This window comes from Brumimicrobium aurantiacum, assembly GCF_003402975.1.
Classification (GTDB): Bacteria; Bacteroidota; Bacteroidia; order Flavobacteriales_D; family Crocinitomicaceae; genus Brumimicrobium; species Brumimicrobium aurantiacum.
The window spans coordinates 173,015-230,685 of sequence record NZ_QURB01000001.1 but is presented as its reverse complement, the minus strand read 5'-3'; the positions used below and the strand labels follow the sequence as shown (position 1 = coordinate 230,685).

At 34.0% G+C, this 57,671-nt stretch carries 43 protein-coding genes and 1 pseudogene (2 of these 44 running past the window's edge); 39 read left to right on the top strand and 5 right to left on the bottom strand.

Annotated features, from left to right (window positions below):
- On the top strand, positions 1 to 1,288 hold the 3' portion of the coding sequence (locus DXU93_RS01065; protein WP_116879387.1) for an aminotransferase-like domain-containing protein. The gene continues 185 nt to the left of window position 1, outside the view; 1,288 of the gene's 1,473 nt are visible here — the last part of the coding sequence; its start codon lies off the left edge, out of view; its stop codon occupies positions 1,286 to 1,288.
- Between the two features lie 252 nt (positions 1,289 to 1,540).
- On the opposite strand, the gene DXU93_RS01060 is transcribed toward DXU93_RS01065, so the two are convergent.
- A complete protein-coding gene (locus DXU93_RS01060; RefSeq protein ID WP_116879386.1) occupies positions 1,541 to 4,864 on the bottom strand; it encodes a DEAD/DEAH box helicase in 3,324 nt (1,107 codons plus the stop codon).
- Between the two features lie 436 nt (positions 4,865 to 5,300).
- Between DXU93_RS01060 and DXU93_RS01055 the strand changes: the two genes are divergently transcribed.
- From DXU93_RS01055 to DXU93_RS01010, 10 genes and pseudogenes are all read left to right on the top strand, one after another.
- Positions 5,301 to 11,747, top strand: coding sequence for an FG-GAP-like repeat-containing protein (locus tag DXU93_RS01055; RefSeq protein WP_116879385.1), 6,447 nt, complete (start codon positions 5,301 to 5,303; stop codon positions 11,745 to 11,747).
- Between the two features lie 545 nt (positions 11,748 to 12,292).
- Positions 12,293 to 12,565: pseudogene (locus tag DXU93_RS01050) on the top strand (cation transporter); the annotation flags it as partial.
- 419 nt (positions 12,566 to 12,984) lie between these two features.
- Positions 12,985 to 14,874 carry a T9SS type A sorting domain-containing protein gene (locus DXU93_RS01045; protein ID WP_116879384.1) on the top strand — a complete coding sequence of 630 codons (1,890 nt, stop codon included), beginning with the start codon at positions 12,985 to 12,987 and terminating at the stop codon, positions 14,872 to 14,874.
- A gap of 65 nt (positions 14,875 to 14,939) precedes the next feature.
- Positions 14,940 to 15,428, top strand: a complete 489-nt coding sequence (locus tag DXU93_RS01040; RefSeq protein WP_116879383.1) for a hypothetical protein — start codon at positions 14,940 to 14,942, stop codon at positions 15,426 to 15,428.
- Between the two features lie 24 nt (positions 15,429 to 15,452).
- On the top strand, positions 15,453 to 16,178 hold the full coding sequence (locus tag DXU93_RS01035; RefSeq protein WP_116879382.1) for a peptide deformylase: 726 nt from the start codon (positions 15,453 to 15,455) through the stop codon (positions 16,176 to 16,178).
- Between the two features lie 361 nt (positions 16,179 to 16,539).
- Entirely contained in the window at positions 16,540 to 17,913 is a 1,374-nt protein-coding gene (locus DXU93_RS01030) for a hypothetical protein (protein ID WP_123776008.1), read from the top strand.
- Positions 17,914 to 18,164: 251 nt separating this feature from the next.
- On the top strand, positions 18,165 to 18,740 hold the full coding sequence (locus tag DXU93_RS01025) for a Crp/Fnr family transcriptional regulator (RefSeq protein ID WP_240623401.1): 576 nt from the start codon (positions 18,165 to 18,167) through the stop codon (positions 18,738 to 18,740).
- Between the two features lie 60 nt (positions 18,741 to 18,800).
- Positions 18,801 to 19,379, top strand: a complete 579-nt coding sequence (locus tag DXU93_RS01020) for an NAD(P)H-dependent oxidoreductase (protein ID WP_116879380.1) — start codon at positions 18,801 to 18,803, stop codon at positions 19,377 to 19,379.
- 145 nt (positions 19,380 to 19,524) lie between these two features.
- Complete coding sequence (locus DXU93_RS01015; protein WP_116879379.1) at positions 19,525 to 20,727, top strand: serine hydrolase domain-containing protein; 1,203 nt, start codon at positions 19,525 to 19,527, stop codon at positions 20,725 to 20,727.
- Positions 20,728 to 20,909: 182 nt separating this feature from the next.
- Positions 20,910 to 21,554 carry a hypothetical protein gene (locus DXU93_RS01010; protein ID WP_116879378.1) on the top strand — a complete coding sequence of 215 codons (645 nt, stop codon included), beginning with the start codon at positions 20,910 to 20,912 and terminating at the stop codon, positions 21,552 to 21,554.
- Between the two features lie 50 nt (positions 21,555 to 21,604).
- Here the strand turns inward: DXU93_RS01010 and DXU93_RS15110 are convergent, their stop codons facing one another.
- Positions 21,605 to 21,787, bottom strand: coding sequence for a hypothetical protein (locus DXU93_RS15110; RefSeq protein ID WP_205679212.1), 183 nt, complete (start codon positions 21,785 to 21,787; stop codon positions 21,605 to 21,607).
- A gap of 142 nt (positions 21,788 to 21,929) precedes the next feature.
- Between DXU93_RS15110 and DXU93_RS01000 the strand changes: the two genes are divergently transcribed.
- The 10 genes from DXU93_RS01000 to DXU93_RS00955 all read left to right on the top strand — a co-directional run bounded on the left by DXU93_RS01000 (position 21,930) and on the right by DXU93_RS00955 (position 31,285).
- Entirely contained in the window at positions 21,930 to 22,805 is an 876-nt protein-coding gene (locus DXU93_RS01000; protein ID WP_165851308.1) for a bestrophin family protein, read from the top strand.
- Between the two features lie 229 nt (positions 22,806 to 23,034).
- The gene (locus tag DXU93_RS00995; protein WP_116879376.1) at positions 23,035 to 23,964 is read left to right on the top strand and encodes a hypothetical protein; all 930 of its coding nucleotides are present in this window, start codon (positions 23,035 to 23,037) and stop codon (positions 23,962 to 23,964) included.
- Positions 23,961 to 25,943, top strand: coding sequence for an N-acetylmuramoyl-L-alanine amidase (locus tag DXU93_RS00990; RefSeq protein ID WP_116879375.1), 1,983 nt, complete (start codon positions 23,961 to 23,963; stop codon positions 25,941 to 25,943). Before DXU93_RS00995 ends, DXU93_RS00990 begins: the two co-directional genes overlap by 4 nt.
- 320 nt (positions 25,944 to 26,263) lie before the next feature.
- Positions 26,264 to 26,599, top strand: a complete 336-nt coding sequence (locus tag DXU93_RS00985) for an FAD-dependent oxidoreductase (RefSeq protein ID WP_394336293.1) — start codon at positions 26,264 to 26,266, stop codon at positions 26,597 to 26,599.
- A gap of 179 nt (positions 26,600 to 26,778) precedes the next feature.
- On the top strand, positions 26,779 to 27,390 hold the full coding sequence (locus DXU93_RS00980; protein WP_165851307.1) for an outer membrane beta-barrel protein: 612 nt from the start codon (positions 26,779 to 26,781) through the stop codon (positions 27,388 to 27,390).
- An 84-nt stretch (positions 27,391 to 27,474) separates the two neighbouring features.
- Positions 27,475 to 27,939 carry a glycosyl-4,4'-diaponeurosporenoate acyltransferase CrtO family protein gene (locus DXU93_RS00975; protein WP_116879373.1) on the top strand — a complete coding sequence of 155 codons (465 nt, stop codon included), beginning with the start codon at positions 27,475 to 27,477 and terminating at the stop codon, positions 27,937 to 27,939.
- A gap of 10 nt (positions 27,940 to 27,949) precedes the next feature.
- Positions 27,950 to 28,618: a hypothetical protein gene (locus DXU93_RS00970; RefSeq protein WP_123776007.1), complete on the top strand. Its 669-nt coding sequence runs from the start codon at positions 27,950 to 27,952 to the stop codon at positions 28,616 to 28,618.
- Between the two features lie 55 nt (positions 28,619 to 28,673).
- Positions 28,674 to 29,195 (top strand): DUF421 domain-containing protein, encoded by a 522-nt coding sequence (locus tag DXU93_RS00965; protein WP_116879371.1) that lies wholly within the window; start codon positions 28,674 to 28,676, stop codon positions 29,193 to 29,195.
- 84 nt (positions 29,196 to 29,279) lie between these two features.
- Positions 29,280 to 29,948 carry a hypothetical protein gene (locus tag DXU93_RS00960; RefSeq protein WP_116879370.1) on the top strand — a complete coding sequence of 223 codons (669 nt, stop codon included), beginning with the start codon at positions 29,280 to 29,282 and terminating at the stop codon, positions 29,946 to 29,948.
- Positions 29,949 to 30,433: 485 nt separating this feature from the next.
- Entirely contained in the window at positions 30,434 to 31,285 is an 852-nt protein-coding gene (locus tag DXU93_RS00955; RefSeq protein WP_116879369.1) for a hypothetical protein, read from the top strand.
- 134 nt (positions 31,286 to 31,419) lie between these two features.
- Here the strand turns inward: DXU93_RS00955 and DXU93_RS00950 are convergent, their stop codons facing one another.
- A complete protein-coding gene (locus DXU93_RS00950; protein WP_116879368.1) occupies positions 31,420 to 33,930 on the bottom strand; it encodes a leucine-rich repeat protein in 2,511 nt (836 codons plus the stop codon).
- Positions 33,931 to 34,460: 530 nt separating this feature from the next.
- Here DXU93_RS00950 and DXU93_RS00945 point away from each other — a divergent pair.
- From DXU93_RS00945 to DXU93_RS00930, 4 genes are all read left to right on the top strand, one after another.
- Positions 34,461 to 34,943, top strand: coding sequence for a DUF6653 family protein (locus DXU93_RS00945; RefSeq protein ID WP_116879367.1), 483 nt, complete (start codon positions 34,461 to 34,463; stop codon positions 34,941 to 34,943).
- On the top strand, positions 34,940 to 35,761 hold the full coding sequence (locus DXU93_RS00940) for an AraC family transcriptional regulator (protein ID WP_240623400.1): 822 nt from the start codon (positions 34,940 to 34,942) through the stop codon (positions 35,759 to 35,761). The genes DXU93_RS00945 and DXU93_RS00940 overlap by 4 nt, the downstream gene beginning before the upstream one ends.
- An 88-nt stretch (positions 35,762 to 35,849) precedes the next feature.
- Positions 35,850 to 36,959 carry a chromate efflux transporter gene (chrA, locus tag DXU93_RS00935; protein ID WP_116879366.1) on the top strand — a complete coding sequence of 370 codons (1,110 nt, stop codon included), beginning with the start codon at positions 35,850 to 35,852 and terminating at the stop codon, positions 36,957 to 36,959.
- A 63-nt stretch (positions 36,960 to 37,022) separates the two neighbouring features.
- Entirely contained in the window at positions 37,023 to 37,271 is a 249-nt protein-coding gene (locus DXU93_RS00930; protein ID WP_116879365.1) for a BPTI/Kunitz domain-containing protein, read from the top strand.
- An 11-nt stretch (positions 37,272 to 37,282) separates the two neighbouring features.
- On the opposite strand, the gene dacB is transcribed toward DXU93_RS00930, so the two are convergent.
- Positions 37,283 to 38,755: a D-alanyl-D-alanine carboxypeptidase/D-alanyl-D-alanine endopeptidase gene (gene dacB / locus DXU93_RS00925; RefSeq protein ID WP_116879364.1), complete on the bottom strand. Its 1,473-nt coding sequence runs from the start codon at positions 38,753 to 38,755 to the stop codon at positions 37,283 to 37,285.
- A 39-nt stretch (positions 38,756 to 38,794) separates the two neighbouring features.
- Between dacB and asnB the strand changes: the two genes are divergently transcribed.
- The 10 genes from asnB (at position 38,795) to DXU93_RS00875 (ending at position 52,254) form a co-directional block, all read left to right on the top strand.
- A complete protein-coding gene (gene asnB / locus DXU93_RS00920) occupies positions 38,795 to 40,648 on the top strand; it encodes an asparagine synthase (glutamine-hydrolyzing) (RefSeq protein WP_116879363.1) in 1,854 nt (617 codons plus the stop codon).
- Positions 40,633 to 41,805, top strand: a complete 1,173-nt coding sequence (locus tag DXU93_RS00915; protein ID WP_116879362.1) for a glycosyltransferase — start codon at positions 40,633 to 40,635, stop codon at positions 41,803 to 41,805. Before asnB ends, DXU93_RS00915 begins: the two co-directional genes overlap by 16 nt.
- Entirely contained in the window at positions 41,802 to 42,581 is a 780-nt protein-coding gene (locus DXU93_RS00910) for a polysaccharide biosynthesis/export family protein (RefSeq protein ID WP_116879361.1), read from the top strand. Before DXU93_RS00915 ends, DXU93_RS00910 begins: the two co-directional genes overlap by 4 nt.
- The gene (locus DXU93_RS00905; RefSeq protein ID WP_116879360.1) at positions 42,581 to 44,896 is read left to right on the top strand and encodes a polysaccharide biosynthesis tyrosine autokinase; all 2,316 of its coding nucleotides are present in this window, start codon (positions 42,581 to 42,583) and stop codon (positions 44,894 to 44,896) included. The genes DXU93_RS00910 and DXU93_RS00905 overlap by 1 nt, the downstream gene beginning before the upstream one ends.
- Positions 44,897 to 44,915: 19 nt before the next feature.
- Positions 44,916 to 45,464 carry a dTDP-4-dehydrorhamnose 3,5-epimerase gene (gene rfbC, locus DXU93_RS00900; protein ID WP_116879812.1) on the top strand — a complete coding sequence of 183 codons (549 nt, stop codon included), beginning with the start codon at positions 44,916 to 44,918 and terminating at the stop codon, positions 45,462 to 45,464.
- A gap of 22 nt (positions 45,465 to 45,486) precedes the next feature.
- Positions 45,487 to 46,560 (top strand): MraY family glycosyltransferase, encoded by a 1,074-nt coding sequence (locus DXU93_RS00895; RefSeq protein WP_116879359.1) that lies wholly within the window; start codon positions 45,487 to 45,489, stop codon positions 46,558 to 46,560.
- 141 nt (positions 46,561 to 46,701) lie between these two features.
- Positions 46,702 to 47,631 (top strand): lytic transglycosylase domain-containing protein, encoded by a 930-nt coding sequence (locus DXU93_RS00890; protein ID WP_116879358.1) that lies wholly within the window; start codon positions 46,702 to 46,704, stop codon positions 47,629 to 47,631.
- A 27-nt stretch (positions 47,632 to 47,658) separates the two neighbouring features.
- Entirely contained in the window at positions 47,659 to 50,460 is a 2,802-nt protein-coding gene (gene uvrA, locus DXU93_RS00885; RefSeq protein ID WP_116879357.1) for an excinuclease ABC subunit UvrA, read from the top strand.
- A gap of 4 nt (positions 50,461 to 50,464) precedes the next feature.
- Positions 50,465 to 51,148 (top strand): LOG family protein, encoded by a 684-nt coding sequence (locus tag DXU93_RS00880; RefSeq protein ID WP_116879356.1) that lies wholly within the window; start codon positions 50,465 to 50,467, stop codon positions 51,146 to 51,148.
- 89 nt (positions 51,149 to 51,237) lie between these two features.
- Positions 51,238 to 52,254: an META domain-containing protein gene (locus DXU93_RS00875; RefSeq protein WP_116879355.1), complete on the top strand. Its 1,017-nt coding sequence runs from the start codon at positions 51,238 to 51,240 to the stop codon at positions 52,252 to 52,254.
- A 57-nt stretch (positions 52,255 to 52,311) separates the two neighbouring features.
- Here DXU93_RS00875 and DXU93_RS00870 read toward each other — a convergent pair whose 3' ends face one another.
- Positions 52,312 to 53,520, bottom strand: a complete 1,209-nt coding sequence (locus tag DXU93_RS00870) for a BaiN/RdsA family NAD(P)/FAD-dependent oxidoreductase (RefSeq protein ID WP_116879354.1) — start codon at positions 53,518 to 53,520, stop codon at positions 52,312 to 52,314.
- Positions 53,521 to 54,001: 481 nt separating this feature from the next.
- Between DXU93_RS00870 and tatA the strand changes: the two genes are divergently transcribed.
- The 4 genes from tatA to DXU93_RS00850 form a co-directional block, all read left to right on the top strand.
- Complete coding sequence (gene tatA / locus DXU93_RS00865) at positions 54,002 to 54,193, top strand: twin-arginine translocase TatA/TatE family subunit (RefSeq protein WP_116879353.1); 192 nt, start codon at positions 54,002 to 54,004, stop codon at positions 54,191 to 54,193.
- 17 nt (positions 54,194 to 54,210) lie between these two features.
- Complete coding sequence (gene gatA / locus DXU93_RS00860) at positions 54,211 to 55,620, top strand: Asp-tRNA(Asn)/Glu-tRNA(Gln) amidotransferase subunit GatA (protein ID WP_116879352.1); 1,410 nt, start codon at positions 54,211 to 54,213, stop codon at positions 55,618 to 55,620.
- Positions 55,621 to 57,102 (top strand): lytic transglycosylase domain-containing protein, encoded by a 1,482-nt coding sequence (locus tag DXU93_RS00855; protein ID WP_116879351.1) that lies wholly within the window; start codon positions 55,621 to 55,623, stop codon positions 57,100 to 57,102.
- Positions 57,103 to 57,174: 72 nt separating this feature from the next.
- Positions 57,175 to 57,671: the beginning of a DUF4837 family protein gene (locus DXU93_RS00850; protein ID WP_116879350.1), read on the top strand. It continues 637 nt past the right edge of the window; 497 of the gene's 1,134 nt are visible here — the first part of the coding sequence; its start codon is at positions 57,175 to 57,177; the stop codon falls past the right edge of the window.

Genomic DNA, 57,671 nt, shown 5'->3' with positions numbered 1-57,671 from the left:
TGATGAATTGGAAGCGCAAAGTTGGATTAGCATTAAGCCTAAAGTTGGTGCTTTTGTGCAAAATCCAACCTTAAAAGTTCGAAATGTAGATGGCGAAATAACAAATAGATCTGATGTTAGTGATCGAGCGGCATTTTCATTTCGTAAGTCCTTTGTTTTGTCTTCACCTTTTGAAAAAGAAGAACATCGTTTTGTGTGCAATGATGGCCAACCTGATTACCGAATAGTAAAAACACAGGAGTTATCTCGATTTTATACTGGAGCATTAAAGCGCAGGTATATTCAGAATAACATTGGGAATTATGCTGTTCAAGAAAATGATTTTTTTAAAGATCAGTTGAGTTATTTCTTGAATTTAACCAGAGGTTTTCATGTTTCGAAAGCTCATATTTTGTCGGCCAAAAGTCGAGAAATGTTGTTCTATTCACTCACCAAAGTTTTGATGAATAAAAACGATGTGGTACTGGTCGGTGAATTAAGTTTTTTCTCTGCCAACATGGTTTTTAGTCAGGAAGACGTACAAATCAAAACTGTGCCGTTGGAAGATGATGGGATTGATGTGAATTACATTAAACAACATTTTGAGAAAGGCGAGATTCGCTGTGTGTATTTGAATCCTCAACAAAGTTATCCAACAACTTCGGTGTTATCTACTAAGAAACGCAAGGCCTTAATTTCTATAGCAGAAGAATATGATTTTGTGATTATCGAGGACAATGAAAATTTCGACTTTAATTATGTCAAAACGGTTGAATTGCCAATGGCAGCAAAGAGTGGAAAAGGAAGAATCATACATATTGGTTCGATAGGGAAGTATCTGCATCCTACCTTACAATTAAGTTATATGGTTGCGCCTTCTGATTTTATTGAAGAAGCTAAAAAATATGTTTCACTACTCAATCCTCAAGGGAATTTTGTTTTGGAGCAAGCGCTGGGTGAAATGATTGTAGAAGGTGATTTATTCCGATACCTCAAGAAAAGCATCAAAATATATCGCGAGCGCAGGTTAAACTTCCACTCCTTATTGAATTTATATTTTAAAGATGAAATTTACTTTGAGCTACCTTCCAACGGATTTGCCTTTTGGGTGGAATTTAAAACACAATTTTCCTTGGTTGAATTTCGCGATGAATTAAAAAAGAACGGTGTTTTTCTACCACGAATTTGTATGTATCAAAATCAGAATCAAACTGCATTACGTTTAGGGTTTGCCCATTGGACGCAGGAAGAAATGGAAGAGATTTTTCCGTTGTTTAGATCGGCATATGACTCGGTTGTGGAAAGGTGATGTTTGTTCCCTTTTTTAGCTGCCCCTTCAGGGCGGGGTTTTACGTGTAGGATTCTAGGCTGAGGAAAACCCTCAGCCTAGAATCAATTGCCTCTTTGGGGCGTGGAAGTGATGTTGATTGATATACTTATTTGTTGATTTCTCTTAAGTATTCCACAGCGGGCTGAAGGCCCAACTCAACTCAATAGGATGCATCGCATCCTATTGTTACAGCGTGTGGACGTTCGCCCTGAATGGGCAGCTCAAAAAAAATCATATCCCGATCTCTACTTTCCAATCCCTATCGATCATTGTTCTATAGAAATCCAATGCAGTTTTAGCGTCTTTAAACTTGTTTGAAACGTTTTTAATTTCTAACATGTCTCCATTATTCCTTATCCCTTCTGGGAAGTGGGTGTTTTTCAGAGTGCGCTCTTCTTCTTCCAAAAACAACATCAGTTTGCGCAAACTTTCAACGCCCTCATTGTCTGAAATGGCAAAATCTTTGGCTTCAACACTTCTTATAAAAGTGGTTTTCGAAACTGCTCTTGACATCAATACGTTGAGTCGACGGTGACCTTGTTCTTTGTTTAATGGACCAAAACGCATGTGGAAATCTCCATTTTCGTTTTTTCCATAACCCAAGGAAATAATTAAATGCTCACATTGATCTCCTTGAACATTTTCTAAAGACTGTACAAAAATAAAATCGTGCTGTGTTAATTGGTCGCGTTCCTTGGCTGGAATTTTATCTAAAATGGCCTGTAGTTGGGTTTGACTAAAGGCCACCAATCCAAAATCAAAGGTGTTGTTTTGTATTTTAGTGGTGATTATTTTGGCTGTTATTTCCGCTTCCTCTTCGTTTTTACGTTCTGTGAAAACACCCTTTGTCGTGATGACTTCAATTGGTATTTCCGGATTTAATGTAGGAAATGTCCTTAATTTATTTTCGTAAAAATAACGGTTACTGAATTCGATTAATCGCGGATGCTTGGAGCGATAATGATGCGTCAACATTACATTTTTCCAATAGAAACTCGCATGATGCAAAGCTTCCATTTGATGTTGGGTTTTCTTTTGAAAATAAAATTGTGGCGCCATTTGCTGCTGATCTCCAGAAATTACAACTCGTTTTGAACGTTGAACAGCGCCAACAATGTGATTCAACGGAATTTGGCTCGCTTCGTCAAAAATATTCAAATCGAAACTGAAGTCAAGTGGTAAACTCTTAGCAACACTATATGGACTACATAAAAATACAGGATGAAGCAATTGTATCCATAGTCTGGCTTCACTTTCAAGTAATTCCCGAACACTTGGAAAAACCCTTTTTTTATCAAATGCTTTAACCAAAATTGACTTCCCTTTTCTAAGCGTTTTTTTGAGCTCTTTTTGCTCAGGTTTTAGTTTTGAAGCTGGTGTTTGCAATAATTGATGATATTCTTCAAAACCTTGTTTAATTCTCTGTGTAATTGAGTTGCTAAATTCATCAGAAGCCAAAGATTCAGCTTCAATAATACTGTTTAATGTGACTTGAATATCCTTGCCGGTTGTTTCTCCTAAATCAGGGAATTGACCTTTGAAATCTTTCCAATGTGAATTGTAAATGATGTGTTCTGCTTCCGCTAGGGTTGAAACAGAACTCAAAATGTTTTTTGTTGCTATGGAAATCTGTTTTAACCTTGTATTATTTTCAATGATTAACGGCAACTCTTCGTTTAATTCCCCGATTTGTTTTCCAATTGGAGCGTCATCAAATTGAAAGTAATAGCGAATTAATTGTTGAACTTCATTAAGGTCTTGATTTTGACTTTTGAGTGTCAAGCGCTCTTTTTCTGTGAATTCAAAAAGTTGTTGAACTGCATTTTGGTCAGCCGAATTGATGCGTTTGATCGCATAAACGATGTGTTCTAAAACTGGCAATTCATCTGGTAAATCTAGTTTTCTTAATCCTTCCTTCTGAGTAATGATTTTACGTTTGATATCGGTCAATTCTACCAAGTTTTCCAAGGCATTTTTTGTGTCTCCGATATCGAGATGGGTATATTTTGATAGTTTATTTTTAACACGCCAAGATTTAAAATTAAAACGGCTCTTATTGGAAAGCACCTCAATATATTCTTGAAGTTCAGTAAGCGAAAATTGCTTTTTCCACAGTTTTTCTTCTGCGACTAAAACTTCTTTTTTCTCTAGTAAGGTTTTAAGCAAATGATAATGTTTGAGCAGCTTTTTTTGAGTTTTGCTGTTCGCCTCAAAAATAGAAATAGGTAAAGCATTATCATCATGGAAAAACAAGGAATTGAGTAAACTTAACTTAGAACGCTGTTCAATTTGTTTTGGTGAATACTTTTCAAGATCAAATTGATTGCATTTTTCTCTTAACTTTTGAAGCGATTTTTGAATATCAGCAATCGTAAATTGTTCGGTTTTTAAATAGAGCCAACTACCATAAATTGGAAATCCATTTACCTCCAATTGTTTGAGCGATTCAAGTTCTTTTTTCCATTTTGGAATAGTCGGTTTTTGCTCCACATATTTTACCGATTGAAGTGCTTTAAATTCAGTTTTAAATTCATTAAAGCTAATTCCACCAATTAAATCTTTTTGCTGTAAACGCTTGAATTTTAAGTCAAGTCCACTTAAGAGTAGTTCATGTTTTACATTTACAGAAACATTTTGTTTTGGAATTGATTCGAGTGTTTTCCATGTGTTTTTTAGTGAAGTGACAAACTGTTTTGCTTTTAATTCATGGTGATATAAAACACAAAAATGATGTAAATCTTTTTGCTTAAGTAAATCGTAAATTACCTGTAAAGCAACCGATTTTTCCGCCACAATCAAAGCATTTTTCTCTTTGCCTAAAACTTTACCAATTAAGTTGGCGATAACTTGCGATTTTCCTGTTCCTGGTGGACCTTGAACTACGGTATTTTCTTTTTTAACTGTTTCAATGGCCAATTGCTGACTCGCATCAGCAGGAAATAAATAAGAATCCGATAAAGAGATGTCTGCTGACTCATTTTGTTCGCCAAATAAACTGCGTAATGCATTGTTGAAATGTAGTAAATCAGATAAAGCATCTAATTCTTTTTGAATCACAAAACGGTGTGGATGAAAATTGGCTGCCCAAACTCCATTTTCGAATTGAACTTTTAATCCTAAGGCTTCTAAAGTTTGCAAAGCAGTATTTGAATCCGATGCAATATCCTCAATGTTTAGGAGGTTCAAAAGTAATGGATTTACATAAAAATCCTCTGTTTGTTCAATTTCAAAAAGTGAATTGAATCGGTTAAAATGGAGTGTAGCACTTGCCAATAAAAAAGGCATTTGATACTGTTGATGGTCGATAGTAAAACACAATTGGTCTTTCGCTAAACCAAAAATTGGCGTACCACTTTCTTTAATTGCATTTCGGTGTTGTTTGTCGCATTTTTTAAGGAAAGCATGATCTGGTACAGTAAATAACTTTTCTTCGTTGTACCAATCTTCAATGGCAAGGGCGTTTTTATCGGGTTTTATATTGAGTAGAACATCGTTTTGATTGGGCGACAATAGTCCCGATTTCCATTCCTCAATTTGTTTTCGAATTGCCTCCATTTCAACAACGAAAGTAATTAAAATTGTTGTGAATTCTATAGGAATATTTTTTCAACTATAATTGAATAATGTTCTTTAGACTTTAAGTTTGTTTCTTCTCATTTCATTTGTTTTAGAAGTAAAATATTGAGGTTTGGATCTTACACATCTTGTGTTGGTAATTTATCAATTATACTTCTTGACTGGAGTATTTTCTGCTACTGTTTTACATTTTACTGTGTCGTTTTAACTTAATAAGTTTCGGTTAATCAAAACATATTAAATAGTTCAATTTCAGAATGAAAATGCTGTGTTTATAGATATTATAAAATCCTAAAAATGGAATTTTTTTCCATATTCTGGAAGGTATTGTTTATGGTGAAAAGCTTAGTTGATAGTGTTTTAGGGGGATGTTAGTTTCGGCACGTATTTTAGTTATAAGATTGAAAACAAAATTATGAAAACATTTTTACTCAATTTATTTTTGCTCTTCACGAGTTTTCTATTCGCTCAATCGGTGGATATTTCTTTTGAGCATCAATCAGAAATAGAAGTATGCGGTGCACCTGATACCCTTACTATATCTATTATCAATAACTCTTCGAATGCTTTAAGTAGTCCAGAGTTTATTCTTTCTCTTCCAGAAGGTGTAAATTATCTTTCAGGATCTATAGAGGAATTTACTAACCATGGTTTATACGGGTATGACTTAAGCTCAAATGCCAATTTGATTTTTAAGTCAAATAATATACCTGATGGAGATAGTGTTCAATTTCAACTGAGTTATTCAGTAGACAACAGTGCACTTATCTTTCAAAATAATGGTGGAGTTTTTCGTCACAATTTAACAGTCAATCATACGAATGGGGTTGAAATCGAACAAAGTAATAGTTTTAACATTCTATATCCTGCCCTCAGTATTTTGAATGTTACACCAACAAGTCAAAGTATTATAAGTGGAAGCTCAACTACGAGAAGTATATCCATCATCAATGGAGGAAACGGAAAAATAGATCAGTTTTTCATAACCGATGTTATTAATAATTCAGATTTAGTTTTGACTGGAGTAAATGTGGGAACATTTAGTAATGATACCATTTTCCTTTCCGGGTCAGATTTTAGCGGAATCGGAAACGGTGACAATTATTTAGATCAAAATGAATCAATCATAATTGAAGAAACTCTAACAGGAACAAGTTGTAATGATGTTACAATCAGTTCAGCAATGAAAGTTCACTGGGGATGTAAGGTTCCATTTGAATGGTCATCTGCCACAACTTATGCTAACGTGAGTATTGATTTTCAAAGTCCTAATTTAACAGTTTCTGCCAATGAGAGTTTTGGTTCATGTTTTGGAAATGGTTCTGCTTTCACCCAAGAATTAGTTGTGAAAAATACGGGAAGTGGGGTTGCTTCACAAGTTGAAATAGATCTTTATAAATCGCTAGGTAGTAATTACGATGAATCAATTTACAGTCGATTTGATGAGACGTCGTTAAACTATCGTGTTGGAGTAAATGGAATTGCAGTTTATCCAAATAATGTTACTGCAATAGCAACACAAAACACTTCTGCTTATGCTTGTTTGGGTACTTCACCGAAAGGACGATTGATTTTCACGATTCCATCAATTGCTCCAGGAGAGGAGGTTTTTGTAAACTGGGATGTTATATCGTGTTGTATTCAAACATGTAGTAGTGATGCAATTAAAGGTTGGAAAGCTGAAGTTGAGTACACTGATGTATGTAATATTCAATCTTATAACGCCTCTAAGGTTGGCCAAGATGAGAACAAGCAAAACTTAAATTTATTTACGGAAACTCCATTAGATATCAATGCAGGACAAACCAAAGCTTTCAAATTTTTAGTTTCAAGTTTCGAAAATAATTTACCCGAAGGTCCTGGTGCGCATTACAAAGTTGTTTTTACTCTGGATCAAGGTTTAGTTTACCAAAATTTAGATTTTAAAAGCAATGGAATTACTTGGCAAAACAACAATATAACTTATGATGCCAGCACTAACATTGTAACTGCTCTGTTTTATACGCCATTACCTTTTAATTTAGTTCAAAGTGAATTGGTGTTAGATGTAATAGGAAATTGTGGTACATCAGGTTGGAAAAATATATCTGTTGATGTTGCTTATATTGCAGATACAAGTTGTGCAACTATTTGTGAAGTTCCTTTAGAATGTAATCAAGAAATCAAAACATATTTACATTGTCCAGGCGGAAATTGTAACACTTTAAATGTGGCTGATTTTACTATTGAAAGAACGAATTATGGTTTAGCAGATAATGACCAAAACGGTATTGCAGATAATAATGGAAGTCTTGACATGAGTCAAATAAGAACAGATAGAGCTATGGTAGGAGATACCATACAAGCCTCTGTTATTGCAAGTATTGGTTCTACAAGTAACAACTTTGAATATGCTCAATTTAATGCTACAATTGATTATGGAAGCGCATTAACTTTCCTTTCTTCAGAAATTAAAATTTACGATGCTAGTGCTAATACTTATCACATCATTAATGGTAATCAACCTACAATTATTAGTAATGGGTCAAATGAGCGTGTTTTTAAATATAATTTGAATGCATCAAATTTAGTGAGTTTAAACCCTGCATTAACGAATTATGTATACGCTGCTGGAGATTCAATTTCCATTGACTTTGATTACATCGTTTCTTCTTCTGTTAGTGGTTTAATTAAAGAAACAACATTTTACAACGAGTTCTTTTTAAGTCAAGTTTCATCACCTTCAAACAATCAGAAAGAGGCTTGTAATTTTAGAAATGGTCGAATCACATTAATAGGTTATTCATTCCGAAATGATTGGAACAACAATGTTAATTTAAAAACATGTTCGAATAGGACTAAACAATACTTTGGAATGTCGAATGGAAACGTTGGAAATAACTACGCTGGAGGTAATCTTTTTCCTTACGAATACAGATCTTGGGGGAATCTTAAGACGGTTAAGCTTGAAATACCTGCAAATTACTCTTTCACAGAAGCAAAAATTGTTCAATACCGAACAATGAAAACAAATTCAACGGCTACACAAGCCATTAATAATGTTACCGCAGACAGTATTTCAGGGAATTTTATCTTTTTTAATATTCAACAATACTATAACAGTAATCAATTAAATTACAGCGATGATGGTTTTCATGGTTACATACAAGCAGAATTAGTTGCCAACTGTAACACACCACAAAATACTTTTGAAGAAATAAATTGGTCTTTTGACTATCAAAAAAGCAATGCAATTGATGGACAAACATCAGGTTTAATTACGACCAATTATCCAGATAAAATAAAATACAATCCAGCTAAGATTACGTTGTCTTCAAATAATCCATTCCAAAATACAATTAACAGAATGGTGGCTTGGAACTACAAATTGAAAAACGCTAAAAGTGGAACAGCTGTGAATACATGGATTTATTTACAAACTCCAAGCAACTTGACAATTACTTCAGTGATTAATAACGCAACAGGACAAAGTGTACCTGAACAAAATGGATTTTATCAAGTAGGTGATTTGAATGGAAATTCAACAATGAATTTTACAATAAACGGTGAGATCCAAAACTGTGATGAGGCTCAAATTACCGCAGTTTCAGGTTTTGATTGTATTGGGTATCCTTCTGATTTATCATCTTTTACATGTCCAACTCAGTCTCTTGATTTATTTGTAGAGCCTTATGATGCAGCTTTCCAAACGAGAATAGCAAGTGAAATTATGGCTGATCCTTGTGTGCCTCAAATGGAATTAACTTTTGACATTACGAGCGTATTATTAGGAAATATTTATGATATGACTATCGACTTAGTTACGCCAGATCCTAACAAAATTAAGGTTGTTGATGGGTCATCTTATTTCCAATACAATGTTTCTAATGCTTATACAAGTATTACAGATCCTAGTTTTTCATCCTCAACTTACCAGTTTAATATTGCAGATTATGATCCAAATTTCCCTGTGACTGGAATTCCTGGAATCACTGATGTTTCTAATAATAGATACAGACTTAAAACGATGATTGAAACGGGACAAGCATTTCAACCTGGAGATTTCTTATTTGTTTACATTAATGGAAAAGACGCATGTGGTGATTCATTACCAACGATTAGATTAGCGATAGATCCAAGTTCTAAATTCGAAAAAGACAATACTTCAGGAATTCATTTGGATTTTGACAATACTTGGGGTGCTTCTTGGGGAGATTATGATAACGACGGCTATGACGATTTATTTATTCCAGTTAACGCTATTAATGAACCAAGTATTCTTTATCACAACAATGGAGATGGAACATTTTCTAAAGTAACCACAGGTCCAATTGCGTCTGACTTAGGGGCGTCAATTTCTGGAAACTGGGGAGATTATGATAATGATGGGTTTTTAGATTTATTTGTTTCTAACAACCAAAATTCATCAAATAGACTTTACCATAACGATGGAAACGGAAACTTTACTTCTGTTCAAAACAGTCCATTAATCGATCAACCGATTTATTCTCACTTCTCAGCTTGGGCTGATTACAACAAAGATGGAAACTTAGATTTGGTAGTTTCAGATTATCACCCGACCAATTTCAATTATTTATTCAAAGGAGATGGAAATGGTGGATTTGTTGTTGATGAGGCGAGTCAAGTTAGTTTATCAGCAACTTCAGCAGTTGGATTGTCATGGGCAGATTATGACAATGACGGAGATCCTGATTTATTCATTGCTAACACAAACGGAGAAAACAACCAACTGTTTAATAATCAAAATGGAATTTTAATTCTTGACACATCAAATATTATAGCCAACGATGGGGGGTACTCAGTTGGAGGAGCATGGGGAGATTATGATAACGATGGAGATTTGGATTTATTTGTTTCCAATTCAAGAGGTACAGATCCTAATTTCTTCTATGAAAATATTGGAAATGGAGATTTTATTAAATTAACACAGTTGTCTATTGTTACGAATATTTCAAATTCAAATGGAGCTGCTTGGGCAGATTACGACAATGATGGAGATTTGGACTTGGTAGTGTCAAATGATCAGAGTCAGAAAAACTTCTTATTTGCAAACAATGGTGATAAAACTTTTACAAAAATCGATAATGCAATCACAGAAGAAAGTAATGATTCTTACGGGATGGCTTGGTCTGATTATGACAATGACGGTGATTATGACCTCATAGTGGCTAACGTTGGAAGTAATACAAATAACCTATTTAATAATGCTAAAGCATCTTGTACCAATCACATTAGTGTAAGATTAAATGGATGTAATTCTAATAGTTTTGGGATTGGAGCAACGATTAAAGTTAAAGCGAATATTAATGGAACAGATGTTTGGCAAACCAAGAACGTTTCGAGTCAAGGTTCATCAATGGGAGGGCAAAATTCATCAAAAATATTATTTGGAATTTCTGATGCGACTGCAATTGATAGTCTGATTGTATTATGGCCTTCTGGTGTAATTACAACAATTACTAACCCTAACATCAATCAAACATTGGATATCGCTGAGTCTTGTGGATCAAAAGTTTGTGGTGTTGTTTATTTTGATGCCAACGATAATGGAATACAAGATTCAACCGAACAAGGTATCGCAAATGCACAATTATTAGTAAGTCCAAATAACTTTCAAGTTTTCACAAATGAAGATGGTTATTATGAATTTTACCTAGAAGACGGAAATTACACTATTGATCAAGTCGTTTCAAATGATTGGCAGGTAACTGCACCATTAGGAGCTTATACTTTGGATATTAATAAAAACATCCAAGCAGAATATTGCGGTAATGATTTTGGTAATAAAGCAATTTGTTTATTCCCTGAATTTGAAGTTGAAATGGGAGCTGCAGCATTTAGAAGAGGTTTGACCAATGATTTAAATCTAGTGATTCATAACAAGGGTGCGTATGAGGCAACTCAGACATTAAATGTAGATTTGACTTTATCTAATAATGTAATTCTTAAAGGTAATCAATGGGATGCTTTAGTAGAAAATTCTGAAGATAGAGTTTACACATTCTACATAAGTGGAATGGATGCAATGTCAAATTATACAATTGAGTTGTTTGACTCAGTAGATGTGTATAGTGATTTAAATGATTTAATTACAGTAGACGTCAATCTAAGTTATAACGGTCAGGAATGTAATACAGCAAATAACTCTAGTAGTTTGACTGATATTGTAGTAGGTTCAATTGACCCGAATGATAAATTAGTTTTGATCGATGGAATTGGTGTTTCATCAGAGGCTTACCATAATCAAGCCTTGGTATACAAAATTCGTTTTCAAAACTTAGGGAATTATGCTGCACAACGTGTTCAGATTGAAGACCAATTGTCGGAACATTTAGATTGGAGTACATTCCGAAAAATGAGTTCATCTCATCCTTTTTCAGTATCTATTGTGAATGGCAAAGTAACCTGGATTAACAATAATATTGAGTTGCCAGATTCAACATCAAATCCAGAAGGAAGTAATGGGTATGTGCAATTTAAAATCTTCCCAAAACAAGGGTTGAAGCCTTTCCAAATCATCAACAACGATGCCGATATTCAGTTTGATTACAATGATTTTATTAGAACCAACAATACCGAAATCATGATTAGTCCAAACTATGAAAACGATGAAACAGAGGTGATTCTATATCCTAATCCAACTTCAGACTGGGTAAATATTTACTTGATTAATGATCAACAGTTTTCTGACCCAATTGATTCTATAGTAATATGTTCACCTTCTGGAAAAGTTGTATTGAATGAGGTGATTAATGATAAACGTGCAAAGTTGGACTTATCATCTCTTTCACCTGGAATTTATTTTGCAAACATTCGAAATATATATGGCGAATTATTCAATGCAAAAATCATTGTGAAATAATACAACAGTCTGGTATTTTTAATTTTTAATTTTCCCGCATTCGGTTTGTAAATAGCAAATTGAGTGCGGGTTTTTTATTGAATTTTCTCAAGTCCATCAGCCATTAATAAAACCTTTGAAACTTCCAATAGGACAGTATATTTCATTTTGAAAAATTTGAGTTTTGTAAGAAGAGGCATTCTTTTAATCTTCTAGGGATAGTCAATGTAAAATCAAATGATGAGAAATTTGTTTAGTTTTATCATACAATTACAGTAAACTCATGAGTATAAAACGATAGTCTTTAAATGTCAATTTTTGCTTTGTGAAATCGAATTTGGACCTTCCAATAAGATAGAATTAGGAAACACAATTGAGGATAATTAAATTTAAAATCACAAACTACAATTGAGTGTTAAAATAATTTTACGAGAACTAAATGTACATGGATTAACTTACCAAAAGGACTAAAATAAAGAAGTCAACATTTGAAATAAGCAAGATGGATTGTCCTTCGGAGGAAGACCTACTTCGTATGAAATTAGACGGTATTTCTACGATTGCAAATTTTTACAACTATGATTGTTGTTTCTTCCTTCGCATTATTGGCCAACGGAGTCTGTTTATATATTCTTCAAAAATCGAAGAGCAAAGAAGAAGTTCACATGAGGGCCAGTATGATATTTACCTCCAATGATATTGTCATTAATTTAGGAGTCATTTTTGCCGGTATTTTAGTGAATTGGCTAAGCTCAAGTTTACCCGATCTAATAATTGGTACCATCGTTTTTGTTTTGGTAGTGCAAGGTGCATTCAAAATATTGAAATTAAGTAAATGAAAACAACTCAATGATGAGATACATTTATAGCGTTTTAACCAATACATCATTCCATCCATTGAAGTAGAATCAAGATTGTCATCAAACGAACTCCTCAAAGTCATTTTTTAAAAATGGAAAATCAACTAAAAGAAGCGCGTAGTTGGTGAAAATTATTAATCTTATAAAGATTAACAATTCTTGGGAAATCTAAAGAAATTGTATTCTCAGGTTTAGTTCAATTCAATATCGATAAGCTTAAGAGATTTGTTAGTCAATGTGTTAATGGTGTTTTGGGTGCTGTTTTTTTCGTGTGATTAAAATGAGATCTAGCGGTAATTACCCTTGTTAAGTTTTTTGTAATATGCAATTCCAATTTATCCGGTTGTATTAAATAAAAATTTAACTTATTATTCCTTTGAAATTTTTTAATTAACATTATGCAATCTCTACTATTGTTACTCCTACTTGCGGTAACTTCTGTCTTCTATGCTCAAAATGGACCCGCAGGGGTTGGAAATAATTCAACTAACCGATTTTGGCAAGATGCCACAAGGATTAACCAAAATAATAATACGCTTATTTCAAGCTGGAATAATAATGGAGGAAACTCCCTAAATCCTAGCCAGTCAAATAGTAGTTATCGTCCAAAATTATTGACCAATAATATTAATTCTATTTATTCAAGTGTCTCTTTTGATGGAACAAATGATAGGCTTAGAATTGAAAATACCAGTGATATTAACAGTGGAAGCAATATTCAAAGAACATTTTTTATTGTTTTTACTACAGAATCAAATGTGAGTACCCGCCAAATCGTCTATGAAGAAGGGGGGACCATCAGAGGCTTTAATTTTTATCTTTTAAATGAAAAGTTGTATTGTGGCGCCTGGAATAGAAATAACGATGGAGTTGGCGCGCCATGGAATTTTAAATCAGTAAATACCCCTGTTTTACCCAACACAACCTACGTACTTTCTTTTATCTATAAAGGAAACAATTCTATTACAGGAAACATAGAATGTTACTTGAATGGAGATTTATTTGGGACGATTACGGGGGTAGGTCGAATATATAATCATAATAGAGGATTAATGGGATGTAAGGAGCAGGATACTCATTATGAAAATGGGACATCAAGTGGAACAGGACACTATTTTAAAGGCTCAATTTCCGAATTTATTCATTACAATTATCCTGTGAATAGCGCCCAAAGAATAATTGTAAATAACTATTTAGCCGCTAAATACAATTTGACACTTGCAGCAAATGATTTGTTCACGCAAGATATTCCTTCAAATGGAAACTATGATCATGAAGTTGCAGGAATAGGTAGAATCAGTAGTTCAGACCTACATAACGACGCAAAAGGATCCGGTATCGTACGGGTTTTGAATCCGACAGGACTAGGCAATAATGAATTTTTAATTTGGGGACACAACAATGGTGAACAGCAAGCTATTAATTTAACGGATGTACCTTCAGGAGTAAAAGCACGATTTGATCGTGTATGGAGAGTGAGTGAAAGAAACTCTACAAATACCAATTCGGTGAATGTTGGTAATATAGATATGCGATGGGATTTAAATGGTTTAGGGTCGATCACTGCCTCGGATTTAAGACTTCTGATTGATAAAAACAATAATGGAAATTTTATCGATGACACACCAATTTCAGGTGCAGTACACTTAGGAGGAGGGATTTATGAGTTTACAAATATTCCGGGTGGACTAGCAGGAATCCAAAACGAAAAACGATTTACATTAGGGACAATTAATAAAGATCAAACACCTTTACCCATAGAGTTGGTTTATTTCACTGCAATACTTAATGAAAAGAAAACTGTGAATTTAGAGTGGCAAACGGCATCAGAAAGAAATAATGACTTTTTTACTGTAGAAAAATCGATTCATGGAAGTTATTGGGATTCAATAACTACAGTAGATGGTGCTGGTAGTTCAAGTTGTGTAAGGAATTACAGCACAACTGATTTTAACCCACATATGGGGATTTCATATTACCGTTTAAAACAAACTGATTTTAATGGTGAATTTGAGTATTCATCGATAAGAAGCGTCAATTTGAAGTTGAGTGACGAGGAGGAGCTTAAGGTGTATCCAAATCCAACTCAAGAAATGATAACCGTAAATGGTAGCGCAGAGGAGTTGTCCTTCATTAAACTAATAAATGTTCAAGGAAAAGATGTAGGGAAAACACTAAACTTTGAAAAAACTGATGAATCTATTTTGTTCATTGATTTATCTTCACTTTCTAATGGAGTTTATTTCTTAAAAACAAGAACTAAAGTAAGTAGGATTGTTAAAAATTAGTCTTAAAGTCAGTATGAAACGAAATGAATGTAATAGCTTAGAGGATTTATTGAAAAAGGTGTAAGATGGAACAGTATCAATTCGATGACAACAAAGTGATCTTAAAAGTGAAACAGTCACCAATTTTAGTGAGGGTATTTATGTTTACTTTTGCCTTTCTTTTTTTTCTGATGCCTTTAACCGGAATATTTGTTTACATGTCGTTTGGAAATAGATTTCATATTGGTTTTTTATTCGGTTTGTTCTTTTTTGGAATCATGGGGTTTTATCTTCTGCGCATTGCGTTCTGGAATACTTATGGGAGAGAAATTATTTCCTTTCAACATAATAATATCAGCTATATTGCCGATTATGGATGGTTTAAAGATGGTGAAAAACAAAAAGAAATTAACGAATTGAATATGTTTTCATTACGTCAAATAGGATATGAAGAAGAACAAAAAGGAACACTTGTTATTGGAAATACAGATCCTATTTTATGCGTGACAAAAATGCCAATTGAAGAGTTGAAAGGCTTAATAGATCAATTGAATAATAAAGAGAATATTGCTTGAATAATCTGAAATTAAATAAAGAAAATGAAAAAATATACGATTCCTACGATTGTTTTGCTGTTCAGTCTTTTTGCTTGCACAGAAGATGAATCACTGACTCTGAATATTCCAGAAAGCGGTTTTGAAGTAGTTCAGCACATTCCAAAAGATGAGGTAGGAAGAGACCAGAATCCACTGTATTTAACGCCTCGTAAAATCCGTGACGGAGAATTTAATACCGAAGCGCTTAATACCTTAATTGATAGTATGTATGCTATCATGCAGCAAAAAGAAGGAGTTGGAATTGCTGCGAATCAAATAGGTAAAAGACTGCAAATATTTATCATTGAAGCAGAATCTGACAATCCAAGGTATAAAGTTTTAGGAGAAGTTCATCATCAAGTTTTTATTAATCCAAGAATCACCAAAGTCTCCGAAAATCGAAAGAACTTTTGGCATGGCTGTTTGAGTGCAGAAGGAGAAAAACGTGGAAATGTAGCTACTTTCGAATGGATAGAATACGAATGTCAAGATCAAACAGGAGCAATCCAAAAAGGTAGATTAGATGGTTTTTCAGCTGTAATTTTCCAACACGAATACAGACATTTGATGAATGGAACTTATCTTGACCATGCGCAACATTTATTAGCCAAAGAAGAACTCGATCCAAAACTGGCTTCAGGAGAATTACCCTTTTTCGAAGCTGCTAGCGATACCTTACCTTTGCTCATTGAAGGGGTTCAATTGGGAAAAGGATTAGAGGAGTATTAGTGTAGGCAGAATTAAGATTATAACAGTGATAGAAGACCTCGCTCAACATCGACAAGAAATCGAAAGTATTTTGAATGATTGGAAATGCTTTAGCCATGAAAGCCCATATCGGAAGGTTTGATAAGCGGTTGACTTAGGATTTATTCCCGACCCAGGGTGAGTCAAATATTGGTAACCCAGAGTAAGCGCAGCGCAGCTCTGGGTTATAAATAAAACATACACTTCCTTATGGCGATATTTTCGCGTATAGTCATTTAGTTGATCTGTAGTTTGTTATAAGATGATTTTCATTTTGAAGAAAATAGTGTAATTTTAAGTTGTTAACTAATAACGCATTCTTATGAAATATAACTCATTCTGTATGAAACTCCTTTTTTTTATGATTATCTTGTTTTGGATAAACATTGGTTATAGTCAGTCTTACATGCCATTTAACGAAGATACCCCGAAAAGGTTTATGAGTGAAACAGACTCAGCGGACAATGATTATTATTTTTATTCAACCGAAACATTCTTTAATGGTGATACCATTCTGTTTAATCAATATTTTCGGGAATCATTTTATCATGTCAATGTAAGTGGAACTTATTGTGAAATGTGGGGTGGAGGTTTTCAACCTACAGCTGATACTACTTGGCTAGGTCGTCATATCACATACAATACATTGACTAATGAACTTAAACTCAAGAATAATCTTAATGAAATTTTGAGTTTTAATTTTGGGTTGAATATAGGTGATTCTGCACTTTTTTACAATAATAATAGTATTCAATATTATTTGAAATATGAACAGCTCAATCAAGAGTTAGTTGTGGATACGATGGATTGGGTTAAAACATATACCATAACTAAATATGACGCATTAGAGAATCTACTTCAAAGTCCTCTTTCTGGGTTCGAAATTAAATTGAGTGAACGATTTGGATTAGTGAACTTTATAGATTGTAATAGTTTTCCTTCAGTTGAAAAGGGTTTTGTTTTAATGGGACAACAGGATCCAATGATAGGGCATTATCAATTGACCTATGATGAAGTATTCCCATGGGTACCAGGTGATACATTAGAGTTGTATGGAATATACGACGCTCAAAATTACGGAGTAAGAACAGTTAAATATGATTTGATTACAATTCAAGATAGAATAGAAACAAGCGATTCAGTTAAGATTTATTTAAATATTGATACACAAATAGATTATTTGCCAAATGGCGCTCCAATAAGATATCCTTCTGCATATGGTATCAGTTATCCAAATCCTATTGTATTTGAAAAAGGGAGGAGTATAAGTCGGTTTCCCCATAAGGCAGTTTTTAATAGAACTACCTATCTAAATGATTCTGCAGTTAATTGTGGCAATCGAGGAAGGGTTACTATTTACAATGAATTTTTAGAGTATTGTGATAGTTGTGATTGTTTTACCCCATACGATGGTGATGGTTCTGGAAAAGGTACTGTTGTATACCAAGAAGGATTAGGTATTGTTAAGCAAACCTCTCAAGGGTATGGAGATTTTGATAATTTTAAAATGGGAGAATTAATATATAGTAATGTTGGTGGAGCTAGATGTGGTTCCTATGAACCTTTATCTGTTGATGAATATCAAATAAATGCCACTAAAAAATTGGTTAAGGTGGTTGATATTTTAGGAAGAGAAGTCAAAATCCAACCGAATACGCTACAAATTTACATTTATAGTGATGGATCGAGTGAGAAGAAGTTTGTATCAGTTGAGTAGTACTAATTCATTGAATTGAAATCATGAAATTGTTGATGTTTAGTCATGTAAGCCCATATCGGAAGGTTTGATAAACGGTTGATTTAGGATTTATTCCCGACCCAGGAGGGGTCAAATATTTATAACCAAGTGTAAGCGAAGTGTAAATTATGGTGACATAAGAATTGAAAACCAAAATCTGATTTCTTGTAGTACATATCCAAAAACAAGTATATTTTACTAAATTCACCTCACTTTAAACAACACGCTTGATGACAAAAGTTATGCGAGAATATTTACTTTCATTTGATATCTTAACGGATAAAGATATTGACCTTCTCGAAGGTAAGATTCAGAAAGTTGAACTTAAAAAAGACGAGTATTACATCAAAGAAGGTAGTGTTTGTAAGTCTGTAGCTTTTGTCGTTTCAGGAATATTCAGGTCCTTTTATGCAACATCAAATGAAGAGGAAACAACTTACTGCTTTCGATTTGAAAATACATTTCTAAGTGCTTATTCCTCTTTTTTAACGCAAAATAAATCAGTTGAAAACATTCAAGCTTTAAGCGATAGTGTTTTGCTCGTAATTCCCAGAGCGGAAATTCTGAAACTAGAAGAAAAGAGTCGTAATTGGCTGCGGTTTTTTAAAATCATGACGGAGCAAGAATATATCGATATGGAGAAAAGAATTTTTCTTCTACAAAAGGAGTCTGCTGAAAAAAGATACAAGGATTTACTCCAAAATCAACCTGAATATTTGCAATTGATTCCCTTGAATTATTTAGCCTCTTACCTCGGAATCACCCAAAGACATTTGAGTAGAATCAGAAAATCAATTTCGAATTAGACATTTGTCCTTTCAGAAAAAGGGGTAAGTATGGTTCTTTGTCCAAAATAAAGCATCAATATGAAAAATGTATTAGTGATTAATGGACATCCAGATAAAGAAAGTTTTAACTACGCCTTATCTGAAGCATATTTAAAAGGTTTGAAGGAATCAAATTCAAACATCTCCCAAATAAATATTGCCGAATTAGATTTTGATCCCAATCTAAAGTTTGGTTATCGCAAAAGAATGGAATTAGAACCCGATTTAGTTTCAGCCATTGAGAAAATTAAGAGCGCAAACCATATCGTATGGGTATTTCCAATGTGGTGGTATAGTTATCCTGCAATAATGAAAGGGTTTATCGACCGTACTTTTTTACCGGGAATTACTTATCAGCCGATTGAAGGAAAAGCATTTCCAGCTCAATTGTTAAAAGGCAAAACTGCGCGCTTAATTATTACCGCAGATACGCCGAAATGGTATGACTCCATTTTCATGAAAAGTCCAGCCGTAAATCAGTTTAAAAATGGTACACTGAAATTTTGCGGAGTAAAAAGGATTAAAGTAAGTTATTTCGCTCCAATCAAAAGTTCCAGTCAAAAAATCAGGGCAAAATGGTTGGCAAAAGTGGAGGGTTTAGGTAAAAAAGGAAAGTGATTTTATTGAAAAGAAATATTTCACCTTATGATTGTGAATTGTGCAGATGAAATATCAAAAATTATCGAACAGAGTTTATAATACTCTTTCTTTAATCTGATGATTAAGGACATCACTTTTAAGTTGAATATATTAACTTTAGCAAATGAAAAAAATGAAGATTCCTTTAATTGTTGTGTCATTAATCATTGTAGCTGGAATATTTCTTATTCCAAAATTAAAACAATATATCGCTTTTAATGAGGTGCTTGACATGGAGAATATCGAATATTCATTCATTAATATGGATGAATATTTCCCCTCAAAAACGGTTGTAAAATCTGATCAGCCATTTGTATTTCCTCAAATCGAAAATATCGACTTACCCAAACATTTTACGCATGATGATATTCAGTATTCTACTGATAAATATCTTGATTCTTCAACAACGCAAGGCTTGCTCGTAATTCAAAATGATACCATTCAGTATGAAAACTACTGGAGAGGACAAAAAGAAGACGTGCGTCATATTTCTTGGTCAATGTCGAAATCCTATATCTCTGCACTTTTGGGTATTGCGATGGAGGAAGGTTTTATTCAAAGTATAGACCAAACTGTGGAGGAATATTTACCTGAATTGAAAGGTTCAGGATATGAAGGTGTGAAAATCAAAGATGTGCTAGAAATGTCAACAGGAATTGGTTTTGATGAAACATATAGCGATCCAAATTCTGACATCAATAGATATTGGAAAGGCTTTGTTTATGGAGCATCACAAGATGAATTTGCCAGTACTTTGGTCAATGAAAAAACACCTGGAACATTCAATCATTATGTGAGTATCAACACCCATGTTTTGGGAATGATTATCGTAAAAGCAACAGGGAAAAGTTTGACTGAATATTTAGAAGAAAAGATTTGGAAACCAATCGGAGCTGAATTTGATGCTTATTGGATTGCAGATGGTGAAGGCATGGAAATGGCACTTGGTGGATTGAATGCTTGTCTGAGAGATTATGCAAAATTGGGTCGTTTATATCTTAACAAAGGGAATTGGAAGGGAAAACAAATTGTTCCTCAAGCATGGGTGGAAGCTTCAACAAGTTCAACAGAAGAACATCTGCAAGCGCATAGTAAAAATTCATCTAGTCCAGGAATGGGTTATGGTTATCAATGGTGGATTCCAGATGGTGAGGAAGGTGAAATCATGGCGATTGGAGTTTTTAATCAGCACATCTACATCAATCCAACAAGCAATACGGTAATCGTGAAGAATTCAGCCAATAAAAACTATTATGCAAAAGGTAATCCTTACGCCTCTTCATTAACGCATTTGGAACTGTATAGGGAAATAACACAATTTAAGTAAGTTGTTTACAGAATTCTATTCATTCATGAAACAATCGGTATTATTAACCCCAAACATTATCTTTGGGATTAGAGTATTCTGAATTTGAAGCAATTACTTAAAATTCTTGAACCTTATAGAAAAGCAAATCAAGGAGGTAAAGGAAAAGGAATTGGAATAAACAGTTTAACAAGGTGGTAAATATGAAATATGCGCTAATTTTTATTTTTGGAATTACATTAAACTTCATGAGTTGCACCAAAGATAACTCAATCCAAGAAGTTGAAAATGAATCTTGCTTAAACCCTGTGTTGCCGGGAGAATACTTCCCAGCTTATCCTAATTCATGGTGGAAATATAGCAATGAGGAAAACGAAACTATTGTCTATGAAACGGCTAATAAATATCAATTGTGTGATAATGAATGTCGTCCACGTTTTTTGAATTTAGATAAATGTATTCACGAAAACGCTATTGTACATGAATTTTACAGCGGTTTAGGAGCATCAAGTACGATTTTATCTCCAATTTATACTCCATTTTTAGATTCAATCGCAGTTTGTCCTGTTTCTTTTTCGACATTCGAAACACAAGATGCTTTTCTTCATCAAGAAGATGTTAGATTTCGTCGTCAAACAACCGTATTAGATACCAATTTATATGTCGATGGTACAATTTATAACGATGTACTTGTGGTGTATGAAACCAATAAATTTGATTCAACACATCGCTACTATGACTATTTTTCGAAAAATATTGGTCTAATTCGACGTGATTCAGTTGATCAATCAGATACAACAAACTTAATTGAGCTTTTAAAGCTTGAAGATTATCACCTTGGTTTATAAGTATATACTGCTGAACTCAATTAGAATGTTGTTTAAAGTTTGTTGATTTCTTATTTTAAGTCAATCAATTTATCTGTAATTTCTTTCAAGTTTGGCTCATTCATTTCTGGTAAAGCAGCTAAAGGATACAATTGCTTTCCTGGACGGTGAATAAATTCACTGTCTAAAATCAATTGTTTTGTTCGAAGTGATTTCAATTCTTGTTTCATGTTGCTAAAGTAATTAAAAAGCATTCCCTAAAGAATGTTTTTGTTGGTGTTAATGTTTGTAGAAAGGGGTAAATACAGGTGTTCTTTTATCATATTTTCACTCGTAAAATTGAATAATGATGATGACCGCAAAAATTATGGAGAATCATTTATTATATTTGTCTTGATGATAAAATACAATCCAAAAACCTGGTTTAGACATATTTTTAAATTTCATAAATCGGATACATTCTGGACCTTCCGCTATGAGATTGTTTTAGTTGCAATTTACGCAGCCGTGATTAGCTATCTCGAAGGAGAATATTGGGGCAGTTCAGCTCCTTTTTTCAGTTCGGTAAACGATGTCTTTTCATTTATTGGGTTTGCTTTTTCTTTATTGCTGGTGTTTCGTATCAATTCTGCCTACGATAAATGGTGGGAAGGAAGAAAACACTGGGGAGCATTGGTAAACAATTGTCGAAATTTTTCACTCAAAGTAAAAGCATTTGTAAGTGATTCAAATGCACAAGAAAAAGATAGATTGTATGATTATATGGCTGCTTTTCCATCTTCATTACGATTTCATCTAAGGAGTCAAATCGAAGTCGAAGAACTACCTTTGAGTGAAGATCTAAAACAAAAACTTAAAGGCAAAAAACATGTTCCAAATGCAATTGCAGGCGAGTTGTACATAGCAATTCAGCAACTTAAAAAGAAAGGTGAATTGTCTGAGGAAGAGATGATCATTCTGGATAAAGAACTGAAATCTTTAACCGATGTTTTGGGGGCATGTGAACGTATCAAAAACACACCAATTCCGTATAGTTATAACTTATTTTTGAAGAAATTAATCTTTATCGTGGTGGCTTTAACACCATTTGCTTTCGTCGCTGATTTACATTATTGGTCCATCGCAGTAACTGTTTTAGTATTCTATATTTTTGTTGGATTAGAATATATTTCTGAAGAAATTGAAGAGCCATTTGGAACCGATAATAACGATCTACCTACAGATCATTTGGCTAAGGTTATCTATGATAATATTCAGGAAATACGTTCGTAAATTACCTATTAAGGATCAGCTTTTTCAGAAAGGCCTCTTATTAATATTGTATTAAATCTCAATAAAACATAATGTGTGCTTCATTGATTAGGTCTGTGATAGCTGAAATTGCTTAGGTCTATCCTTGAAAAACAAGCCACTATGTTTTTAGTCGTTTAATATATATTTACTAACTTAGTTGCTGAAACTACACTTTTTTTAATACACTAACAGTTAAAAACTACTCACTATGCAGAAAAAATACACTATTATTCCAATAGTTGTTTTTGTTTTACTTGGATTGTTTTTCCTCGTAGAAGGTCAAACAATGACACCAACAGAAACGACTACTAAAAAGAAAATTTCAAACCAAAAACTTGAAAATGATACTACTTCTCTAATAAATGAGTTTATAGATAAAAACAAGGCCATGGAAATGATTGTTGAAGAAGGTTTCGTGGGACCAGAGTTTTGTAACGCTAGAAAAATAATCTACACCAATAAGGCGGGAAATCAACTTTGGCTTAAGAATTTAATCAATGGTGAAGTATCACTTCTCCTTACCGCAAAGGACTTACACAATAATTATGATTGGAATAGCAATTGCGATGGTGTGATTTACAAGCAGAAAAACGAGAAGTATGAAACCACATTTTACAGTCTTGATATAGAAAGTAACGATACAAAAGCACTTCAAAATATTCCTGAATTGACTGCAATCAATTCCTTTTCTGTTTCTGATGTAATTTATTTTTTAGAGGAAGAGAATCTACAAATCAAAGGAATGATTGGCGATAGCGTTTGGAGTGTCACCAATGATGAACTGAATTATTACAACTTGATTATTTCTCCTAATGGCGATAAGATGGTAGCACATGCAGGTACAAATACATTTGTTATTGACTTAAAAACACATCGTAAAAAGTTACTGTGCAAAGGTATCTTTACTGATTGGCACCTCGATAATGAACACCTAATTGGATTTATCGATGAATCTATTGATGGACATTCAATAACCAATTCAGACATTTTGCTTTGTAATTCAACAACCATGAAAACTACTAAAATTACAGAAACTGATGGCTTTTTTGAGGCTTTTCCGAGCTTTATAGATCAAAATACAATAGGTTTCTCAGATTTACATAAAGGAGGTGTTTACAAAATGGAAATTGAATTATGAGTTTAAAATATATTTCCATATTGATGTTTTTTACTACTGCATTTATTTCTCGTGGTCAAACTGTAGTGATAGATGCTGGACATGGTTATTGCTCCGATTGTACGCAAAACTGTACTCCAAATGTACGGTCAACAATTGAAATTGAAACAGCTATGATTGTTTCAAATAAACTAGATTCCTTACTTCAAAATTGTTCCACCATTACCTCTTATTTGACAAGACCAACTTCAGATTGTGGGGATTTTCCTTCATTGGCTCAACGTGCATTAATGTCAAATAACTGGAATGCTGATCGGTTTTTAAGTGTGCATTGTAACGCAGGTGGTGGAACTGGAACAGAAACATTTTGGTGTGACAATAGTCCGTCATCAAATGCGCAATGTCAGAGTTTTGCTACTGAAGTCCAAACTCAAATGGTCAATTATGGTCAGTGGAATGGCCGTAGAGTGGTAGAAGATCATACTTATCTTGCATTTCATCTTGGTGTTTTGTCTCCAACAAATGCTGTAGGTTGTTTGAGTGAAATTGGTTTTGTTGACCATTCCAATGATGTTACAAAATTACTAAGTGCACAATGGCGCGATAGCTTCGCACAAGGGTATTTGGTGGCACTGCAAAATGATTTGTCCTTTAGTTGTACTGCTGCATCAGTTCCAGATCTTGTGATTGAAAGTATGTGGACAGTTCCCGCAAATCCTAATGTTGGTGAAAACGTAGATTTATTTGTCAATATATTAAATGTTGGAAATGGTCCTGCAAACGCTATTTCACTTGATTTTAAGATGGACAATACAACTCTAGGATCAGTCACTCATACTTCTCTCGGAGCAAATCAAATGGTGACCAAATCTTTAAATAACCATGTTTTTACTTCGGCCGACAATTATGACTATTGTGTATATATCGATCCTGCCTCAAGTGAACAAAATACCATCAATAATAGCTATTGTATTAATGTAAGTGTTGGAAATGAGGAAGATGTTCAAGTCATAAATCCAACCGTTTCTCCATTAACAATTAGTGCAGGAGATCAGATTGATGTTACGGCTTCTCAGATCTATGCTGGTAATCAAAGCAGTGCCGTTTTACCTGATTTCGATTTAGCATATTATTTGTCAACGGATTGTACTTTAAGTTTAGATGATGTTTTATTGGGAACGGATCAATCTTCAATTGGTACTAACAATAGTTCTGAAAGTGAAAACTCAAGTTTTATAATTCCAAGTAACACAGCGGACGGAACATATTATATTATTTTCTCTGGTGATGATTCAGATGATTTAATGGAAATCGATGAAACGAACAATACAGCCTGTGTTCAATTTACTGTTGACAACAATACCTCAGGTAGCGAAGATATTTTTCTTTCCAATGCAGTTGTTACACCTTTAATAATTAATCCAGGGGATATTATTGATGTATCAGTAACTCAGAACTATGTAGGTAACCATCTAGCAGTTAATTTGCCTGATTTTAAATTAGGTTATTATTTGTCAACAGATTGTGTATTGAGTTCAAATGATATATTCTTGGGTATCGATAGTTCTAATATAGGGAGTGATTTTACAGCTGAAAGTGAAATTAAAACTTTAACTGTACCAACTTCAACTCCTGATGGAATCTATTATGTTCTCTTTTCTGCGGATGATGAAAATGAATTACTCGAAAGTGATGAAGCTAATAATGTTATCTGTGTAGAAATTGTAGTGGAGAACACCTTGTCGTTAGAGAATCACAGTTTTCAAGATAAAATTACGGTTTATCCCAATCCAACAACTGGTGTTGTGAATATTTCGACGAATGAAAAGTTTTTCATTGCCCGTCTAATGGTTTATGATTTGAATGGAAAAATCTATAAATCGAACAAAGGTTCAAATTTAGATAAAGTCAATATAAAAGATGTCCCACCAGGAGTATATTTCCTTAAAATACTGAATAACAAAGAGCAGGAAGCAATTTTTAGAATTGTAAAGCAATAAATATTTATTTAGCTAAACCTCTCTTACCACAGATGAAGATAGCAGTGAACTGATAAAATGTTGACGTATTTAATCAGAATTATCTCTCAATAACAAATGCTAAAAGCAACATTGTTGCCCTTTACGGCCAGAAGCATTTAGATAATATAATTCATTGGTTTCAACAGATATGAAGGTAGAAAACAGGAATTTTGGCCAATGGAGATGTGACGTTTCATTTTGCCCAATTGATCAATCACTGGACAAAAGATCAAACGGTTTTTACGAATGGAAAAGCAGATTTTACTGAAGAACAGCTTCAAAAGTTGTAACAACACAATATCTCCATACATGAGAAAGAAATAGCATCGTTGAAACATAAAAATGGCCAATTAGAACACCTCACTTTCAAAGACAATTCAACGGTTGAACTTAAGGCTATTTATGCTCGACCAGATTTTGAAGAGCATTGCAAAATTCCTGAAACATTAGGCTGTGAATTCACAGAACAAGGTCATATCAAAGTAGATATGTTCCAAAAAACGTCTGAAGAAGGTGTTTTTGCCATCGGTGATAGTACGACTCCATTTAGGTCTGTTGCCAATGCGATATCTGCAGGAAATATAGCAGGTGCAGTTTTAAATAATGCAATGATTGAAGAGGAATTTAGACTATAGATTAGATTAAATCATGACTAAAAAGAGAGAGATGAACGTTTTAAAAGAAAAAATTAGACATAAGTTTTCGTGACTTGTGGCCTGAATAGGAGTGGACAATAACTGAGATATATCTTCGTTTATATTCAAAATAATCCTGAATATATGGCGAAACACTACTTAATTTTAAATTCATAACTGTGAGAAAAATAGTGTTTTTAGTTTCGTTGTTGTTCATTTCCTATTCTTCCTATTCTCAAAGAGATTTGGTTGAACAGGAAAAAAGATTAAAGTTTGGTTTTAATCTCGGGGTGAATCAGTCTAATGTATTTACAAAACATGATTTGAATGAGGAGGTGTCGCTTGAAAACAACATCGGATTTCGGCTTGGAGTTTTGGCTGATTATAAAATCAATAAATTCATGTCAATATCACCTAAAGCTGAATTATCATTCAACAATAGTTATGTGAATTTCGAAAATACGGATAATTCACGATATGAGGTTTTACCTTTAAGCCTTGAATTTATGCCACATTTCGTATTTACAAAAGAAGGTCAACATTTGAATCCATATCTTTTAATTGGTCCAAATTTTAGACTACCCCTCAACAACAATTCAAGTGATCCATCGGTTTATTCTTCCAGTTATGATATCGCAATTGATGTTGGAATAGGATTAGAAAAACCACTCAACTATTTTAATTTGGGTGCCGAATTGAGATACTCTTATGGGTTGATGAATGTGAACCAAAATCCCATGATACAGTCAATTTACTTCCATAACGTTGCTTTGGTATTGAGTTTTTTATAGTATAGCTAGTTAAGCAAAGTTTGGATAATATTCAAATTGCTGGTTTGAAGTATGTTTTATCTTAATTATCATTATTTTTAACAGATGGTTCATTATTTGACATTCGGTATTTCCATTTCATTTATTTCTTGGATCGTTGGAATAATTGGAAATAGTGTGTTAGAAAAAACCGACTATTATCAAACGTTGTCTCATATGAATTTTATTCCAAATCGTAGCTTTAATAAATGGATAGGATTAAAATATTTCAAATGGATAGTTAGAAATACTTTCTTTAAGTTTTTTAATCCGGATTTGAAATTAAAGGGAAAAAAAGTTGAGCTTTCAACTATTCGATATGAAATGACAAAAGCTGAAATTGGTCATTTAATTGGATTTGTTTTTGTCGTTGGATTTGCTATTTATAAAGGAATTAATGAAAATTGGTTGTTTGCATTTATCATTATTATCCCGAATGTTTTAATGAATCTATATCCTTCCTTATTACAGCAGGAAAACAAAAGACGAATTGATTTATTGTTGAAACGAAAATCAATAAAGGTTCAATAATATGAAAGCAATGTTGCTGTTAATACTTTTGAATTCTTCTCTTGTTGTCTTGGGACAAGGAGAAAAATGGACTTTTAATGATAAGTTAAAAAGTGAACCGTGTGAAGAAAAAGCAATTAAATATTCCAAATTCGAAAAACTACTTGAACAGGATAAAATAAGGATCATTTCAAGAAGTCAAGAGGAGTCCATTCCAATTTTATATTTCGATTCCCGTATAGGTAGATACTGTTTCATTGTAGATGATACAAATCGTAAAAAAATGATTTATCTTTCGAAAGATTTTAACCCCGTTAAGACAATTTGGAGGGCACATTCTACTTTTTTAATGACTGATTTTACGCACGACAATGTAAATGAAATAGGGGCGTTTTGGAAAACTTCACAACGAATCGATAGTGAATGGGGTTATTATTCTGGTGAGACAGTTGGACTCCTTATTTTAGATCCAGTCAAAGGAAAAATAGTCGCCAATGTTCAACTTTCGAGATGTGGAAGTGGATGGAATATGTGTTCTGGAAAGTCTAATTCTGATTGCTCCTATTCATTGACTTTTGAATTGATTAACGATTTTTTTGTACTTAAAAACAATTCTAAATTTTGGAAAGGCCCAAATAAAGTGTACTTTAAACACGATGGAGAATCATTCGTTAAAGTAGATTCTTCTGATGTTTATTAAAACAATGGATTTGTGAAAAACACATTTCTATAAACCTACAAATACACTTTATATAATGGATTGGATTTATAATGTCAAAGACCCTATTTGGGAAACAATTGTTGGAAGTTTGATGATTTTTATCGTGGTTATTTTCCTCACACGAATTGTCGGATTACGCTCTTTTGCTAAGTTTACGGCCTTCGATTTTGCTTCTACCATTGCCATAGGGAGTGTTATCTCCTCAATTTTAACTTCAAACACGAGTATAGTTCATGGTGCTATTGCAATTGCTAGTTTGTTAGGTTTAACTTGGCTATTTTCTGTTCTTCAACGAAGATCTCCTGCAATTAATAAGTTGATCTCCAATAAGCCAATTCTATTGATGGAAAAGGACAAAATTCTCTATGATAATTTGAAAAAGGCAAGAATTAAGGAATCTCAATTGATAGCTAAATTAAGAGAAGCCAACGTGCTAGATTTTAGTGAAGTTGAAGCCGTTGTTTTGGAATCAACTGGTGATATATCTGTTCTGCATAAAGGCGATGGAGATTTACCTTTGAACTGGAAATTATTAGAAGACGTTAGAAGAAATTGATTATTTGAAGTATTCTTTTTTTTGCGTTAAATGGGTTTTTTGATGTATTTCTAATAAATTTATACGGTTTAAAAATAGAATGCTATGAAAGGTGGAGAGGTATTTATTGTTGCGCTTGTTGTCTTGCTTAGTTCTTGTAAACAATCAAATTCGAATGCTGAACCATGGTCAAAGGAGGCTTTAGAAGTTAGGGCAAATCAACATATTGATAGTAGTCAGTGGGATAAAGAAATGTATCAACAAGACCTTGATGTTTACGCTCAATTTAACGAGGTTTTAAACAGTTACCCACTTAATAAATCACCATTTCCTGTTGCTAAATATGATTATGCTGTTTCTAGTTTGCCATTTACAATTGAAAGTGAAAAAGGCAACTTTAAAGGTGTTCGAATCGGTGAAGTTGTGAATGAAAATAGTGAGGATGTAAAAGTCAGGTTGACCTTGATGGTGTTAACCAAAGATCAAAATGCGACAGAAAATACAGTTGTAGAATCTAGAAATTATCCCTATTTGACAGCCCAAGGTATTATAACATGTTATGAAAACACCTTTGATTGGGTTTTTTCAGCCAGTCCCGAAGATTATGCACATCTTTTAGTCAATATGAAACTTTTTGATTTAAGGTTTGGAGAAACAATTATCATTTACCCACAAGAGAATAATGCCTTTTATTACGATCAAATCAAAGATTCACCAAATAATTATGATGATTTTGAGATGTTCAAAAAGAAGGTGTTGGAACAGTTGAAGTGATTTTGTAGTTCATTTTCTTTTTCATTCTGTTAAATTTAAGTTTGTAATAACATCAATTTATTGGGACTGCTGTGGTGCTTTCTACTTCACACACAAAAGGAATCCTACACTTTGGTGTAAGAGAATATATGGAGTTTGTGAACTCGGGACTGTTGGGTAGTGTTAATTTGGGTATGTTCAAGTAAGTGGTTGAAACCACTTTTGGGTGATTCACAAAATCATTTAGTGAGAGATCATCCCTCATTCAATAGAATTAGCCCTCTCAATCCCCAGCCGTTTCAACGGCTTAAAATTCAGGTTTAATATATTTGAAATAGTTCCAACTAAAAGCGTGATCATCCTCTTGATTTACAAGTGAAGTTTACGATAAATATTGAAAAAACTCTTCAAAATAGACGAAAATTGCATAGTCTTCAACGAACATTTTGAATGCTGATTTGTATTTTATTTAATCGAAATAGAAAACAAATTTAAATTCAATACTCATGAAAAAAGTAGTACAACTATTCACATTTTTATTCTTAGGAACAGCTGTTTATGCTCAAAGCCAAAATGAGATTGAAGGAGTTACTGATCAAGGAATAGAATTTAAAGTCGGTTCAGAGTTTGGTTTTTTGTCTGTACTCTCTCACAAAGTTCAATTTGATCAAGATGGAACTTATTTCGATTATGCCAAAGATGGAGGTCAGGATGTTTTGTTCCCTTTTAAACGCTTTACGGCCGAAATTTCAAAAAATAGAAACACGTTTGTCTTACTTTATCAACCTCTTAAATTAGAATCTACCGTTACTCTAAACAATGATTTAGAAGTGAATGATTTGGTTTTTCCAGCTGGTTCTGCAGTAAACCTATTGTATGGATTTCCTTTTTATCGCGTGAGTTACATGAGGGAAATGATTAAAAAAGATAGTAAAAATTCATTTGAAATTGGTGCGTCCCTCCAAATTCGAAATGCAACGATCTCTTTCGAATCAACAGATGGGAGTTTATATAGAACCAATAGAGATGTAGGTCCTGTTCCAGCCTTTAAAATGAGAGGACGAAGATATTTTTCAGAAAGCTTTTTTGGTGAATTTGAAGTTGATGGAATGTATGCGCCAATTAGCTATTTGAACGGAAGTGACAATGAAATAACAGGGGCAATTGTAGATGCTAGTTTAAGAACAGGATTTGAAATCAATAGAAATTTCGAGACTTTTTTTAATGTAAGATATCTAGCTGGAGGAGCTGTTGGAACTTCAGATAATGAAAATGGACCTGGAGATGGTTATACAAGAAACTGGTTGCATTTTGGAACTGTTTCAGCTGGAATTTCTTATCGATTTAATGCGAATTAACTAGATGTTTTAGTTTCATCCTCATTTAATTATTTATTGTCATAACCTATAAGAGGGGACTTGACAAAAGCTTTTAAGGAAAAATAGCCTCCAAATTAATTTGGAGGCTATTCCTTTAAGATTAAAGTTATAGATTAGTTCTTAATTAGTTTTTTGATGATAATAGTCCCATTTTCTGCCTTTAACTTTACTATATACTGTGCCGTTTCTAAATCAGAAATATCGATACCTATTTCATCATCCATCTGTTTTAGCGATACACTTTTTAGAAGTCTACCATTAAGATCGTAGATTTTCATTTCCTCCATTTGTAGTTGACCATTATTTTGCAAGTAGATCTTTTCACTTGAAGGGTTTGGATATAGAACCAATGAGGAAGTCTCCTTATTTTGTGTTTCGATATCTAAAATCGGGTTTACAAGAACGGTTTTCACGCAAGTAGTGGTGTTTCCTGATTGGTCTGTTACTGTGAAGGTAAAGTCGTGGAAACCTTGTGTTAGTGGAGTCCCCGCTGCAGGTGATTGAGAAATATTAGTAATCGTACCATCACAATTGTCATGTGCAATGATATCTCCATTTGCTGCAAAATGTGGGACAATGTATATACTGTCGCTTTTCTCTCCAATAATTTCTTTGTCGAAGCAATCCAGTACTGGCCCAATATTGTCAATTACAGTTACAATAGAAGTACATGTAGATGAATTTCCATTATTGTCGGTAACGGTTAATGTTACATCATTATCTCCGAGCATAGAACAGTCAAAATAGTGAGTGTCTATACTGTAACTTTCTATAGAACAGTCGTCTGTAGTGCCATCGTCTATGTCGCTAGATGCAATTGTAGCTACTCCAGTACTATCTAACGCAACAGTAATGTCTTTACATATTGTTATTGGAGGATAAATGTCTACAACATCAATTTCAAACATAGTTGAGCCTGTACATCCATTAACGTCGGTAACTTGAACGGTATATGATCCTTCAGGTAGACCTGAAATGTCTTCTGTAGTAGCTCCATTATTCCATAAATAAGTATAGGGAGGAGTACCTCCGAAGGTTGTTAAGTGGATTAAACCAGTACTGTCACCATTGCAAAATATATTTCCAGTAAACGTTGAGAAGCTAATTTCATCAGGAGCTGATACTGAAAAATAATCAGTTTCTGTACACCCGTTAACATCTGTGACTGTCACTTGGTAATATCCAGAGGTTGATAGTCCACTTAAATCCTCAGTTGTTGCATTGTTACTCCATGAAAAAGTATAAGGAGCCGTACCACCAGTAACGCTTATGTCAATTTCCCCATTACTATCCCCATAACATGTTAGATTAGTTATATTTGATGTAATAATAATTTCAGAAGGCTCAGTAATTGTTGCTGATTCAGTTGAAGTACAACCATTATTGTCAGTTATAGTTACTGAATAGTTTCCAGCTGTTAAACCTGTAATATCCTCGGTTGTCGCATTGTTACTCCACAAATAGGTATATGGCGCAACTCCACCTGTAACTGTCAAATCGATTTCACCATTGTTACCACCATTACATAAAACATTAGTTTCCACTGAAGCAGCACTTAAAGCTGAAGGCTCAGTAATTGTTGCTGATTCAGTTGAAGTACAACCATTATTGTCCGTAATAGTTACGTAATAGTTTCCAGCTGTTAAATTTGTAATATCCTCGGTTGTCGCATTGTTACTCCACAAGTAGGTATAAGGAGCTGTTCCTCCTGTTACATTTAATGAGACAGATCCATCAAATAAGCCATTACAACTGATGTTATCAATTAGACTAACTAAAGAAGATAAACCGTTTGAATCATTTATGGTAACATTAACATTTGATGAATTTGAACAAGACCCTGGTGTCGAATAAGTAACTGTATAGCTTCCTGTTAGAGACGCAGAGACATCTATGCTACCTGTAGAAGAATCTATGCTTAACCCAGCTGAACTTGAAAATGTACCACCTGGAACCCCTGTTATTGTAGGTGTTGGATCAACTGAATTTGTACAGTAAACCAAATCTGAGTAAGAAAAATCAGCATTATCGCTTGTTGTTATAGTGTTGAATCCAGTCCATCCTGCAGTGGTATAAGCAGTAGAACTATTTGGTGGAATTTTTAAACCGATATTTGCATTATTGTTAAATGTATCGAAGGGTAAATTGGCTGGGTTTGTACTTTTAGATGTGACACAAGTTAATAAATTGGAATATCCAAAAGCATTATTACCAATAGAAGTTACTGAATTGGGAATAGTAACATTTGTCAATTGATTTTGATAAAAAGCATGCCCTCCAATAGAAATTACTGAATTGGGGATAATAACGTTTGTTAATTGATTAATTGAAAAAGCATAATTACCTATTGATATTACCGTATTAGGTATAGTAACACTTGTTAATTGTTTATTTGAAAAAGCATATTCGCTAATTGAAGTTACAGCATAGGAAATTCCAGTATATGTAACACTATCTGGTATTATTATTGTTGTTGAGCTAGAACCAGAAGGTCCTTTAACTTTCACAGTATAAGGTGCTGTTGTAGATGTTACACCATATTCTATATCACCTATTGAAAATGTCTGTGCATTTGCATGCGAATAAAAAAAGGCGAAGACTATAAAGGCGAGTATTAACTTCATAATTTAAATTGATTTTATTGGTTAAGGTCTTTCTTTAACTACTTTAATGAATATATTTCAAATGTTCTTCTTCATTTCTTAAATGAATTATTCTCTTCTAATTTCTTGCTATATAAACGCATCAACTTCCATTAATTGAATTCGTTAATAAAACCATATTGCTAGCCCTAAAGAATCATTTTTAGAGTCAATAGCTTTATCTTTTATTAAGATGTCCTGTAAAGTTCAGGAAAAAAATCCAAAGAAATCTATTAAAAAACAATATTACATAAAATGCTTTAGTTTAACTAATTGTTGGTGAATAGGTTGTGGTTGTAATGGTGCTGAGTAATTTCTCCTTTGGATTACTTTTATAGATTCTTTCCTTTGACACTAACTTAAATATTATGCTTTAATTTGAGTTTTCAGGATTAAAGATTGAAACTTATTCCATTCTTCTTTGGTTTGAAATATTAGTATCAAGTGAGTGAAGTAATTATTGTTTATTTTAGTACCCTATTTGTTTAACTTTAAAACACGAATCGCATTCAATGAGCGTAGAAAAGAAAATAGCGAAAGCATTTAATCTGGAAGGGGATAGCTGGATGAAACACACGAATCCATGGTCGATTTGGACCCGATTTGCAACACTTCCATTTATTGTTTTGGCAGTCTGGTCACGCGTATGGATTGGTTGGTATTGCTTAATCCCTATCGCAATTCTCATTATTTGGCTATTCATTAACCCAACGCTATTTCCTAAACCGAAGGACTTAAATAACTGGGGCTCTAAATCGGTATTGGGTGAAAAGTTTTGGTCTGAACGTAAACAGAATCCTGTTCCTTCACACCACCATACCCCAGTTAAAATTTTAACCCTATTGCAAACCTTAGGTGGAATAGCCCTCATTGTTGGTTTGTGGAAATTGGATTTGGTATTTACAATTAGTGGGACAATTACTGTTTATTTGTCAAAGATGTGGTTCCTCGATCGAATGGTTTGGCTATTTGAAGAGATGAAAGAAGCTAAATGATGGATTCTAAACTCAGTATAAAAGATAAAACCAAAGCATCTGAAGGAATAAAAGTTGCACCGTTTAGACAACACATTCGTAAGACTTTACCGCATAAACACAATAGTTATTTTGAAATTATATACTTAACAAAAGGTAGCGGTTTTCATACGATCGACACTGTTGAATATGAAATCAAAACCCCTGTAGTGTTTACTATTCGTAAAGAACAAGTCCATTTTTGGGATATTCACTCCCTTCCCGAAGGTTATGTCGTTATTATTAAAAAATCCTTTGTCGAGAACTGTTTGGATGCAGAAATTAAACGTTTGATTTCAGAGTTAAGTGCTCAAACTTGTCTGTTTCCTTCGTCAACTTTAATCGATGAAATTTTTAAACTGCTCTGTGATGAAGTAAAAGGTAAGAGCCTTGCAAATCGTGCTATAATTGAAGGACTACTCAAAGCGCTTTTGGCAAAATTGCTTGAATCATCAACTCCAAACTCATCTCCTCAAGGTAAGAATACCATTTTTCGAAAATTTGTAGCATTACTGGAGAATGATCAGGAAGTAGCGAATAAAGTGAGTTTTTATGCTGGGAAATTAAATACGACGCCACAAAACCTCAATGCAATATGTCGGAAAGAAATAGGAGAATCAGCTTCAACAGTGCTTTCTGAACATCTCATCAACGAAGCAAAAAGACGATTGATATATACGAATGATACTGTGAGTGAAATTGGAAATAAGCTCGGATTTAAAGATAATTCTCATTTTACAAAGTACTTTAAACGATATGTTGATTTAACGCCAAGTCAATTTAGAAAAACGAATAATTAAGACCATAGCTTTTTCAAATAGACCATAATACTAGCTTCGTATTGTATAGATTTGCGGTATTCAATAAATCTTAATACCGATTCAAAAGATGAATGAGAAGTTAAAAGAAGTTGCCAAATTATTTTTCAAACTAGGAAGTATTGCTTTTGGTGGACCCGCTGCGCATATCGCAATGATGGAAGATGAAGTAGTGAAGAAAAGAAAATGGATTTCACAACAGCACTTTTTAGATATGATTGGTGCTACGAATTTAATTCCTGGGCCAAATTCAACTGAAATGACAATGCATTGTGGTCATGAAAGGGCTGGTTGGAAAGGACTCATTGTCGCAGGAACTTGTTTCGTTTTTCCAGCAGTCATGATTACAATGTTAATTGCTTGGTTGTATCAAGATTACGGTCAATTACCTTCAGTAGAACCTTTTATTTATGGAATAAAGCCAGCAGTTATTGCTATTATTTTAGGAGCCGTTTATCGATTGGGAAAGAAAGCACTGAAGAGTATTTGGCTTGGGGTTTTGGGAGCGCTCACTTTAGTTGTTTGCCTCATGGGAGTTCATGAAATCTTAGCCTTGTTTGCATGTGGATTGTTGGGTCTGATTTGGCATTTTATCCAAAACTCGAAGAACAACTTGAAGAGTGTGGCACCTTTATTATTGTTGCAAACTGCAGCTTCTGCTGGTACTTTAAAAGTGTTGTTGACATTCTTGAAAGTCGGTGCTTTACTTTATGGAAGTGGTTATGTGTTGTTTGCTTATTTGGATGCAGAATTGGTGGCCACTGGTTTGCTGACACGACAAGAATTGATTGATGCTGTGGCTGTAGGACAAATTACACCTGGTCCAGTTTTGTCAACTGCAACTTTTATTGGATGGCAGTTGGGTGGATTTTGGGGAGCGATTGCAGCAACTATTGGTATTTTCCTTCCCTCTTTCATCTTTGTAGCGATTCTAAATCCTCTAATTCCAAAAATGCGAAAATCTAAAACAATCTCTGCTTTTTTAGATGCAGTGAACATCGCTGCAGTCGGAGTGATAGTAGCTGTTTGTGTAGAAATGGGAGCTGAAACACTAGTCGATTGGCGCACTATATTAATAGCAGTAGCAAGTATGATTACGGTTTTTGTTTTCAAGAAAGTGAACAGTGCATTTATTGTGATTGGTGGGGCTGGTTTAGGATTTCTTTTAACTTTGGTTTAAAAGTTTGTTAATGAAATAAATGAAGATCTATTTCGTTTAATTATTAGGATCAATACATTGAAAATGAAGAATATATTATATAGTTTAATGTTGTTACTTGGAGTAGCATTAATTTCTTGTACTAAAAATTGTGATAATCAACCTACAGCGTGTGAAGATGAATTACCTACAGGAACTGTTTGTCAGGCCTATTATACAAGTTGGTTTTACAATGTAGACAATAATAAATGCGAAGAACAAGGGTACAGTGGATGTTCGCCAATAGGATTTGAAACCCAAGAAGAATGTGAAGCTTGTTTGTGTAATAAATAATTGCGGTTTAATTAATACACCGCCATTGCATTAAAAACCTTTTCCATGCGTTTAACCAATTGATAATTGCTGAGGTTGTCATTATTTACAATTAACGCAAAGGCAATTTTCCTTCCACTTCGACTGTCAACGTATCCCGAATAAGACTTTATTCGATTCATGGTTCCGCTTTTTGCTTTCAATCTTCCTTGTGCAGCTTGACCTCGACAAACACTGCGCAAAGTACCACTTTTTCCTGCAACTGGTAGTGTTGCTTCGAAGGCTTCAAAACTCTTAGCATTAAGCATATACTTCAGTAATTGAATGTAATGATTTGCACTAAAAGCGTTGGTTCGAGATAATCCACTTCCGTCTGTTTGGTACATTTTTACCCCTAATCGCGATTCCCAATAGTTATTCATAAAATCTTCACTTTCCTGACTTCCACCGAATCCTGTGGATTGATATGTTGATAAGCAATACAATTGTTCGGCAAAGAAATTCACACTTCTCATATTTGTCCAAAAAGCAATGTCTTCAACGGATTTTCCTTCATGTGTCAAAATGCGATTAAATGTTCCATAATTTAGTGTAGAATCTGGGTGTTCTTGAAGAATTTTTCTCATTCCTATTGGTGATTTTTCAACGAAAACACCTGTATCTTCTAATGCTTTTTCTAAACTTTGGGCCAATAAGAGTTCCGGATCAGGGACACTAGCCTTAACTTCGAAGTTAGATTTGTTACGGGGTAAATTTCCAATCGCAAAACGCTCATAAGAATAAGGAGTTCCATAAATGTAGGCATTGTCTCTACTCGATGCGTAAGTAGTGACTTGATTATGCAATTTAAACCCAGGAATTTTTGGAGTCATTGAATCTAATTTTGTTGGTCCATCCAATAGAGAACTCGTAGAAAAATGTAAATAAGCCATATTATCGTAAACAGCACACCCACTTGCGCCTGAACCATAATAATTTCCCATGTCAGACCACGACCATCCATCAGGAGCACCATGATAACCGAAGGCAGAACCATCTGCAATTACACTTCCGTTAATTTTTTTAATTCCATTTTTTTGTACGGCCTCAACCCATGCGTCTAAAAAATCATTGGCTTCTTCTTTTTCATTAAAATATCGACTTCCTAAACTAGGATCACCTAAGCCTCTAATGACAATATTACCATTTAAAGTTCCTAAAGAATCGATTTCTCCAACTGTATAAATGATGGTTTTCGCCTTATAGTCTTTCCCAAGAATTTCAAAGGCTGCAGCGGTTGTAAATAGTTTTACTGTTGAGGCTGGAGGCATCGCTGTTTTTGGGTTTAAACTCCCTAAGATTTGATTACTGTCAAGATCAAAAGCCATAAAGCTAATTCCCGCATTTTCTAGTGATTCATGTGTTTTGAAATTGTCAATGGCTTGCTGTACAGCATTGTTTTGCGCAAGAACAGTAGATAAATTAACAAAAAACAAGTAGAATATACAAACAACTGTTATCTTCATAGCGAGATTTTAAATTTTTATAAAAATCGACAAAATATTATGTGTGGCATAGTTGGATTGAAAAAACTTTACGAAACCCCTAAAGATAGTGATAAAAATCGTGTTGATAAAGCACTTTTGAGTCAACATCACCGTGGTCCTGATAATACCTCAAATACAATTTTTGGTCAAACTGTATTAGGGCACAATAGGTTAGCAATTATTGATTTAAATGAAAGGTCAAATCAACCGTTTTTTGATGCTTCAGGACGCTATGCTATTATTTTTAATGGAGAAATTTATAATTATCCAGAATTAAAAAATAAGCTACTTCAAAAGGAATATATTTTTCAAACTTCATCAGATACAGAAGTATTGTTGTACCATATGATCGAATTTGGTGCGGATGGTATTGATCAATTAGAAGGATGTTTTGCTTTTTCATTTTATGATCAGCAAGAAGATGAAATGATTTTGGCTCGAGATCATATGGGGATAAATCCTCTTTTATTTTCCATTCAAGAAGAAGAGGTGCTTTTTGCCTCAGAGCTTTCTGCTTTTAAATATCTGCTCTCAACGTCAGTAGTAAATGAAAAAGCGCTAAATGCCTATTTTCAATTTACGTATGTTCCAGCACCAGAAACGATGATTGTTGGAGTGCATAAATTGTTGCCAGGACATTATTTGAAAGTAAAGAAAGATGCAATTGACATTGTAAAATACTATTCAGTTCGTGATGCTGAAAAGATTGATATGCCTTATGATATAGCGGTAAAAGAAGTAAGGAATAAACTAGAAACTGCAGTCATCAAGAGGTTAAATGCAGATGTTCCGGTAGGAACTTTCCTGAGTGGAGGAGTAGATAGTTCTGTGGTTTCTCAAATTACAGCAGGTTTTAAAACGGATGTCAATACTTTTTCAATTGGATTTGTGGGGAATGACTTTTTTGATGAATCAGAATATGCGAAAAATGTAGCCAAACACATCAACTCAATTCATCATCCAGTACAATTAGCGAAAGAAGATATTGTTCAATCTTTTAAAGAGGTCATGAAAGCTTATGATGAACCTTTTGCTGATTCAAGTGCAATAGCCATGTATTTCTTGTCTAGAGCAGCCAAAAAAGAAGTTACGGTTTGTTTATCAGGAGATGGAGCAGATGAAATATTCGCAGGATATAATAAGCACAAAGCATATATTCGAAGTAAGCAACCTGGAGTTTTAATTAAAGTTGCCACTAAATTTGCTGGAAAAATGTCTGGGGGAAATCGCAGAGGTAAAATGGCAAATAAAGTGAGGCAATTAAAAAAGTTTGGAAATTTACTTCAACAAAAATGGCCTAATTCGTATTGGATGCTGGCTCAATTTATATCTCTTGAACGAAGAAATAATCTGCTTTTAAATAGTCAGCCTTATGAAAGCGTTATTCAACCAGGAACGGATAGTTTACAGCATTTTTTAATGACAGACCAGCAATTTGTTCTGCCTAACGACATGTTAAAAAAGGTAGATATGATGAGTATGAATAATTCATTAGAAGTAAGAACTCCTTTTCTTGATCGTGACTTAGTTGATTTTGTAAATGGACTACCAGATGAATATAAATATCATCAAGGGGTAGGTAAAAGAATTTTACGTGATGCTTTTAGAGACAGCTTACCAGATGAAGTTTTTTCACGTTCCAAAAAAGGATTTGAAGTTCCCTTGCAGGATTGGATTCAATCTGTTTGGAGTGAAATCGTTGATGAAAGTTGGTTTTCGTCTTCATTTCTTGAACAACAAGATGTGTTTTCTAAGGAAGGTGTCGATAAACTAAAGTCCGACTTTGATCGTGCGCAAGAGGAAGAAGCAACAGTAACGATGTGGGCATATATTGTATTTCAAAATTGGTATAAAGAATGGACAGAAAAATAAAAGTTGTTCGTATAATTAATCGTTTTAATATTGGAGGGCCAACATTTAATGCCACTTTTCTGACCAAATTTTTAGGCGATGAGTTTGAAACTACCTTAATTGGAGGCGTTCCAGATGAGGGAGAAAAAGATTCTCACCATATTCTAAAGCAATACGGTATAGAACCTATCATTATCCCTGAAATACAAAGAAATCTCGATCCTAAAAAGGACTTTGCAGCCTATAAAAAAATCAAGGAGATTTTAAAAGAGATTCAGCCAGATATCGTACATACCCATGCTTCTAAAGCTGGGTTTGTGGGGCGTGCCGCAGCAATTTCTCTGAATATTCCTGTGGTTTTACATACGTTTCATGGGCATGTTTTTCATTCTTATTTTGGGAAAGCCAAAACTCAACTATTTAAAAGTATAGAGCGTTATTTAGCACGAAAATCCTCTGGGATTATTGCCATTAGTAATTTACAAAAACAGGAGTTGGGGGAGATCCATAAAATAGCTCCATTAGATCGAATTAAAGTAATTCCTCTCGGTTTTGATTTGGCAAAATTCTATGAAAACAAACAAAAAAACAGAAAAATTATTCGAGCGCAATACAATATAGCTGATGATGAGGTTGCCATCGCTATTGTAGGCCGATTGGCACCTGTTAAAGACCATGCCTATTTTCTTGAGGTTATTGAAAACTTACTTCAACAAACCAAAACAAAAGTAAAAGTATTTATTGTTGGTGATGGAAGTGAAAAAGCGATAATTCAAGAGCGTGTGGATGAGATTAATGCTAATTATCCTGAAACAATTACTATGACCTCATGGATTTTAGATATCGCACAATTCAATCAAGGGATGGATATTATGTGTCTAACGTCTAAAAATGAAGGGACTCCAGTGAGTGTAATTGAAGCACAAGCTTCAGGTCTTTCTGTAGTGTCAACAGACGTTGGAGGAGTGCGAGATATATTAGCAGATGGTCAGGCTGGTTTTGTGATAAACAGAAAAAATATCAAGGAATATACCGATAAATTACGTTTATTAGTGGAAGATTCTTCCTTACGTGAAAAATTTTCTATTTTCGGCCAAAATAACGTGAAGTATAAATTTAGTTATCATCGCTTGGTTGATGATATGAGAAAACACTATAAATCATTATTGAATAAATGAGCATTATAAAATTACTCTTATTAACTTTTTCTATTGCTATACTAGCAACTTCTTGTAGTGTAAATAGTCATGTAATGTTCAAGGAAGGAGAGGCGGAAATTATTACAGATAATATCCCGTTATCACCTGATGATGCGTACAAGCTGGCCCCAGATGATAAATTTACATTTACACTTTTCGTTGAAAATGGAAAAAGAATTATCGATGTAGGTTCTGGAATAGGAAGTGAAGCGAATGGAAGTCAAAGACTAGGTGGAACAACCACATTCCAATATTTGGTGAGAAAAGATGGTCAAGCCGAATTGCCAATGTTAGGTTTAGTCGACATGGCTGGACTCACTGTAATCCAAGCCCAAGAGAAATTAGCAAAATTATTTTCTGTAAATTACATCGATCCTTTTATACAAATTCAAGTGACCAATCGTCGCGTAATTGTTTTTCCAGGTTCTGGTGGAGATGCAAAAGTTATAGCGCTTCAAAATGACAATACCACTTTGATGGAAGCCATTGCTTTAGCTGGTGGAATCACGGAAAGAGGAAAAGCAAGTGTTATAAAAGTAATGCGACAATCTGAGGAGGGAAGAAAAGTATATCAAATTGATTTAAGTACGTTAGAAGGCTTAAAATATGCAGATATGATTGTACAATCCAACGACTATATTTATATTGAACCAACAAAACAGTTAACAAGAGAATTCTTGCAAGAGGTATCACCAATCGTTTCTCTAATTTCGTCTGCAATCTTAGTGATTTCAGTTTTTACAATGTTTAATTAATGATAAATCAAAAAGGAAAAATATTTGTAAATACAACCTTGGATTTCAAGGTTCTAAAGATTGTCATTAAACGAAATTGGTATTGGTGTGTATTGATTTCATTAATACTAGGAATCCTTGCCTTTTCTTATGTTCGTTATACCAAACCTATTTACGAATCAAAAATGCTGATTCAAATAAATAGTGAAAATCAAGGCGCTGATGTTTTAGGGTTTGCTGAAGCACGAAGTGACGGATCTATTGCTAAAGAAATTGAATTGCTCCGTTCTCAGATGTTGTTTGAGAAAGCTGTTCAAAATCTTCCTCTAACAGTTTCTCATTATGCGAAAGGAGAGTTTTTAACCGAAACACTCTACAAACAAAATTCAGTGAGTATTGATCCGGTATTGTTAAAAGATAGCTCTTTGTTCGGTGTTCCAATTTATCTATCAGTTGATGAAGAAAAGGTATTAATGAGGTTTAATCACAAAGGGGTTGACTATAATTATAAATTTATTCCTAATTCTTTAGTTCAAACACCATTTTTTAAAATGCGTGTTGATATTTTAAACTGGAATCAATTCAAAACTAACTCCTCTAATAATAAATACTATATTGTTTTAAACGAAGATAAAGTTCTAGCCAATAACTTACATTCAGGATTAAGTGTTTCTTTGGTTGATAATAATGCCAAAACAGTGGAGGTTGCTTATCGAAGTAGTAGTCCCCAACTCGCTACTGATATGGTAAAATCTTTAGTGAGTAATTTCTTTAATTATGACGAAGATTTAAATAAAGAAAGTGCGGATAATATCCTTGATTTTATCAATCAGCAGTTAGATTCACTAACGCAGGAATTATCTGTTTCTAAGGATAGTATAATGTACTATCAACGCCGTGAGAATATTACAAACCCTGAATATTTAACAAGTTCAGTAGCTTCTAAAATGGAGAAACTTAAAGCTGAAGAAAACAACGCACTTGAAGAAATGAGGGTGCTGGAAACAGTAAAGAAAAAAATAGAAGGAAACCCAAATAGCTTAGATGTTTACAGACTAATTCCAATCATTATTGGGAAGTCTTATGAATCGAGTTTAAATCAGCAAATTCAAGAATTATATGAGTTAATTGAGGAGAAGGAAGATTTATTGTTTCAAGTTACGCCTCAAAATGAAAAAATATCAAAATTAGAAGGACGTATTCAAGTGCGTAAAGAGAATATTGATGAAGTCGTTGTTTTACTGAGCAGTAGAATTAAAGAGAAACTTGCCATCATTCGAAAGGATTTAGCAGAAATAGAGGAGTTGTATTTTAAACTTCCGGAAAAACAAATGGAGCTTTCTCGATTAATGAACATTAAAGAATTGAATGAGAAGTATTTCTCATTATTAACAGATAAGCGAGTAGTTTATTCAATTTCTAATGCAGGATATTCAACGGATAATAAAATATTAAATGATGCTGTGGTGCCTAATCAGTCTGTTTTTCCTAAAGTTGGAATGATTTACGGTGCAGCCCTTTTCCTTTCGATTAGTTTGTCAATTCTTATCTTATTGCTGCGTTACCTTGCGTTTAATGAGATTAATCAACTTTCAGATCTTAAAACTCTTATTCCAGATAGTGTTGGTGTTTTAGGTTCTATACCTTTGGTGAAAAATAAGGCGGATCACTCAATTTTAGTCGTTGATAAAAATCCAAGGTCCATGATAAGTGAAGCGTTCCGTACGGTAAGGACTAATTTATCATTTGTAAAGAATGATATTCGAACAATTACTGTAACCTCAACCGTTTCTGGTGAAGGGAAAACTTTTATTGTCTTGAATTTGGCTGGAATTATTGCAATGTCAGGGAAGAAGGTATTGGTGGTCGATTTAGATATGAGAAGACCTGTTGTTCACAAAGGTTTAGGAGCAAATAACAATAAAGGAATGAGTAATTTATTGGCTAGACTTTGTGAAAAAGAAGATGTCATTCAAAAATCAAGGATTCAAAATTTAGACTTTATATCTGCTGGTCCAATTCCGCCGAATCCTTCTGAACTTATTCTAGGTAGCCGTTTCGATGAGTTAATAGAAGAGTTTAAAGAGGCCTACGATATGGTGATTTTTGATAACCCTCCAGTTGGTATCGTTTCTGATGGGATTCAAGTTTTACGAAAAGCAGATGTTCCAATATATGTATTTAGATCAAACTACTCTAAACGTCATTTCTCTGAAAAACTATTTGATATTTCAGAAATTAAAGAATTAAAGAATATTAATATTGTATTGAATGCTGTCGATGCCAAAAGTAGTACTTATGGTTACGGCTATGGAAATTACTATTCGGAAGATTAATAACAAAAAAAGATTTACCTTGAAGATAATAGAAACAGGAATTGATGATTTAATAGTATTAGAACCAGTAGTTTTTGGTGACGAAAGAGGCTATTTTTACGAATCCTTTAATGAAAATGTTTGGAAGGAGAAGGTTGGGAAAGTACCTAATTTTGTACAAGATAATGAATCAATGTCTCACCGCGGAGTCTTAAGAGGTTTGCATTTTCAAAAACCACCATTCGCACAAGCCAAATTAGTGAGGGTTGTTGCTGGTAGTGCAATTGATGTAGCAGTTGATATTCGAAAAAACTCTTCAACCTACGGACAGTCTTTTTCTGTAAAATTGACGGCTGAGAATAAAAAGCAAATGTTTGTCCCTGAAGGTTTTGCCCACGGCTTTGTGACCCTAGAAGATAATACTATATTTAGTTATAAGTGTACAAACTACTATAATAAAGAGAGTGAGGATGGTCTACAATGGAATGATTCTAGTTTAAATATAAATTGGGAGATTAATGACCCAATATTATCTGAAAAAGACAAAAGTTATAAAAGTTTTATTAATTTTGCCACACCATTTGATTAACCATTAGGCACTTAGACAAATTATGAAATCCATCACTTTAATTGAATACATCTATTTCTTTTTAGGTGCATTATGCGTTTCCTTTATTATGAATAAACTTGTTCTTAGGTTTTCTAAAAGCCTAGGAATTAGGAATAAAAATGATGTAGTTGTAAGATGGAGTAATGATTCAAAACCTTCTCTAGGTGGAATTAGTATGTATTTCACTTTCGTTGTTGGTGCCCTTGTCTGTGCAGTGGTTTTTTCCGATCAAAATATTTTTGATAATACTGAGTTTGTTGGCTTAATGGCAGCATCCACATTGGCTTTTGTTATTGGAGTCGCTGACGATGCTTACAACACAAAACCAATGTTGAAGTTGTTTGGACAAATATCATGTGGACTCATTTTTGTCTTTACCAATAATGCCATAGATGTTTTCCACCTACCAATTTTAGATGGTGTGATTACTGTGTTATGGGTGGTTGCAGTAATGAATAGTCTCAATATGCTCGATAATATGGATGGGATAACAGGGACTACTTCACTCTTTATTTTAATTTCATGTGTTACCATTTTTGGTCTCTTTTTTACGCAAGGTAATGTTCTCTGGTTGATCTTAATGGTGATTGAAATTGGTGCTTTGATTGGCTTTCTTTGTTACAATATTAATCCTGCAAAAATGTTTATGGGAGATACAGGGAGTCAATTTATCGCCTTGTTTGTCAGTTTTTTTGGTGTGAAAACTTTGTGGAATTTACCAGCAAACTATGAACTTCCATCATGGAGCGCTGTGTTTCTCATTTTAGCTGCTTTTACACCTGCAATAGTAGATACTCTAACAGTAGTAATTAATCGTACTAAAAGGGGAGTTTCGGTAATGTTAGGAGGAAAGGACCATACTACTCATCATTTAGTGTATAAAGGACTTTCGGATTTTAAAGTTTGGTTGGTTTTTACTTTTATTGGATTGCTCTCAACCGCCTTAGCGATATTAATAGCTTATTTTATTAGTGTTGAACAGGTCTTCATGTCCTTAATGGCTTTCGTGTTTTTCCTAATTGTATTTTTCTTACTATATAGAAATACAATAAAGTATAAAGCGCCAGAAAATTAATCATCACTGATTCTAGCAATGGATCTTTTTCTTTAGATTTTGTAAATTCAATCTTATGATATTTTACATTATCTTGAATTTTTAGCCACTTACTAGATGGTTTTCTTTCATTACTTTTGTAGTTATTAAAACTGATGATCAATGAAAAGAACTTTTCTTGCTTTTATTACACTTTCATTTTTATTGGCTGCTTGTGAAAACGAGCCAGTGGATGTGGCCAAAGAGCCAATAAAGCTAACAAAAGAAAATGTAGAGAATCACTTCGTTTTACCTAAGATCCCCGAACAAATGACATTTGCTGGACAGGTGATTTCATTTAAGGATCTTGACTTAAAAGAAAGACTAGACAATGAGTTGGTGGTCAATAATTTTTGGCATTCGAATACCATTATGATGATGAAAAGGTCGAGTCGTTGGCTACCCATGATGAAGCGCATTTTTAAAGAAGAAGGAGTGCCCGAAGATTTGGTTTATATTTCTGTAATTGAAAGTGGCTTGAAAAACGTTACAAGTCCTCGAGGTGCTAAAGGTTTTTGGCAATTTATGGAACCTACTGCAAAGGAATTGGGTTTAACCATTAATCATCAAATGGACGAAAGATATCATGTTGAGAAAAGTACACGAGCAGCTTGTACCTACTTGAAAAAATCACACGAGCGATTCGATGATTGGATTTTAGCCGCAGCTTCATATAATTTGGGAATGTTTGGAATTGCAGATAACCTCGAAAGACAAGGCGTAAATAACTTTTTTGATCTCTCCTTAAATTCAGAAACAGCGCGTTATATCTTTAGAATGTTGGCCATAAAATTGGTGTTTGAAAACCCAAACAATTATGGTTTCTACCTGAATGAAGAAAATTATTATCCAGCATATCAAACTCAAGAAGTTGTTGTTGACTCTACAATAGCAAACCTATACAATTGGTCAATTGAGCAAGGAATTACCATCAAAATCTTACGTAAATTAAACCCTTGGATTAGAGGTCGCGACTTTATCGTAGAAGAAGGAGAATCTTTTACTTTTAAAATTCCAGAAAATAATGAACAACTTGGCCGATTCGAAGGTTAACAATAGGTATATTTAAGTACAAATATTATGAATGATAAAATAGAAATTCTTGGAGCAAAAGAACACAACCTAAAGAATGTTGATTTAACAATTCCTCGAAATGAACTTGTTGTTTTTACGGGGTTGAGTGGGTCTGGTAAATCTTCTTTGGCTTTTGATACCATTTTTGCTGAGGGTCAGCGTCGCTATATTGAAACATTCTCTGCCTATGCTAGACAGTTTCTTTCAGGAATGGACAGACCCAATGTGGATAAAATAGATGGACTTTCACCCGTGATTTCTATCGAACAAAAAACCGTTTCTAAAAATCCGCGATCAACAGTAGGAACAATTACTGAAGTCTATGACTTTATGCGACTGCTTTTCGCCCGTATCGGAACAGCTTTTTCTTTTGTTTCTGGTGAAGAAATGGTGAAATACTCAGACGATCAAATTGTTTCCTTGATAATTCAAGATTTTGAAAATGAAAAAGTGGTGTTTCTAGCACCACTCGTTAAAGGAAGAAAAGGACATTACCGCGAACTTTTTGAACGTATGCTCAAAAAAGGTTTTACCAAAATGCGTGTCGATGGTCAAATTGTTGATATCACGCCTGGAATGAAGGTGGATCGTTATAAAGTGCACGATATCGAATTGGTGGTCGACCGTGTGAAAGTAGACAAAAAAGACAAAAAACGACTTAAGAAAGCGGTGGAGACAAGTATGGAAATCGGTGAAAAATCGATGATGCTTCAAAAATACAACGCCAAAGAAGTGAGACATTTTAGTCGAACATTAATGTGTCCCACTTCTGGAATAAGTTACCCCGATCCGGAGCCGAATTTGTTTTCTTTTAATTCACCATATGGAGCATGTTCTAATTGTAATGGTTTAGGAGAAGTTTCTGTTATTGACCTTGAGAAAATTATTCCAGATGATTCTCTATCTATAAAAGAAGGAGGTTTAGCACCGTTAGGGAAGTATAAACGAACTTGGATTTTCGAAGCCCTTGAAAATTTTTTAAATGATGAAGGATTTACCTTAAAAACACCTCTAAAAGAAATTCCAAGTGAGGTGATGACCTCTGTTTTATATGGTCGTGAAGCTACGCGAAATAAAAATGGAAAGAATGTAGCCTCTTTTGAAGGAATCATTGATTTTTTAACCCGACACATTGAAGAGAAAACTTCGGCAAAGATTACCCGTTGGGCGCAATCTTTTATGAATAAAAAGACGTGTCCAACGTGTGAAGGTTCACGCTTAAAAAAAGAAGCACATTATTTTGAAATTGACGGTCATCATATTGGTCAATTAGTAGAAATGGATATCGATGAATTGGCTCACTTTTTTAAAGACTTACCAGACAAACTTGGTAAGTCTGAAATGATTATCGGTAAGGAAATTTTAAAAGAAATCAACGACCGACTTTCATTTATTTTATCGGTCGGATTGAATTACTTAACACTTAATCGTTCTGCGAGAACACTATCAGGTGGGGAAGGGCAGCGAATTCGATTGGCAACTCAAATTGGATCAGAGTTGATGAATGTTTTATATGTCCTCGATGAACCGAGTATTGGATTGCATCAGCGTGATAATACAAGGTTAATCGAATCTTTAAAACACCTTCGAGATACTGGAAACTCAGTAATAGTTGTGGAACATGATCGTGAAATGATCGAAGCCGCAGATTTTATCGTAGATATTGGCCCAGGCGCTGGAGTTAGAGGAGGAGAGATCATCAACGCAACGACTTGGAAAGAATTGCTAAAAAGAGATTCACTTACTGCTGAGTACTTATCCGACAGAAGGAAGATTGAACTTCCCGATGAAAGAAGAAAAGGTAATGGAAAGCACCTGACTTTAAAAGGAGCGACAGGACACAATCTGAAAAATGTAGATTTAAAAATTCCATTAGGTACATTCACTTGTGTGACAGGTGTTTCAGGAAGTGGTAAATCTTCTTTAATCAATCAAACATTGTATCCGATATTGAACGCGGAAATCTACAATGGCGTAAAAGAGCCTTTGCCGTATAAAAAAATCAATGGAATTCAGCATTTAGATAAGGTAATCGAAATTAATCAAGATCCAATTGGAAGGACTCCACGCTCTAATCCAGCAACATATACCAAAGTCTTTGATGAAATAAGAAGCTTGTTTGCGAGCTTGCCGGAAGCGCAAATTCGTGGGTATAAACCAGGTCGTTTTTCTTTTAATGTAAAAGGCGGCCGTTGTGAAACCTGTAAAGGTGGAGGTCTCAAACAAATCGAAATGAATTTCTTGCCAGATGTTTACGTTGAATGCGAAACGTGTGGAGGGAAACGATATAATCGAGAAACACTTGAGGTACGTTATAAAGGAAAGTCAATTCATGATGTGCTGGATATGACCATCGAAAAAGCAACTGAGTTTTTTGAGCCTATTCCAAAGATTCATCGTATATTGTCTACGTTGCTGTCTGTTGGATTAGGATACATTAAACTAGGTCAACCTTCCACAACAGTTTCTGGAGGAGAGGCGCAACGTATAAAATTATCAACTGAACTCTCTAAAAAGAGTACGGGAAAAACCATTTATATTCTAGATGAACCTTCAACTGGTTTGCATTTTGAAGATATCCGAATGTTACTTGATGTTTTGAACCGTTTGGTTGATGAAGGAAACACTGTACTAGTAATCGAACATAACCTTGATATTGTTAAGGTCGCTGATTATATCATCGATGTTGGTCCAGAAGGTGGAAAGTCTGGAGGGCGAATTGTTGGTGAAGGAACCCCAGAGAAGTTAGTGAAGAATAGTAAGGATTCGATTACAGCAAAATATTTAAAAATAGAATTAGAAAGATAAAATTATGAGTCATAAAACAGGAAAAGATTGGAATGAGATAAAGTCAAATGATAGTTGGGCGATTTTTAAAATCATGTCTGAATTTGTACAAGGGTATGAAAGTATGGCTAAAATTGGTCCGAGTATCTCAGTTTTTGGTTCTGCAAGAACACAAGCCCACAATAAATATTATCAAAAAGCTGTAAATGTCTCTAGAATGTTGGCTGAAAGAGGTTATGGTGTTATCACTGGCGGTGGTCCTGGAATTATGGAAGCTGGAAATAAAGGTGCTCAAGAAGGAGGTGGACAATCTATTGGTTTGAATATTGAATTACCTTTCGAGCAAACAGGAAATAAGCATATTGATGTTGATTGTAACTTGAAATTTGATTACTTCTTCGTAAGAAAAGTTGTCTTTGTAAAGTATTCTCAAGCTTTTGTTGTACTTCCTGGTGGATTTGGTACACTTGATGAAATGTTTGAAGCACTAACTCTGATTCAAACCAAAAAGATTGCAAAGAAACCAGTAGTATTAATTGGTAAAGATTATTGGTCTGGCTTAATTGATTGGATTAAAAACACAATGTTGGCAGAAGGAAACATTTCTGCAGATGACCTTAATTTGTTTAAAGTAGTTGAGGATGAAGAGGAAGCAATTGAATATATAGATGACTTCTTTAAGACCCATTCTTTGACTCCAAACTTCTAGAATTAACATATTATAACCATTTAGTACCGTGATACGGCTGCTATGTCACTAATTCTCTTAATTATAAGTATATAACCAATACGATTTATATGAAAATTAAAAATGCAATGTTTATCGCGATTGGAATGTTTTTCCTTCAAGCGTGTTCCACTACGAAAACTGAAACTATGTGGATTAGTGGAATTAAATCAGAATGTGATGCTGGAAGCGGTAAAAAGAAATGTTTAAACGTGCATAAAGGTGAGAACCTATCGGATGAAAAATGGGAGTACTTCTATAATAGTATTGATGGTTTTGAATTTGAAGAAGGTTTGATGAAAAAAGTAGAGGTGGATGTAAAACAGCGTGAAGAGCAAAATACACCTTCCGATGCTTCGACAATTGAATATGCTTTGATCAAAGTTTTAGAGTCAAAGACTGACCCAAGATTTGCTTTAAATAACGAATGGGTTCTTGCAACTATCAATAAGTCTAAAATTAATAAAATGATTCTATTGCCGACTTTAAAAATTGATGTTAAAACAATGCAAGTTTCTGGTAATGGAGGCTGTAATGTGTATGCTAGTAAAATAAACGAGTTAACAACAGAAACAATTGATTTGGAAGATGGTGCGGTAAGTGCTATGAACTGTTTTAATAAAAACATGGAAGCTGAATACCACAAAGCTTTGGCGCAAATCAAAACTTATGAGGTGAAAGATGATCAATTGACGTTTTTTGATGAAGATGGAAAAGAAAAATTGACTTTTATTAAAGTCGATCCAAAACAACCTAATCCTGCACTTGGAGGAAAATGGATGAATATTAAAATCAAAGAAGACTCTATTCAAAAGTTTAATGATACACCAGAACTTACAATTGATCTAGATAATATGATGATTGCAGGTAAAGATGGATGTAATAATTTTAATGCGTCAATCAATACAGTTACAAGTGAAGTATTAAAATTTGATGCAATTGCTTCTACTAAAATGATGTGTCCTGAAATGGAGTTGTCAAATCAGTTTTTAAATGCATTGAGAACAACCGTTACTTATAAAATTAAAGGTGATAAGTTGATTTTATTTGATCATAACCAGGAGCAAGTTTTGGTGTTCAAAAAATAATTATCTGAGATAAATTGAATGCGAAACGATGATTTATATTCAAATAAGTCATCGTTTTTATTTTAATTTCCCTGCAATAAACCCTGTTGTCCATGCCGCTTGGAAGTTGTATCCTCCAGTAATTGCATCAATGTCGAGTACTTCTCCAGCAAAATAAAGACCTGGAATGTGTTTACTTTCCAAGGTTTTACTGTTGACGCTTTGTAAACTTACTCCACCACAAGTCACAAATTCTTCCTTAAAAGTCGTCTTCCCTTTTACTTCGTAAATATCGTTGGTTAACAATTCAATTAATTTGTGTGTTCCCTTTTTACCAATTTCATCCCATTTTTGAGTCAGTGGTAACTCTGCTTTTGTTAATAAGAAATGCCATAATCGAGAAGGTAACATGTAAGGACGAATATTCTGTAATTGCTTTTGACCATGGTCTGTCATGATATTAAGAATCTCTTGTCTTACAATTTCTTGATTTTGCTCATTGGTCCAATTCACTTGTAAGTTGAACTGGTAGTTTTTATCAGATAAAAGTCGTGCGCCAAATGACGAAAGTACCAAAACTGCAGGGCCACTCATTCCCCAATGCGTAATCAATAAAGGACCGTTTCCAATTAATTTTTCTCCTTGAATTCTTGTTGTAGCTTGATCAACGGCAACACCCATCAACGATTTTACTTTTTCATTCGGCATGTTGAATGTAAATAAACTAGGAACCGGGGACTTAATTTCATGTCCTAAATCAGCCAACCACTGCAGTCCACTCATTTTTGGACTTCCTCCAGCAGCAACTATAACCTTGTCAAAGAAGATGTTATTCACGTCGTCTAAAAATAACGAAAGCCCATTTTCTTCAGGTTGAATCTTTTTTACTGAAGCCTCAGTTTTAATGGTGATGCCAAGTTTTTGAACTTCATTCATTAAACAATCTACAATCGTTTGTGAGTCATCAGACACCGGAAAAACCCTTTGGTCATCTTGTGCATAAAGTTCAACTCCTCTTGAAGTAAACCATTCATGTGTGTGTATTGTATTGAATTTCTGAAATAATTTCTTGAGTTGTTTTCCACCTCTAGGATAGGCCTTACTTAATTCTGAAATTGAAGTTGTAGCATTCGTTACGTTACATCGTCCACCTCCAGAAATTTTAACTTTTGATAAAAGCTTTTTTGACTTTTCAAGAATAATGACTGTACTTGACGGATAATTTGATTTTGCTTGAATTGCTGCAAAAAATCCTGCTGCACCTCCACCGATAACTCCAATTTTCATAACTCAAGATTTAGATGCAAAGTTAGTATTCTAAGAGCATAATGTTAAGCTTTTGAAATATTTTAAATGCCCATCTGGAACCTCACAAGTATACAATCTAAAGTGAGTTATATATAAGCTTATATTTTTGTGTTCCAAAATGGTTTTAGCGACATGATTATGTGTATTCAATGCATTAATGACTTGCAAAGTGTCTGAAAAGTATTTGATTATAATATTAGAGAATCTCTTTCAATGCTTTGATTCGTTTGACCTTCTTCATGTTTCATCATTGTTAATAATCCCTTCTAAAAGTTATATTGTTTATTGCAAGTCCAGTTTAATGAATGTTAAAATACTGTTTGTTCAATCGTTTTTATGCGCTTAATCCTTTGCTATTGTTGATAAACTTTGGATTTGAAAATTCGTTATAAACTTTGTGTGCGATGGTCGTAGTTTATTACAATAATACGTAACTTTGCATAAATTAAATTTAGATAAGATGATTTTAGGAATGTTTGGTCCTTGGCAAGTAGTTCTAGTTGTAGTAGTTGTATTATTACTCTTTGGTGGACGAAAAATACCTGAGCTTATGAAAGGTTTAGGAAAAGGAATGAAAGAATTCAAAGATGCTACCAACAATGATGAAGAGTCAGGTAGTAACGATGATAAAAAAGACAATAACAAGAAATAGGTTAAATTCCCTTATTCATGTATAAAACTTTTAACGAGATAAAGGCTGCCCTTGAAAAAGGTCGGTCTGTACAAGATATACTTCAATCGTACTTGGAGAACATTAAAGAACGCAAAGATTTAAATGCGTTTTTAGAAGTGTTTGAGAATTCTGCAAAAGAGCAAGCTATTGCGGTTGATGAGAAAATTAAAAACGGAACAGCGGGTCGTTTGGCAGGAATGGTTATCGGTATTAAGGATAATTTATGCTACAAAGGACATAAGGTTTCAGCAGCTTCTAAAATTTTAGAAGGATTTGAATCTATCTATACTTCAACGGTGGTAGAAAGATTAATCGCTGAGGACGCTATTATCATTGGACGTTTGAATTGTGATGAATTTGCAATGGGAGCGTCAAATGAAAATTCAGCATACGGTCCAGTAAGAAATGCACTGAATGAGGATTATGTACCTGGAGGTTCCTCTGGAGGTACGGCTTCAGCAGTTGCTGCTCAATTATGTACTGTTGCATTAGGTAGTGACACTGGAGGTTCAATCCGTCAGCCAGCTTCATTTACAGGGACAATTGGATTGAAACCAACTTATGGTAGAGTTAGTCGTTATGGACTAATCGCATACGCTTCTTCTTTTGATCAAATTGGACCAATTGCCAATAACGTTGAAGATATAGCACTTGTAACAGAAATTATTGCAGGTGGCGATGAATTTGATGGAACGGCTTCTTCTAAAGAAGTACCTTCATTGACTCCAACTCCTTTAAAGCAAAAAATGAAAATTGCTTATATTAAGGAAACGCTTGATACCGATGGTGTAGATCCAGAAATTAAGGAAAGAATTGAGCAATTAGTAAATTGTTTGAGAGCAGATGGTCATGAGTTAATTCCTGTTTCATTTGCATACATTGAACAAATGGTTCCTACATATTATGTTTTAACAACAGCAGAGGCTTCTTCTAATTTGTCACGATTTGATGGTGTTCATTTTGGTTACAGAAGTAATGAAGCAAAAGGAGTTGAAGAAACATACATTAAATCTCGTACTGAAGGATTTGGAGACGAAGTGAAACGTAGAATTATGGCCGGTACTTTCGTACTTTCTCAAGGTTATTATGATGCGTATTACACAAAAGCGCAAAAAGTAAGAAGGTTGATTCAAGATCGTACTAACGAAATCTTGGCGCAAAATGATTTTATCTTATTGCCAACTACGCCTTCTACAGCATTTGAATTGAATTCAGTAAAAGACCCTATTCAAATGTATTTACAAGATATTTATACTGTTCAAGCTAATTTAGCGGGGAATCCTGCAATCTCACTTCCTATTGGAAAGCACAGTAATGGACTTCCGTTTGGTTTACAACTGATCGGTAAACATTTTGGAGAAAAAGAATTGCTTGATACATCAGCATACTTAATGGATTTTTGTTAGATGATAAAAAACGCAACAAGACACACATTTCAATTTTTACTATTATTCTGGAGTTTCACCGCTTTTGCTCAAGTTGAAACCACCGAAGTTGAAGACTCTACCACTGTAGAGGATACGCTAGAGGTGTTCGAGTATGAGCAATTTCTTCGTGTTGTAGACAATACACTTGAGGGTTATTATAGAGATTATGCTTCGACGGATGCTGAAGTTGATTCTATCATTAATGCCCTTGGTTATGATGAAGAGGATGTTCCAGAATTTCCAGACTCTGTTTATTGTCAGCGTATTGAAAAGATGAATGAAATGAATCCTTTTCAATTGGAATGTAATGATGATGTGGTTAAGGTCTTAAAGTTTTTTGCAAAGAACAGAAGAGGATTTACAAGTGTGGTTTTAGGTCGATCAAAACTTTACTTCACTATGTATGAGGAAATATTGTCGAAACACGATATGCCTCTAGAGTTAAAGTATCTTTCGGTAATTGAAAGTGGTTTGCGCCCTCAAATTCGATCTCGTGCTGGAGCATTAGGACTTTGGCAATTTATGTATCGTACTGGAAAATATTATGGACTAGATCAAAATTCATATATCGATGAGCGAATGGATCCTGTCTTGGCAACCGAAGCTGCTTGTTTGTATTTGAAAAAATTGTATGGTTTATACGATGATTGGAGTATGGCTCTAGCGGCCTATAATGCTGGCCCAGGTAACGTAAATAAAGCCATTCGCCGTTCTGGAGGGAAAATGACTTATTGGGAAATTCGTCCATATTTACCAAGAGAAACTCAAGGATATGTTCCGAACTTTATTGCCATGTCATATATGTTGACTTATCATGCAGAGCATAATGTTGTCGCAAGAGAGGCGAAATTTCACGATTTTGAAACAGATACTGTGTGCTTAAGAGATGGTCTTCACATGCAAACAATTGACTCGTTGATTAAATGGCCTGTTGAAGATATTCAAGCTTTAAATCCAATTTATAAAACGACTTATATTCCTAAGACTGATGAAAAGCAATGTATCACAATTCCAAATGAATATATTGGAAAGTGGGTTGAATTCGAGGACAGCATTTTTACACTTGATTCTTTGATTTATGAGAGTATTCCAGAAGAAGATAAAATCGTAAATCAAGCTACAATTCATTATGTTAGAAGTGGTCAAACATTAGGGCATATTGCAGGAAGATATGGTGTTAGGGTTCGTGATATAATGGAATGGAACAATATGCGTTCAACACGTTTGGCGATTGGTCAAAAGCTAACAATTTATGCGAAAGGTGCAGCGCCAAAACCTGAAGAAAAGAAATCTACTGTTTCTAATGCACCAATAAAAGGTGAGACACATACGATTAAATCAGGTGAGAGTCTTTGGATTATTGCTAATCGAACAGGTACTACTGTTAGCAAACTTAAAAAGTTAAATCCAGGAGTGAATCACAGGGATTTAAAAGTGGGACAAAAAATTCGCGTTAAATAATTTCGCTTGTTTCGTATTTCTTGGTTTGTTTAGCACAATTTTTGTAATTTGACTTTATAAAAAAGATCTAAAATGAAATATTGGTTAACGATACTTACAATTACTTTACTTTTTTCATCATGTCTAGATGAAGAGACTCAACAAGTAGAAGAAAAACAGAAGTCAGAGAAAAAGCAAGATACAGTCCCACGTAGTCCAAGAGATATCATTAAACTAAATGCTGTTTCTAAATATACTGGTAAGCCAGGACGATTGATCATCGTTGCAGAGTCTACAGAATATGTTAAGGAAATTGAAGAATTAATGGACTCTGTTTTTGCTGCTCCAATCAGGCCGTACTATCCGTTGACGCAATATTTCGAAATTTACCAACGTTCTCCAGAAGATTTTAAAAGGCTTTCAACGCGTTTAAGAAATGTCATCGAATTGAATATCGATGAGCAAATAGAAAATGGAGATCCTCAAATGCGTATTTATGAAAATTACTATGCAAAAACTCAAATGTATACTAAGTTAGAAGCGCATGATGTTAGCGATTTGTATGATTTGTTGGAAAAGGAAATAGACTA

Excerpts from the sequence above, each read along its gene's own strand:
- DXU93_RS15110 (WP_205679212.1), bottom strand. The coding sequence starts at position 21,787 with ATGCTTTTTAATTACTTTAGCAACATGAAACAAGAATTGAAATCACTT.
- DXU93_RS00965 (WP_116879371.1), top strand. The coding sequence starts at position 28,674 with ATGGATTGGATTTATAATGTCAAAGACCCTATTTGGGAAACAATTGTT.
- DXU93_RS01060 (WP_116879386.1), bottom strand. The coding sequence starts at position 4,864 with ATGGAGGCAATTCGAAAACAAATTGAGGAATGGAAATCGGGACTATTG.
- asnB (WP_116879363.1), top strand. The coding sequence starts at position 38,795 with ATGTGTGGCATAGTTGGATTGAAAAAACTTTACGAAACCCCTAAAGAT.
- DXU93_RS01010 (WP_116879378.1), top strand. The coding sequence starts at position 20,910 with ATGAAATATGCGCTAATTTTTATTTTTGGAATTACATTAAACTTCATG.
- DXU93_RS00910 (WP_116879361.1), top strand. The coding sequence starts at position 41,802 with ATGAGCATTATAAAATTACTCTTATTAACTTTTTCTATTGCTATACTA.
- DXU93_RS00875 (WP_116879355.1), top strand. The coding sequence starts at position 51,238 with ATGAAAATTAAAAATGCAATGTTTATCGCGATTGGAATGTTTTTCCTT.
- DXU93_RS01045 (WP_116879384.1), top strand. The coding sequence starts at position 12,985 with ATGCAATCTCTACTATTGTTACTCCTACTTGCGGTAACTTCTGTCTTC.
- DXU93_RS01040 (WP_116879383.1), top strand. The coding sequence starts at position 14,940 with ATGGAACAGTATCAATTCGATGACAACAAAGTGATCTTAAAAGTGAAA.
- DXU93_RS00970 (WP_123776007.1), top strand. The coding sequence starts at position 27,950 with ATGTTGCTGTTAATACTTTTGAATTCTTCTCTTGTTGTCTTGGGACAA.
- DXU93_RS00955 (WP_116879369.1), top strand. The coding sequence starts at position 30,434 with ATGAAAAAAGTAGTACAACTATTCACATTTTTATTCTTAGGAACAGCT.
- DXU93_RS00995 (WP_116879376.1), top strand. The coding sequence starts at position 23,035 with ATGCAGAAAAAATACACTATTATTCCAATAGTTGTTTTTGTTTTACTT.
- gatA (WP_116879352.1), top strand. The coding sequence starts at position 54,211 with ATGTATAAAACTTTTAACGAGATAAAGGCTGCCCTTGAAAAAGGTCGG.
- uvrA (WP_116879357.1), top strand. The coding sequence starts at position 47,659 with ATGAATGATAAAATAGAAATTCTTGGAGCAAAAGAACACAACCTAAAG.
- DXU93_RS00975 (WP_116879373.1), top strand. The coding sequence starts at position 27,475 with ATGGTTCATTATTTGACATTCGGTATTTCCATTTCATTTATTTCTTGG.
- DXU93_RS00895 (WP_116879359.1), top strand. The coding sequence starts at position 45,487 with ATGAAATCCATCACTTTAATTGAATACATCTATTTCTTTTTAGGTGCA.
- DXU93_RS00890 (WP_116879358.1), top strand. The coding sequence starts at position 46,702 with ATGAAAAGAACTTTTCTTGCTTTTATTACACTTTCATTTTTATTGGCT.
- DXU93_RS00880 (WP_116879356.1), top strand. The coding sequence starts at position 50,465 with ATGAGTCATAAAACAGGAAAAGATTGGAATGAGATAAAGTCAAATGAT.
- DXU93_RS00950 (WP_116879368.1), bottom strand. The coding sequence starts at position 33,930 with ATGAAGTTAATACTCGCCTTTATAGTCTTCGCCTTTTTTTATTCGCAT.
- DXU93_RS00870 (WP_116879354.1), bottom strand. The coding sequence starts at position 53,520 with ATGAAAATTGGAGTTATCGGTGGAGGTGCAGCAGGATTTTTTGCAGCA.
- tatA (WP_116879353.1), top strand. The coding sequence starts at position 54,002 with ATGATTTTAGGAATGTTTGGTCCTTGGCAAGTAGTTCTAGTTGTAGTA.
- dacB (WP_116879364.1), bottom strand. The coding sequence starts at position 38,755 with ATGAAGATAACAGTTGTTTGTATATTCTACTTGTTTTTTGTTAATTTA.
- DXU93_RS00940 (WP_240623400.1), top strand. The coding sequence starts at position 34,940 with ATGATGGATTCTAAACTCAGTATAAAAGATAAAACCAAAGCATCTGAA.
- DXU93_RS01020 (WP_116879380.1), top strand. The coding sequence starts at position 18,801 with ATGAAAAATGTATTAGTGATTAATGGACATCCAGATAAAGAAAGTTTT.
- DXU93_RS00990 (WP_116879375.1), top strand. The coding sequence starts at position 23,961 with ATGAGTTTAAAATATATTTCCATATTGATGTTTTTTACTACTGCATTT.
- DXU93_RS00855 (WP_116879351.1), top strand. The coding sequence starts at position 55,621 with ATGATAAAAAACGCAACAAGACACACATTTCAATTTTTACTATTATTC.
- DXU93_RS01015 (WP_116879379.1), top strand. The coding sequence starts at position 19,525 with ATGAAAAAAATGAAGATTCCTTTAATTGTTGTGTCATTAATCATTGTA.
- DXU93_RS01025 (WP_240623401.1), top strand. The coding sequence starts at position 18,165 with ATGACAAAAGTTATGCGAGAATATTTACTTTCATTTGATATCTTAACG.
- DXU93_RS00945 (WP_116879367.1), top strand. The coding sequence starts at position 34,461 with ATGAGCGTAGAAAAGAAAATAGCGAAAGCATTTAATCTGGAAGGGGAT.
- DXU93_RS01035 (WP_116879382.1), top strand. The coding sequence starts at position 15,453 with ATGAAAAAATATACGATTCCTACGATTGTTTTGCTGTTCAGTCTTTTT.
- DXU93_RS01000 (WP_165851308.1), top strand. The coding sequence starts at position 21,930 with ATGATAAAATACAATCCAAAAACCTGGTTTAGACATATTTTTAAATTT.
- DXU93_RS01055 (WP_116879385.1), top strand. The coding sequence starts at position 5,301 with ATGAAAACATTTTTACTCAATTTATTTTTGCTCTTCACGAGTTTTCTA.
- DXU93_RS01030 (WP_123776008.1), top strand. The coding sequence starts at position 16,540 with ATGAAACTCCTTTTTTTTATGATTATCTTGTTTTGGATAAACATTGGT.
- DXU93_RS00905 (WP_116879360.1), top strand. The coding sequence starts at position 42,581 with ATGATAAATCAAAAAGGAAAAATATTTGTAAATACAACCTTGGATTTC.
- chrA (WP_116879366.1), top strand. The coding sequence starts at position 35,850 with ATGAATGAGAAGTTAAAAGAAGTTGCCAAATTATTTTTCAAACTAGGA.
- DXU93_RS00930 (WP_116879365.1), top strand. The coding sequence starts at position 37,023 with ATGAAGAATATATTATATAGTTTAATGTTGTTACTTGGAGTAGCATTA.
- DXU93_RS00960 (WP_116879370.1), top strand. The coding sequence starts at position 29,280 with ATGAAAGGTGGAGAGGTATTTATTGTTGCGCTTGTTGTCTTGCTTAGT.
- DXU93_RS00915 (WP_116879362.1), top strand. The coding sequence starts at position 40,633 with ATGGACAGAAAAATAAAAGTTGTTCGTATAATTAATCGTTTTAATATT.